General features: G+C 72.8%; 50 protein-coding genes and 1 pseudogene (2 of these 51 cut by a window edge). 21 read left to right on the top strand and 30 right to left on the bottom strand.

Annotated features, from left to right (window positions below; genetic code table 11):
- Positions 1–446 carry the 5' portion of a mycothiol-dependent nitroreductase Rv2466c family protein gene (locus tag CXR44_RS18545; protein ID WP_101787310.1) on the bottom strand. Its footprint begins 175 nt before the window's first position, so only the first 446 of its 621 coding nucleotides appear in the window; the start codon lies at positions 444–446; its stop codon lies off the left edge, out of view.
- A gap of 89 nt (positions 447–535) precedes the next feature.
- Between CXR44_RS18545 and pepN the strand changes: the two genes are divergently transcribed.
- Positions 536–3,097: an aminopeptidase N gene (gene pepN, locus CXR44_RS18540; RefSeq protein WP_101787309.1), complete on the top strand. Its 2,562-nt coding sequence runs from the start codon at positions 536–538 to the stop codon at positions 3,095–3,097.
- 253 nt (positions 3,098–3,350) lie between these two features.
- Complete coding sequence (locus CXR44_RS18535; RefSeq protein WP_101787308.1) at positions 3,351–4,904, top strand: serine/threonine-protein kinase; 1,554 nt, start codon at positions 3,351–3,353, stop codon at positions 4,902–4,904.
- Positions 4,905–4,927: 23 nt separating this feature from the next.
- Here the strand turns inward: CXR44_RS18535 and CXR44_RS42200 are convergent.
- Positions 4,928–5,317 (bottom strand): annotated as a pseudogene (locus CXR44_RS42200) (EamA family transporter); the annotation flags it as partial.
- Positions 5,318–5,415: 98 nt separating this feature from the next.
- On the opposite strand from CXR44_RS42200, the gene CXR44_RS18525 reads away from it, so the two are divergent.
- Positions 5,416–6,375 (top strand): hypothetical protein, encoded by a 960-nt coding sequence (locus tag CXR44_RS18525; RefSeq protein ID WP_101787307.1) that lies wholly within the window; start codon positions 5,416–5,418, stop codon positions 6,373–6,375.
- Position 6,376: 1 nt separating this feature from the next.
- Here CXR44_RS18525 and CXR44_RS18520 read toward each other — a convergent pair whose 3' ends face one another.
- Positions 6,377–7,783 (bottom strand): amidase, encoded by a 1,407-nt coding sequence (locus CXR44_RS18520; protein ID WP_101787306.1) that lies wholly within the window; start codon positions 7,781–7,783, stop codon positions 6,377–6,379.
- Positions 7,784–7,923: 140 nt separating this feature from the next.
- Between CXR44_RS18520 and CXR44_RS18515 the strand changes: the two genes are divergently transcribed.
- Together CXR44_RS18515 and ilvD are read left to right on the top strand one after the other, a co-directional pair.
- Positions 7,924–8,754, top strand: coding sequence for a nuclease-related domain-containing protein (locus CXR44_RS18515; protein ID WP_101787305.1), 831 nt, complete (start codon positions 7,924–7,926; stop codon positions 8,752–8,754).
- 109 nt (positions 8,755–8,863) lie between these two features.
- Positions 8,864–10,702: a dihydroxy-acid dehydratase gene (ilvD, locus tag CXR44_RS18510; RefSeq protein WP_101787304.1), complete on the top strand. Its 1,839-nt coding sequence runs from the start codon at positions 8,864–8,866 to the stop codon at positions 10,700–10,702.
- A gap of 22 nt (positions 10,703–10,724) precedes the next feature.
- Here the strand turns inward: ilvD and CXR44_RS18505 are convergent, their stop codons facing one another.
- Positions 10,725–11,678 (bottom strand): helix-turn-helix transcriptional regulator, encoded by a 954-nt coding sequence (locus tag CXR44_RS18505; RefSeq protein WP_101787303.1) that lies wholly within the window; start codon positions 11,676–11,678, stop codon positions 10,725–10,727.
- An 89-nt stretch (positions 11,679–11,767) separates the two neighbouring features.
- Here CXR44_RS18505 and CXR44_RS18500 point away from each other — a divergent pair, with 89 nt between their 5' ends.
- The 3 genes from CXR44_RS18500 to CXR44_RS18490 all read left to right on the top strand — a co-directional run bounded on the left by CXR44_RS18500 (position 11,768) and on the right by CXR44_RS18490 (position 13,385).
- Positions 11,768–12,175, top strand: a complete 408-nt coding sequence (locus CXR44_RS18500; RefSeq protein ID WP_101787302.1) for a VOC family protein — start codon at positions 11,768–11,770, stop codon at positions 12,173–12,175.
- On the top strand, positions 12,172–12,729 hold the full coding sequence (locus CXR44_RS18495; protein WP_101787301.1) for a YdeI/OmpD-associated family protein: 558 nt from the start codon (positions 12,172–12,174) through the stop codon (positions 12,727–12,729). Before CXR44_RS18500 ends, CXR44_RS18495 begins: the two co-directional genes overlap by 4 nt.
- A 161-nt stretch (positions 12,730–12,890) precedes the next feature.
- A complete protein-coding gene (locus CXR44_RS18490) occupies positions 12,891–13,385 on the top strand; it encodes a helix-turn-helix transcriptional regulator (RefSeq protein WP_101787300.1) in 495 nt (164 codons plus the stop codon).
- Positions 13,386–13,680: 295 nt separating this feature from the next.
- On the opposite strand, the gene CXR44_RS18485 is transcribed toward CXR44_RS18490, so the two are convergent.
- The 3 genes from CXR44_RS18485 to CXR44_RS18475 form a co-directional block, all read right to left on the bottom strand.
- A complete protein-coding gene (locus tag CXR44_RS18485; RefSeq protein WP_101787299.1) occupies positions 13,681–13,896 on the bottom strand; it encodes an FmdB family zinc ribbon protein in 216 nt (71 codons plus the stop codon).
- 14 nt (positions 13,897–13,910) lie between these two features.
- Entirely contained in the window at positions 13,911–14,714 is an 804-nt protein-coding gene (locus tag CXR44_RS18480; RefSeq protein ID WP_101787298.1) for a GNAT family N-acetyltransferase, read from the bottom strand.
- Positions 14,715–14,793: 79 nt separating this feature from the next.
- Positions 14,794–15,300, bottom strand: a complete 507-nt coding sequence (locus CXR44_RS18475) for an HNH endonuclease (RefSeq protein WP_101787375.1) — start codon at positions 15,298–15,300, stop codon at positions 14,794–14,796.
- A 282-nt stretch (positions 15,301–15,582) separates the two neighbouring features.
- On the opposite strand from CXR44_RS18475, the gene CXR44_RS18470 reads away from it, so the two are divergent.
- A complete protein-coding gene (locus tag CXR44_RS18470; RefSeq protein WP_101787297.1) occupies positions 15,583–17,637 on the top strand; it encodes a prolyl oligopeptidase family serine peptidase in 2,055 nt (684 codons plus the stop codon).
- Between the two features lie 73 nt (positions 17,638–17,710).
- On the opposite strand, the gene purU is transcribed toward CXR44_RS18470, so the two are convergent.
- Positions 17,711–18,562, bottom strand: a complete 852-nt coding sequence (gene purU, locus CXR44_RS18465; RefSeq protein WP_101787296.1) for a formyltetrahydrofolate deformylase — start codon at positions 18,560–18,562, stop codon at positions 17,711–17,713.
- A gap of 213 nt (positions 18,563–18,775) precedes the next feature.
- On the opposite strand from purU, the gene CXR44_RS18460 reads away from it, so the two are divergent.
- Together CXR44_RS18460 and CXR44_RS18455 are read left to right on the top strand one after the other, a co-directional pair.
- Positions 18,776–19,711, top strand: coding sequence for an inorganic phosphate transporter (locus tag CXR44_RS18460; protein WP_101787295.1), 936 nt, complete (start codon positions 18,776–18,778; stop codon positions 19,709–19,711).
- A gap of 17 nt (positions 19,712–19,728) precedes the next feature.
- Positions 19,729–20,361 (top strand): DUF47 domain-containing protein, encoded by a 633-nt coding sequence (locus CXR44_RS18455; RefSeq protein WP_101787294.1) that lies wholly within the window; start codon positions 19,729–19,731, stop codon positions 20,359–20,361.
- 94 nt (positions 20,362–20,455) lie between these two features.
- On the opposite strand, the gene CXR44_RS18450 is transcribed toward CXR44_RS18455, so the two are convergent.
- Entirely contained in the window at positions 20,456–21,352 is an 897-nt protein-coding gene (locus CXR44_RS18450; protein ID WP_101787293.1) for a TIGR03620 family F420-dependent LLM class oxidoreductase, read from the bottom strand.
- Positions 21,353–21,386: 34 nt separating this feature from the next.
- Here CXR44_RS18450 and CXR44_RS18445 point away from each other — a divergent pair, with 34 nt between their 5' ends.
- Positions 21,387–21,749, top strand: coding sequence for an ArsR/SmtB family transcription factor (locus tag CXR44_RS18445; protein ID WP_101787292.1), 363 nt, complete (start codon positions 21,387–21,389; stop codon positions 21,747–21,749).
- Between the two features lie 51 nt (positions 21,750–21,800).
- On the opposite strand, the gene CXR44_RS18440 is transcribed toward CXR44_RS18445, so the two are convergent.
- Complete coding sequence (locus tag CXR44_RS18440) at positions 21,801–22,592, bottom strand: hypothetical protein (RefSeq protein WP_101787291.1); 792 nt, start codon at positions 22,590–22,592, stop codon at positions 21,801–21,803.
- Positions 22,593–22,853: 261 nt separating this feature from the next.
- Here CXR44_RS18440 and CXR44_RS18435 point away from each other — a divergent pair, with 261 nt between their 5' ends.
- Complete coding sequence (locus CXR44_RS18435) at positions 22,854–23,828, top strand: zinc-binding dehydrogenase (protein WP_101787290.1); 975 nt, start codon at positions 22,854–22,856, stop codon at positions 23,826–23,828.
- Positions 23,829–23,949: 121 nt separating this feature from the next.
- On the opposite strand, the gene CXR44_RS18430 is transcribed toward CXR44_RS18435, so the two are convergent.
- The 4 genes from CXR44_RS18430 to CXR44_RS18415 form a co-directional block, all read right to left on the bottom strand.
- Positions 23,950–25,578, bottom strand: a complete 1,629-nt coding sequence (locus tag CXR44_RS18430; protein WP_101787374.1) for a tetratricopeptide repeat protein — start codon at positions 25,576–25,578, stop codon at positions 23,950–23,952.
- Positions 25,579–25,848: 270 nt separating this feature from the next.
- Positions 25,849–27,102, bottom strand: a complete 1,254-nt coding sequence (locus CXR44_RS18425; protein WP_180903531.1) for a DMT family transporter — start codon at positions 27,100–27,102, stop codon at positions 25,849–25,851.
- A gap of 231 nt (positions 27,103–27,333) precedes the next feature.
- Positions 27,334–27,816, bottom strand: a complete 483-nt coding sequence (locus CXR44_RS18420) for a GNAT family N-acetyltransferase (RefSeq protein ID WP_101787288.1) — start codon at positions 27,814–27,816, stop codon at positions 27,334–27,336.
- A complete protein-coding gene (locus CXR44_RS18415; protein ID WP_101787287.1) occupies positions 27,813–29,369 on the bottom strand; it encodes an NsdA family TPR-like regulatory protein in 1,557 nt (518 codons plus the stop codon). The genes CXR44_RS18420 and CXR44_RS18415 overlap by 4 nt, the downstream gene beginning before the upstream one ends.
- A gap of 273 nt (positions 29,370–29,642) precedes the next feature.
- On the opposite strand from CXR44_RS18415, the gene CXR44_RS18410 reads away from it, so the two are divergent.
- The 4 genes from CXR44_RS18410 to CXR44_RS18395 all read left to right on the top strand — a co-directional run bounded on the left by CXR44_RS18410 (position 29,643) and on the right by CXR44_RS18395 (position 33,327).
- On the top strand, positions 29,643–29,927 hold the full coding sequence (locus CXR44_RS18410; protein ID WP_101787286.1) for a hypothetical protein: 285 nt from the start codon (positions 29,643–29,645) through the stop codon (positions 29,925–29,927).
- A gap of 477 nt (positions 29,928–30,404) precedes the next feature.
- On the top strand, positions 30,405–31,406 hold the full coding sequence (locus CXR44_RS18405; RefSeq protein WP_101787373.1) for a mechanosensitive ion channel family protein: 1,002 nt from the start codon (positions 30,405–30,407) through the stop codon (positions 31,404–31,406).
- A gap of 9 nt (positions 31,407–31,415) precedes the next feature.
- Positions 31,416–31,796, top strand: a complete 381-nt coding sequence (locus tag CXR44_RS18400) for a globin (protein WP_101787285.1) — start codon at positions 31,416–31,418, stop codon at positions 31,794–31,796.
- A gap of 16 nt (positions 31,797–31,812) precedes the next feature.
- A complete protein-coding gene (locus CXR44_RS18395; RefSeq protein WP_101787284.1) occupies positions 31,813–33,327 on the top strand; it encodes a glycoside hydrolase family 13 protein in 1,515 nt (504 codons plus the stop codon).
- A 28-nt stretch (positions 33,328–33,355) separates the two neighbouring features.
- Here the strand turns inward: CXR44_RS18395 and CXR44_RS18390 are convergent, their stop codons facing one another.
- From CXR44_RS18390 to CXR44_RS18380, 3 genes are all read right to left on the bottom strand, one after another.
- Complete coding sequence (locus CXR44_RS18390; protein ID WP_101787283.1) at positions 33,356–34,549, bottom strand: MFS transporter; 1,194 nt, start codon at positions 34,547–34,549, stop codon at positions 33,356–33,358.
- Between the two features lie 11 nt (positions 34,550–34,560).
- On the bottom strand, positions 34,561–34,944 hold the full coding sequence (locus CXR44_RS18385) for an acyl-CoA thioesterase (protein WP_101787372.1): 384 nt from the start codon (positions 34,942–34,944) through the stop codon (positions 34,561–34,563).
- Between the two features lie 260 nt (positions 34,945–35,204).
- Positions 35,205–35,774: a TetR/AcrR family transcriptional regulator gene (locus CXR44_RS18380; protein ID WP_101787282.1), complete on the bottom strand. Its 570-nt coding sequence runs from the start codon at positions 35,772–35,774 to the stop codon at positions 35,205–35,207.
- Between the two features lie 87 nt (positions 35,775–35,861).
- On the opposite strand from CXR44_RS18380, the gene CXR44_RS18375 reads away from it, so the two are divergent.
- Both CXR44_RS18375 and CXR44_RS18370 read left to right on the top strand, forming a co-directional pair.
- Complete coding sequence (locus tag CXR44_RS18375; RefSeq protein WP_101787281.1) at positions 35,862–36,263, top strand: nuclear transport factor 2 family protein; 402 nt, start codon at positions 35,862–35,864, stop codon at positions 36,261–36,263.
- 28 nt (positions 36,264–36,291) lie between these two features.
- Positions 36,292–37,296 carry a zinc-dependent alcohol dehydrogenase family protein gene (locus CXR44_RS18370; RefSeq protein ID WP_101787280.1) on the top strand — a complete coding sequence of 335 codons (1,005 nt, stop codon included), beginning with the start codon at positions 36,292–36,294 and terminating at the stop codon, positions 37,294–37,296.
- Positions 37,297–37,775: 479 nt separating this feature from the next.
- On the opposite strand, the gene ettA is transcribed toward CXR44_RS18370, so the two are convergent.
- From ettA to CXR44_RS18315, 11 genes are all read right to left on the bottom strand, one after another.
- Entirely contained in the window at positions 37,776–39,440 is a 1,665-nt protein-coding gene (gene ettA / locus CXR44_RS18365; protein WP_101787279.1) for an energy-dependent translational throttle protein EttA, read from the bottom strand.
- A 662-nt stretch (positions 39,441–40,102) separates the two neighbouring features.
- The gene (locus CXR44_RS18360; RefSeq protein WP_245899250.1) at positions 40,103–41,344 is read right to left on the bottom strand and encodes a GGDEF domain-containing protein; all 1,242 of its coding nucleotides are present in this window, start codon (positions 41,342–41,344) and stop codon (positions 40,103–40,105) included.
- Positions 41,345–42,147: 803 nt separating this feature from the next.
- On the bottom strand, positions 42,148–42,408 hold the full coding sequence (locus CXR44_RS18355; protein WP_180903529.1) for an alpha/beta fold hydrolase: 261 nt from the start codon (positions 42,406–42,408) through the stop codon (positions 42,148–42,150).
- Between the two features lie 566 nt (positions 42,409–42,974).
- A complete protein-coding gene (locus tag CXR44_RS18350) occupies positions 42,975–43,754 on the bottom strand; it encodes a single-stranded DNA-binding protein (protein ID WP_101787277.1) in 780 nt (259 codons plus the stop codon).
- A 166-nt stretch (positions 43,755–43,920) separates the two neighbouring features.
- Complete coding sequence (locus CXR44_RS18345) at positions 43,921–45,543, bottom strand: GTP-binding protein (RefSeq protein ID WP_101787276.1); 1,623 nt, start codon at positions 45,541–45,543, stop codon at positions 43,921–43,923.
- Entirely contained in the window at positions 45,540–48,125 is a 2,586-nt protein-coding gene (locus tag CXR44_RS18340) for a dynamin family protein (RefSeq protein ID WP_245899249.1), read from the bottom strand. The genes CXR44_RS18345 and CXR44_RS18340 overlap by 4 nt, the downstream gene beginning before the upstream one ends.
- Positions 48,122–49,354, bottom strand: coding sequence for a uroporphyrinogen-III C-methyltransferase (gene cobA / locus CXR44_RS18335; RefSeq protein WP_101787275.1), 1,233 nt, complete (start codon positions 49,352–49,354; stop codon positions 48,122–48,124). The genes CXR44_RS18340 and cobA overlap by 4 nt, the downstream gene beginning before the upstream one ends.
- 569 nt (positions 49,355–49,923) lie before the next feature.
- Entirely contained in the window at positions 49,924–50,994 is a 1,071-nt protein-coding gene (gene cobT / locus CXR44_RS18330) for a nicotinate-nucleotide--dimethylbenzimidazole phosphoribosyltransferase (RefSeq protein WP_101787274.1), read from the bottom strand.
- Positions 50,995–51,461: 467 nt separating this feature from the next.
- Complete coding sequence (locus CXR44_RS18325; RefSeq protein WP_101787273.1) at positions 51,462–52,307, bottom strand: sirohydrochlorin chelatase; 846 nt, start codon at positions 52,305–52,307, stop codon at positions 51,462–51,464.
- A 66-nt stretch (positions 52,308–52,373) separates the two neighbouring features.
- On the bottom strand, positions 52,374–53,549 hold the full coding sequence (locus CXR44_RS18320) for a bifunctional cobalt-precorrin-7 (C(5))-methyltransferase/cobalt-precorrin-6B (C(15))-methyltransferase (protein ID WP_101787272.1): 1,176 nt from the start codon (positions 53,547–53,549) through the stop codon (positions 52,374–52,376).
- A 64-nt stretch (positions 53,550–53,613) separates the two neighbouring features.
- Entirely contained in the window at positions 53,614–54,693 is a 1,080-nt protein-coding gene (locus CXR44_RS18315; RefSeq protein ID WP_180903527.1) for a GNAT family N-acetyltransferase, read from the bottom strand.
- Between the two features lie 74 nt (positions 54,694–54,767).
- Here CXR44_RS18315 and CXR44_RS18310 point away from each other — a divergent pair, with 74 nt between their 5' ends.
- A complete protein-coding gene (locus tag CXR44_RS18310) occupies positions 54,768–55,178 on the top strand; it encodes a DUF2795 domain-containing protein (RefSeq protein ID WP_101787270.1) in 411 nt (136 codons plus the stop codon).
- A gap of 3 nt (positions 55,179–55,181) precedes the next feature.
- The gene (locus CXR44_RS18305; protein WP_101787269.1) at positions 55,182–56,195 is read left to right on the top strand and encodes a baeRF2 domain-containing protein; all 1,014 of its coding nucleotides are present in this window, start codon (positions 55,182–55,184) and stop codon (positions 56,193–56,195) included.
- Here the strand turns inward: CXR44_RS18305 and CXR44_RS39495 are convergent.
- Together CXR44_RS39495 and CXR44_RS18295 are read right to left on the bottom strand one after the other, a co-directional pair.
- A complete protein-coding gene (locus CXR44_RS39495; protein WP_180903525.1) occupies positions 56,185–56,769 on the bottom strand; it encodes a LutC/YkgG family protein in 585 nt (194 codons plus the stop codon). The two genes, CXR44_RS18305 and CXR44_RS39495, sit on opposite strands and share 11 nt — an antisense overlap.
- A protein-coding gene (locus CXR44_RS18295; protein WP_101787268.1) for a lactate utilization protein B crosses the window boundary here: on the bottom strand, positions 56,766–57,001 show its end. The gene runs 1,150 nt beyond the window's last position; 236 of the gene's 1,386 nt are visible here — the last part of the coding sequence; the start codon falls outside the window, past its right edge; its stop codon occupies positions 56,766–56,768. Before CXR44_RS18295 ends, CXR44_RS39495 begins: the two co-directional genes overlap by 4 nt.

The following is a 57,001-nucleotide window of genomic DNA, read 5'->3' as shown; positions in this document are numbered from 1 at the left end:
TCCTGTCCGACCAGGGCCATGCCCTCGTCGTGGGAGGCGCGGATGGCGTCCTCGTACTCCTCGGACTCCATCGCGTCGGCGAGCTTGCGGTCGAGGCCGGCGGCCTCCAGGGCCTCCTCGGCAGTCTGGCGCAGCAGGTGCGGGCGCTTGCTCATGCGCCCGTTGTGCAGCCGGGTGCCCAGCTCGGTGTAGAGGGGGCCGGTGACCTGGTCGCCGTACTTCTGCTGGGCGGCGGCCACGACCCTGACCAGCTGCTGTGCCCGGCCGACCAGCTCACGGTAGTCGTCGGGCACGTCCTTGCCCTCGTTGAGCACGAAAAGGCTCATCAGGTGCCAGCGGGGCTCGATGGGGCGCACCTTCTCGACCTCGAGCAGCCATCGCGACGTCGCCCAGGCGTACGGGCAGAAAGGGTCGAACCACAGATCGACAGGAGTCTTCGCAGTCATGTGTGGTCATAACCTGAGTGGGTCGGTGTCCTATTCCGAGCGTGACAGGATACCGATTACCCCGACGAAGTGGTGAAAAGGAGCACAACTTGGCAGGCAACCTGACCCGGGACGAGGCTCGTGAGCGCGCCCGGCTGCTGAGAGTCGAGGCGTACGACGTCGCACTCGACCTGACGGACGGTGAGGAGCGCTTCGAGAGCATCACCACCGTCCGGTTCGGCAGCACGCGGGCCGGCGCGTCGACCTTCATCGACCTGCACGGCGCCAAGGTCCGCAAGGTGACGCTCAACGGCGAGGAGCTCGACGTCTCCGCCTACGACGCCGAGCGGGGCCGCTTCCCGCTGCCGTCCCTGGCCGAGTCCAACGAGCTGCGCATCGACGCCGACTGCACCTACATGCGCACGGGCGAGGGCCTGCACCGTTTCGTCGACCCGGTGGACCAGAAGGTCTACCTGCACAGCCAGTTCGAGACGGCCGACGCCCACCGCATGTACGCCTGTTTCGACCAGCCCGACCTCAAGGCCACCTTCCAGCTCACCGTGCTGGCCCCGGCCGACTGGGAGGTCGTCTCCAACGCGGCTCCGTCCGCGGTGACGGAGCTGGCCGAGGAGGGCGGCAGGCACGGCGCGGCGCGGGCCGCCAAGCGGTGGGAGTTCCCGCCCACGCCGGTCATGTCCACGTACATCACCGCGCTGGTGGCCGGGCCGTACCACAAGGTGACGTCGGAGCACGACGGCATCCCGCTCGGCATCTACTGCCGCGCCTCGCTGGCCGAGCACCTCGACGCCGACAACATCTTCGAGGTCACCCGGCAGGGCTTCGACTTCTTCCACGAGGTGTTCGGCGTCCGCTACCCGTTCGGCAAGTACGACCAGCTGTTCGTGCCGGAGTTCAACGCGGGCGCGATGGAGAACGCGGGCTGCGTCACCTTCCTGGAGGACTACGTCTTCCGCTCGCGCGTCACGGACGCCGTCGTCGAGCGGCGGGCCGAGACGATCCTGCACGAGATGGCGCACATGTGGTTCGGTGACCTGGTCACCATGCGCTGGTGGGACGACCTGTGGCTGAACGAGTCGTTCGCCACCTACATGTCGGTGCTCGCCCAGGCCGAGGCGACCCGCTGGGGCAAGGGCGCGTGGACCACGTTCGCGAACGTGGAGAAGTCCTGGGCCTACCGCCAGGACCAGCTGCCCTCCACCCACCCCATCGCCGCCGACATCCCCGACATGCAGGCGGTCGAGGTCAACTTCGACGGCATCACCTACGCCAAGGGCGCCTCGGTGCTCAAGCAGCTCGTCGCCTACGTCGGCCTGGACAACTTCCTGGCCGGGGTACGCGACTACTTCGGCGAGCACGCCTGGGGCAACACCGAGCTGAAGGACCTGCTCACCGCCCTGGAGCGCACCTCGGGCCGCGACCTGTCGTCGTGGTCGAAGGAGTGGCTGGAGACGGCCTGGGTCAACACGCTGCGCCCGTCGTTCGAGGTGTCCGCCGACGGCCGGTTCGAGAGCTTCGAGGTGCTGCAGGAGGCGCCGGCCGATTACCCGACGCTGCGCTCGCACCGGGTCGCCATCGGCCTCTACTCGCTGGCCGGCGGCGAGCTGACCCGGACCAAGCGCGTCGAGCTGGACGTCGTGGGCGCGCGGACCGCCGTGCCGGAGCTGGTCGGCGTCGAACAGCCCGACCTGGTGCTGGTCAACGACGACGACCTGACGTACGCCAAGATCCGCCTGGACGAGCGGTCGCTGCGCACGCTCGTCGACGGCGGCATCGCCGCGTTCACCGAGTCGCTGCCGCGCGCCCTGTGCTGGTCGGCGGCGTGGGACATGACGCGCGACGGCGAGCTGTCCACCCGCGACTACGTCAAGCTGGTCGTCTCGGGCGCGGGCACGGTCAAGGACATCACGGTCCTGCAGGCCGTGCTGCGGCAGGCCCGCCAGGCCGTGCAGCAGTACGCGGACCCGGCCTGGCGGCAGGAGGGCCTGGCGCTGCTGGCCGCCGAGCTGCGCGCGCGGCTGGCCGCGGCCGAGCCCGGCTCCGACCACCAGCTCGCGTTCCTGCAGGCGTTCGCCCCCGTCGCCACCTCCGGCGACGACCTGGCGCTGCTCCAGGGCATCCTGGACGGCTCGGCGGTGCCCGAGGGGCTGACCGTCGACGCCGACCTGCGCTGGAGCCTGGTGCACGCGCTCGTCTCGGGCGGAGTGCTGGGCGAGACCGACATCGAGGCCGAGCTGCGCCGCGACCCCACCGCCACCGGTGAGCGGTCGGCGGCGCTGTGCCGCGCGGCCGTGCCGACGGCCGAGGCCAAGGCGGCGGCGTGGGAGCGCGTCGTCGGCGGCAAGCTGGCCAACCACATCGCGCGCACCACGATCACCGGCTTCCAGGACCCGCACCACCCCGAGCTGCTGGAGCCGTACCGCGAGGCGTACTTCGCCGAAGTCGGGCGGATCTACAAGGAGTGGACGTTCGACCAGGCCAGCACGTTCGCGGTGGGCTGCTTCCCGTCGCTGCTCATCGAGCAGGAGACGGTGGCCGCGGCCGAGCGCTACCTGGCCGAGGAGGAGCCGCCGCAGGCGCTGCGCCGCCTGATCATGGAGGGGGCCGACGGCGTCGTCCGCGCCCTGCGCAACCGGGCCAAGGACGCCTCCTAGCGCCGTCCCGGCGCGCGCGTCCCGCGACCGTCCCGGCGCATCGCGCCCCGGGACGGTCCCGGCGCGCGCGGCCTGGCGCCGGCGCGCGGGCCGTCCGACCGGCTCGTCCAGACCCCGGCCCGCCTCGGGCGGCCGGGGTCGCGGCGTCCGGGCCGCGAGACGTGCTGACCTGCGGTGAGAGTCCCGTGGCGGGGACACGACGCGCACGGCGATTCGGCGGTCGCATCGCTCCCCCGGTGTTAGCCTCGAAGACGTGCTCGCCCCCGGTACCACGCTCAACGACCGCTACGCGCTGACCAGCCGTGTCGGTGGCGGCGGCATGGGCGAGGTGTGGCGCGCCGACGACACCGTGCTCGGCCGCACCGTGGCCGTCAAGGTCATGACGCCCGCGCTGGCCGAGGACCCGGCCTTCGCCCAGCGATTCCAGAACGAAGCCAGGGCCATGGCCACGCTCCGGCACCCCGGCGTGGTCGACGTCTACGACTACGGCGTGTGCGAGGTCGCCGGCCGCAGGGTGAGCTTCCTGGTGATGGAGTTCGTCGAGGGCGAGTCGCTCGACCGGGTGCTGCGCCGCGGGCCGCTCGGCCCGGCCGCCACCATGCGCCTGGTCGCCGAGGTGGCCGACGCGCTGTCCGCCGCGCACGAGCAGGGCATCGTGCACCGCGACGTCAAGCCGGCCAACCTGCTCATCAGGTCCGACGGCCGGGTCGCCCTCACCGACTTCGGCATCGCCCACTCCGCCTCGGCGGGCCACCTCACCGCCACCGGCGCGATGCTCTGCTCGGCCGGCTACTGCGCACCCGAGCTGGCGTCGGCCAGCGAGGTGACGCCCTCGGTCGACGTCTACGCGCTCGGCGTGGTCGCCTTCGAGTGCCTGGCCGGGCACTTGCCCTTCCAGGGCGAGACCCCGGTGCAGATCATCTTCAAGCACCTGCACGCCGATGTGCCTCCGTTGCCCGCCGAGGTTCCGGCCGGGCCGCGCGCGGTGGTCGCCGGGGCGCTGGAGAAGGAACCCGCCCGGCGCTGGCCGTCTGCCGTCGCGCTGGCCGCCGCCGCGCGCCAGGCCCTGGCGGCACCCGACGTCGCGCCCCTCCTGCCCGGCGCGGCGTCCGGCGTCGTGCCCGGCGCGGCACCCGGCGTCGTGCCACCGTCCGGCACCCCGGCCTCGGCCACACCTTCCTCCGTCACCCCGCCGGGCTCCCCGGCCGCCCCGCCCGCGGGCACGTCCGCCGCCCGCGCGGCGGCGCCCGCCGGTGCGCCCGGCGGGCCGGCGTCGCCGGCCGCCACCGAGCCGGGCACGCTGCCCTCGCCGCACCCGGCCGGTTCCGACCCGCACGCCACCGCGCCGGGCGGCGCGCGGCGCCGGGCCCGCAGCGCGCTGCTGGCCGTGGCCGCCGCCGTCACGGTCACCGTGGCCGTCGCCGGTTCGATCTGGCTGCGCCCCGAGAGCTCGGCCGACCCCGTCCAGCCCGTCACGCCGCCCGTCACGACGAGCGTGGCGGCCCCGGCCACCGGCGCTCCCGTCACCACCGCCAGGCAGTCGGCCCCGCCGCCGCGCGCGGCCACGACGGTCCCGCGGCCGAGCGTCACGGCCACGACCACCCCGACGGTCACCGCCACGCCGACGCCGACCCCCTCCGCCACCACGTCGGAGCCGACGGCGACGCCGACGCAGAGCCCCACCAAGGAGCCCGAGCCGACCGAGGAGCCCACCACGCCCGGTCCGCAGGAGCCGACGGCCGATCCGGAGCCCACCAAGTCCGCGGATCCGGGCGAGATCCAGTGCATCCGGGCGCCCTGCCCCTGACGCCGCTCCGCGCCCAGGCCGACGCCCGCCCACGGCCAGGCGCCCAGCCGCTCCCCGAGAAGGAACACCCCGAACGCGACGCTGACCAGCGGGGTGATGAAGTAGCCGAGCGAGGCGTCGACGACGTGCCCGTTCATGGTGGCCCAGATGAACACCATCCAGTTGACCGTGGTGAGGAAACCGGCGAGGGCCGGCAGCGCCACCTGGCGGTGCCGGCGCAGGATGGCCGCCACCTGCCGCCGACGGCCGAGCGCGAGCACCAGCAGGCCGATCGCGACCGGCGACCACACCATCCGCAGTGCCAGGATCTCCACCGGGCCGGTGGGCTCGACGAGCGGCCAGGAGAGGGCCGACAGGCCCCGCAGGACGTACGCGGCCGTTCCGAGGACGACCCCCTGGCGCGAGACAGGCATCTCCCCGGCTCTACGCGATCACGGTGCGGGCGCCGCCGGCGCTTCGGCATCGCCGGAGCCGGCATGGCCCGGCGGTCCCGTCGTGAGAGAGTTGATCGGTGAACTCGACTCGCGACCTGCTCATCGCCCTGGCCCGCCGCTACGCGTTCGCCGACCTCGGGGCGCTGGCCCCGACCCCGGAGATCGCCGACGTGTGCGAGTTCGGGCAGCGGCTGCTGTCGCTCGACGCCGAGGACTTCGCGGTCGAGGCGAGGTCCGTGCCGGCGGAGCTGCGGCGGCGGGCCCGCGCCTGCCACATGCCGCAGACGCCGCGCGAGCAGCCGCGCGGCGCGCTGGAGTCGCTGCGGCCGGCCTACGGGCTGCTGCTGGAGGTGATCGCGGCTCGCTGGCACCGCCGGGAGCTGAGCCCGATGATCGCCGCGGTGCACATCGCCGCCGAGTACCTCCCGCTGCTGGCGTTCGAGCCGCACCTGGGCCATGCGGGCGACCCGGTGCTGTGGCCCGACGGGCTGAGCGCGCCCGGCAGCAGGTTCGGCGTCATCGGCGACCGCGACTGCGACCACACCAAGTCGGAGCAGTCGGCCACCAACAGGACGCTGCGGGTGTCCGGCGAGCCGGCCGAGGGCTGGCGCGCCTACTTCGACCGGCAGCACAGCCAGGTGGCCGGCGCGCTGGCCGTGTGCGTGTCGACCTGCCGCAACCCGTGCACGGCGATGCACTGGATCGACCCGGAGCCGCGCGCCGAGCTGGGTGTGCGCGCCCGCACCGCGCTGGCGTTCGCCGAGACCCCGCTGGTACGGCTGCGCCACGCGGCGCCCGTCGGGCACGGGTTCGGCGTGCCCTCCCCCGAGGAGGTGCTCGACGCCTGGGAGCGCAGCCGCTCCGCGCTGGACAAGAACGAGGTCGGCGGCGCCGCGCTGAAGGACGACGGCTTCCCGCTGCCCGGCCTGCCGACGCTGTTCTCGGCCGTGGCCGCCGCGCGCATCGTGCCGGCGACGTTGCTCGCCGGGATCAGCGACCACATCGCCGGGCTGCTGGAGGCGGCACCGTCGGCGTGACTCACCAGACCGGCGGCCGGCGCTCCCCCCAGAAGCCGCCTCTGGCCGCCTCCACCTGGGCCGACAGCGAGATCAGGGTGGCTTCGCCGCCGATCCGGCCGCCGAGCATGACGCCGATCGGCAGCCCGTCGGCGGTCCAGTGGAGGGGCAGGTTGACGGCCGGCTGGCCGGAGACGTTGTAGATCGCCGGGAACGCGGCGAACCTCGTCATCCGCTCGAACGTCTCCTCGGGATCCGCCACGTCCTCGAACCAGCCCAGCGGGCGGGGCGGCTGCGTCACCGTGGGTGTGAGCACGGCGTCGTAGGCGTCGGTCACCGCGAGCGCTCCCCTGGTCGCCAGCTGCAGCGCCGCCTGGGCCTGCAGGAAGGCCGGGGCGGGGGTGGCGAAGCCGCGCTCGCGCAGCCAGGCGGTGATCGGCCGCAGCCGGCCGGTCTGGTCGTCGGCCACGGGATGCATGCAGGCGAAGGCGTACCACATCGTGACGAACTGCGGCACGAGGTCGGGTCCGTACGGCCGGGCGATGTCCACGACCTCGTGGCCGAGCCCGGCCAGGGTGACGCTCGCCTCCTCGTAGGCGGCGAGCACCGCGGGGTCCACCTCGGCGCCGGGCACGACCGGGTCGGCGAAGCGGGCGATGCGCAGCCGCCCCGGCTCGCGTCCGGCGTGGGCCAGGAACGTCCCCTCGGCCGGCGGCGCGAGGTAGAGGTCGCCGGGCACGTTGTGCGCCATCACGTCGAGCAGCGCCGCGGCGTCGGCGACCGTCCGGGCGATGGGGCCGTTGGTCGACAGGCCGGCGAGGTCGGGGATGATCGGTGCGAAGCTGATCCGCCCGCGGGTGGGCTTGATGCCGAACAGGCCGCAGACCGAGGCGGGGATGCGGATGGAGCCGGCGCCGTCGCTGCCCTGGGCGGCGGGGGCCAGACCGGCGGCCACGGCCGCCGCCGCGCCGCCGCTCGACCCGCCGGCGGAGCGTTCGGTGTCCCAGGGCGAGCGGGTGGGCGGCGACACGTCGGTCTCGGTGTAGCAGGGCAGGCCGAACTCGGGTGTCGCGGTCTTGCCGATCATGACGGTGCCGGCCTCGCGCAGCCGTTCCACGACCGTGTCGTCCACCGGCGCGACGAAGTCCCGGTACGTCGCGGAGCCGAACATGATCGGCACGTCCTTCACCAGGTTAAGATCCTTGACAGGGATCGGCACTCCGGCGAGCGGCCCGTCCGGCAGGTTCTCCTGCAGGCGGCCGGCTTGCTCCAGTGCCCTTTCGGCGGTCACGGTCACGTAGGCGCCGACTCGCGGGTCGATCCGCTCGATCCGGTCGAGGTAGTGCCGCGTGAGCTCGACCGGCGAGACGACCCGGTCGCGGATGGCCTGCGCCTGCTCGAGTGCCGTTAGCTCGTGAAGGTCTCGCACGCTGGTCACACTAGGGATCTCTAGAGAAGAACGTAATAGATACCCGGAAATCGGGCGCGGAACACGGTGGGCTGGGGCCATAAAACTATGGACAGGGCAACACTAGGAATCGACCGAACGCTCGGGCTACGGTGAGTCGCGTGGACTCCGACCACCAGCGAGAAGACGGTCACAGCACCTCACCGATCTGGGTGAGCGACAGACCTGACGAGGGCGAGACGGCCTCCGCCAAGCAATCGGCGCCCACTCCCCCCACCTACGCGCCCGTCAAGCGCGTGGCCATGAGCAGCGTGCTCAGCCATCCGCGCTTCCACCATCTGCGCCTGCGCGCGCTGTTGGCGGTCGGCGTGGCGCTGGTCGCGGGATTCCTGCTGGCCGACTGGCGGGCGGGTGTGACGGCCGGCGTCATCGCGGCGATCCTCGACACGGTCTACCGGGCCAGATCCCACTCCGCGGTGCCGGCCTGGCGGCGCTCCTCCGTCGCCGAACGACGCACCGAGGCCCAGCTGCGCAAGCTCGAACGCAACGGCTACCGCACCCTGCACGCCAGGGCGATCCCGGGCACCGAAGCCCAGATCGACCACCTGGTGGTCGGGCCGACCGGCGTCTACGCGGTCGACTCCGAGAAGTGGGACAAGCGCCTGCCGGTGCGGGTGCAGATGGGCAAGAAGCTCTACCACGGCCCGTTCGACAAGAAGGAGCGCCTCACCGAGGCCCTGATGGAGGCGACCAAGGCGGGCGAGCTGATCAGCAAGGAGTTCGGCCGCCAGGTCTCGGTCGTGCCGTCGCTGGCCATCTACGGGCCGGCGGTCCCGTGGAAGGTGATGAGCATCCGCGGCGTCGACGTCTACGACGGCGTCCGCGCCCGCAGGTGGATCACCAAGCGCGAGCGGGCGCTGACCGACGCCGAGATCGACCGGCTGTACGAGATCGCCGCCACGGTGCTTCCACCCCGCTACGGCGAGGACTAGCCAGGGCCCCTTTCCGATCCTCTCCGGCGTCCGAGCCGTGGACAGCCGTCTCAGTCGACGGGCGATGCGCCGTACCATGTGAGGACTGGAAAGCGATGGGAGAAGCACAATGCCCGCCCTCAGGTCACGCACGGTCACCCATGGCAGGAACATGGTCGGCGCCCGCGCCCTGCTCCGCGCCACCGGCGTGGCCGGGAGCGACTTCGGCAAGCCCATCATCGCCGTGGCCAACAGCTTCACGCAGTTCGTCCCCGGGCACGTGCACCTGCGCGACGTCGGCGACGTGGTGTCCGCGGCGATCAGGGAGGCGGGGGCGATCCCGCGCGAGTTCAACACGATCGCGGTCGACGACGGCATCGCCATGGGGCACGGCGGCATGCTCTACTCGCTGCCGTCGCGCGAGCTGATCGCCGACGCGGTCGAGTACATGGTCAACGCCCACTGTGCCGACGCGCTGATCTGCGTCTCCAACTGCGACAAGATCACGCCTGGCATGCTGCTGGCCGCGTTCCGCCTCAACATCCCGACGATCTTCGTCTCCGGCGGGCCCATGGAGGCCGGCAAGACCCCCGGGCGCAAGCTCGACCTCATCGACCCGATGATCGCCTCGGCCGACGCGTCGGTGTCCGACGCCGAGCTGCTGGAGATGGAGGAGGCCGCCTGCCCGACGTGCGGCTCGTGCTCGGGCATGTTCACCGCCAACTCCATGAACTGCCTGGCCGAGGCCATCGGCCTGGCGCTGCCCGGCAACGGCACGATCCTGGCCACCCACCGGGCGCGCAAGCAGTTGTTCGAGGACGCCGGCCGCCGGCTCGTGGAGATCACCCGTCGCTACTACGAGGACGATGACGAGTCGGTCCTGCCGCGCAACATCGCGACCCGCGAGGCGTTCGAGAACGCGATGACGCTCGACGTGGCGATGGGCGGCTCGACCAACACCATCCTGCACATCCTGGCCGCGGCCCGCGAGGCCGGCGTCGACTTCGGGCTCAAGGAGATCAACGAGATCTCGCTGCGCGTGCCGTGCCTGTGCAAGGTCGCCCCGGCGACGAGCAAGTACCACATCGAGGACGTTCACCGGGCCGGCGGCATCCCGGCCATCCTGGGCGAGCTCGACCGCGCCGGGCTGCTCCACCGCGACGTGCCCACGGTCAACGGCGGCACCCTCGGCGACATGCTCGCCGCCTGGGACCCGTGCTCGCCGTCCGTGCGGCCCGAGGCGATCGAGCTGTGGCACGCCGCGCCGGGCAACGTCCGCACCGTCAAGCCCTACTCCCAGGACAACCGCTGGGACGACCTCGACCTCGACCGGGCCGAGGGCTGCGTGCGCGATCTCGACCACGCCTACACCGCCGACGGCGGTCTGGCCGTCCTGTACGGCAACATCTCCCGTGACGGAGCCGTGGTGAAGACGGCCGGGGTCGACGAGTCGATCTGGAAGTTCAGCGGGCCGGCGGTCGTGTTCGAGTCGCAGGAGCAGGCGGTCGAGGGCATCCTCAACGGGCGCGTGCGCGAGGGCGACGTGGTGGTCATCCGCTACGAGGGCCCCAAGGGCGGGCCCGGCATGCAGGAGATGCTCTACCCGACCTCCTTCCTCAAGGGCAAGGGCCTCGGCAAGGCGTGCGCGCTGGTCACCGACGGCCGCTTCTCCGGCGGCACCTCGGGCCTGTCGATCGGCCACGCCTCCCCGGAGGCCGCCGAGGGCGGCATGATCGCCCTGGTCGAGGACGGCGACATGATCGACATCGACATCCCCGCCCGCAGGCTCGAACTCCGGGTGCCGGAGGACGAGCTGCAGGCGCGTCGTGAGCGGCTGCTCGCCGACCTGGGCGGCTACCGTCCGCGTGACCGCGACCGGCCGGTCAGCGTGGCCCTGCAGGCGTACGCGGCCATGACCACGTCCGCCTCCACGGGCGCCTCGCGCGACCTGTCCCAGCTGTCCCGCTGACCGGGAATCCTGGGCGCCCTGATCAGGAGGCGCCGGCGTAGCGGGCAGCGAGCTCGGCCCCGATGCGGGCCAGCTCCGCCCGCACCGGGGCGGGTTCGAGCACCTCGACCAGCGCGCCCCAGCCGGCGAGCTGTCTGGCGATGTCCAGCGGCGTGGGCGCCCCGACGCGGACCGTGGCCCGCCCCCGCTCGTCGCTGCCGTGCCCGACCTCGCAGTGCCGTCCGAAGTGGTCGCGCAGCACCGGGACGAACCGTGCCTCGATGAGCACCGTCGCCCAGGTGCGTGAGCGCCGGCGCTCCACCTCGCCGACGACCTCCTGCCACGCCGCGGCGAGGGTGAAGTCGTCGGGGCGTTCGGCGGGCTCGTCGGTCGGCTCGGCCTCGACGATCCGGTCCACGCGGAACGTGCGCCGCCCCCGCTCGGTCCCGGCGAGCAGGTACCAGACCTCGTCCTTGTCGACCAGTCCCCACGGATCCACCAGGCGCTCGGTTCGCTCCCGGGTGCGGCCGGCGTAGGTCAGGCGGACCTTGCGCCGGCGGACCACGGCGGCCTGCAGCCGGTCCACCATCTCCGGCCGGCGGCGGTCCCGCTCGCCCCACCGGGTCGGGTCGATCATCGTGGCGCTCGCCGCGGCCTCGGCGTCCGCCCGGAACGTCCGCGGCAGCGCCCGTACGAGCTTGCGCAGCGCCGCCTTGGCCTCGTCCGAGACGGCGGCGGCCGGGCCGACGAGCAGGAACAGCGCCTGCGCCTCCGTCGCCGACAGGCCGCTGAGGTCGGTGCGGGCGCCCCCGAGCAGCGACCAGCCGCCGCCGCGGCCGGGCTGCGGGTACACCGGGACGCCGGCCGCCGACAGCGCCTCCAGGTCGCGGCGCGCGGTGGCGACGGACACCTCCAGCTCGGCGGCCAGCTCGGCGGCGGTCACCCGGCCGCGGGACTGCATGAGAAGCAGGACGGCGATGAGACGGTCAGCACGCATGTCTCCAGGTTCGCCGAAAAAGTGCTCATTTGGTGAGCACTTTCCCCGGAAGACTGGTTCTTGTGACCGACCGGAGAAAGGAACACCTCATGCTGCGTGGACTGGCCACCGTCAACTTCTGGGCCGACGACCTGGAGGCCGCCAAGAACTGGTACGTCGAACTGCTCGGCGTCGAGCCGTACTTCGAGCGCCCCGGCAACGGGCAGCCGGCCGCCTACTACGAGTTCCGGCTCGGCGACTACCAGGCCGAGCTCGGGATCATCGACCGGCGGTACGCACCGCCCGGCGCGGCCACCGCGGCCGGGGGCGCCATCACCCACTGGCACGTCGACGACGTGGCGGCCGCCCTCGACCGGCTGCTGGCCCTCGGAGCGACGCCGCACACGCCGCTCACCGAGTACGGCCCCGGATTCGTCGCCGCCTCGGTGGTGGACCCGTTCGGCAACGTGCTCGGCGTCATGTACAACCAGCACTACCTGGACGTGCTGGGCCGATGATGCACTTCACGGACGCCGCCGCGTGGGAGGCATGGCTCGCCGGGCACCACGCGGACGAGGGCGGGGCCTGGCTCAAGATCGCCAAGAAGGGGGCGCCCGTCGCCGGGATCACGATCGGGCAGGCGCTGGAGGTGGCGCTGTGCTACGGCTGGATCGACAGCCACCGCAGGTCCCACGACGAGCACTTCTTCCTGCAGCGCTACTCGCGCCGCCGCAAGGGCAGCCCGTGGTCGCGGGTGAACGTCGAACACGTCGAGGCGCTGACCGCCGCCGGGCGCATGCGGCCGCCCGGCCTGGCGGAGGTGGCCGCCGCGCGGGCGGACGGCCGGTGGGACGCCGCCTACGCCGCCCAGCGTGACGCCACGGTCCCGCCCGAGCTGGCCGAGGCGCTGGCGGCGCATCCTTCGGCCGCGGCCCGCTTGGACGCGCTCGGCAGAACCGGCCGCTACCTGCTGGTCCTGCCGCTGCTGAAGAGCAGGACCCCGGCAGGCCGCGCCAGGCGCGTCCAGAAGATGATCGCCGACCTGCTGGGGGAGGACGCCGACCGCCGATGACGCTCGCCCGGGTTGGGGCGCGGGTCATGCGGCGTGCGGGGAGACGGGCGCTCCGCAGGGCGCAGGAGCACCACCGCGCGAACCTGTACGCGAAGGCGAGGGTTACCTTGCTTGGGCACACGTTTTCGAAAATTGTCAGTGGTCTTCTCTACTCTTGGGGTATGGCTACAGTCGTGAAGCCCACCACCCGCCCGCTGACGACCGCCGAGATCGCCGCCCTCGCCCTCTCCCTGGCTCACCTGGGCTCGGGCCCGCAGGCCGTCACCGCCAGGCGCGGCCTGCAGCACGCGTTCGAGCACCTGGAGCTCGACGACGACGTCATCGCCACCACGCTCGCGACACTCACCGACCCGCTTCCCGCGGAGACCGCCTCCCGGGCACGGCTCATCGCCGACGCCATCACCAGCCGGCTCATGATCCGGCTCCACTACTGCGACGCCGCCGGTCACGTCACGGTCCGTGACGTGGAGCCGGTGACCTGCCTGGTCCACCGCGAATACTGGTATCTCGTGGGCGTCTGCCGGATGCGCCGCGCGATCAGGGCGTTCCGGTTCGACCGGGTCCTGGCCGTGGAGCCCACCCTGACCCCGTCCCGGCCGCACCTGGCCGACCGCTTCCTGCCCTTCCAGCGCCGCAAGCGCGCCAGGGCCGCCTGACGACCGGCTCTCCCGACCGCCCCCGACCCCCGACGCCGACCCGCTCGCGCAGCGCACTCGCCTGTCCCTCCCAAGTGCCCGTCACCGGCCGCATGCGCCGGTGCCGGGACGGCCCGTCGTGTACGCGGGAGGCGCGACGGGCGTGGGTGCCGGGAGGCGTGGCAGGGCCTCGGGGCGCGCCAAGCCTCCCGCGCCCCGAGGTGGCGTCGCAAGGCCCCGTGGAGCGGGTCAGGCTGGGCGGGACGCCACGGGTCAGGCTGGGCGGGCCGCCGGGGGTCAGGCGGGGCGGCTGCGGTCAGGTGGCGCAGCAGCCGCCGCCGCAGCAGCCGCCCCCTCCCCCGCCGGACTGGCGCGGGGCGGCGGCGCCGCCCGTCATGGCGACCGTCGACAGAAGCTTGACCGTGTCGTCGTGGCCCTCCGGGCAGGACGCCGGGTCGTTCGAGGCCGACATGGGACGGGACACCTCGAACGTGGAACCGCAGGCGCGGCAGCGATAGTCGTAACGCGGCATGACCCCAGGATAGGTCAACCGGCGAACGTCACCAGGGCGTGATCGTCCACCGGCCGGAATCCGATCGACTGGTAGATGGCGTTGCTCGTCGGGTTGGCCAGGTCGGTGAAGAGGACCACCTCGCGGCAGCGCTCCGCCAGCGCGACCTGGCACGTGTGGGCCGTGACCGCCGCCCCGTAGCCGCGCCTGCGGGCGGCCGGCGGGGTGTAGACGGGGCCGATGCGGCACACGCCACCGGACTCGGGGGACAGGCCCGCCATCGACACCGGGACGCCGTCGTCCTCCCAGACGAACAGCTCCCGGCGAGCGAGCCGCCGGGAGATCTCCTCGTCGGGGTCTCCGGCGTCGAGCGCCACCTCCGCGGCGAACGCCGCGTGCCAGCCGGTCAGCACGGCGCGGTGGGCGGCCGTGGCGAGCCGCCCCCGGCCCGGCACCGTGGGGACGGAGAGCTCGTCCAGCCGGTAGAGGCGTTCGGCGCGCACGGTCCCGGGCACGCCCATGGCCTCGACGACCGCCTCGACCAGCTCGCGCCTGCCGACGACGCCGGGGATCGGGCCGGGCAGGGCCTTCACGAGCGGGGCGGCGGCCTCGACCGGCATGACGCCGACGACGAGCAGACGCGGCGGGGTCCGGAAGACCACGCCGCCGACGCCGTCGCCGTCCGTGGCCCACCAGCCGAAGTACGCGCCGTCGGCCGGCATGCCTGCCCGCAGGTTGGCGAGGACGCTGAGGGGCACGGTGTTGCGCACGGGGTCGGCCAGCAGGAACGGCTCGGCGGCCCTGGAGTAGGCGGCGAGGTCTGTGGTGAAGGTCCACATGGGACGATGATCCCAGCACGGACGCCGTCGCCACAAAGAGATTTCGGGCCCGGCCCCGCGAGGGGGCCGGGCCCGTGGGTCAGGCGGCCTCTTCGAGGTAGGGCGCCCATTGGGGATCGCCGACGAGGGACGCGCCGATCAGTCTCCAGTGGGCGCCCCGTGGCACCGCCGGGGTGACGCGCAGCGTCCACCCCAGCTCCTCCAGGTACTTGTCGGCCTTGCGGTGGTTGCAGGTGGTGCACGAGGCCACGCAGTTCTCCCACGTGTGCGCCCCGCCTCTGGATCGGGGCACGACGTGGTCGATGGTCTCGGCTCGCTGGCCGCAGTAGGCGCAGCGGTAGTCGTCGCGCCGCATGAGAGCCGCCCTCGTCAGAGGGATGCGCGACCGGTAGGGAATGCGGACGTATCTACGGAGTCTGATCACCGAAGGCACGTCGAGCGTGCGACTGGCGGAGCGCAGGACCGCTCCGCGCCCGTCGCGGTGCACGACGTCGGCCTTCTCCCGCAGCACCAGCACGATGGCCCGGTGCAGCGAGAGGGTGGTGAGTGGCTCGTAAGTGGCATTGAGCAGCAGGACCTGGCGCATCATGGGGCCTCACCCCGCTGCGCGCGTATCAAAGGGGACATGCCGCGGCATGTCCCGGCTGTCGGCCCCTCCTGGGGCACCGATGCTTCCGTCACGTGGACCTCCGCCGGACGGCCCAGCGGATGGTCACCACGGTACCGTCCTGTCACCAAGTCTGGCGTTTCGAGCGTGGTCCCCGCCACCCCATAACCCCGGTCCGGAATGACGAGAGGGACGCACGGTACGTTTTATGCCCGTATCACCAGGGCTTTACGCGCTCTGCTTCGCAGTAGGGTTCGGGGCATGACCCGAGAGCCGTACCCCACCGCGCGACGCGAGGACGCCGTCGATCTCCTGCACGAGACGCCCGTGCCAGACCCGTACCGCTGGCTGGAGGACCCCGACAGCCCGGAGACGCAGGAGTGGCTGCTGGCGCAGGCCGAGCTGTTCAAGCGGGAGAGCGAGCCGCAGCGGTTCAAGGAGCGCATCGGCGAGCTGCTCAAGTCGGGTTCGGTCGGCACCCCGGCCTGGCGGGGCGGGCGCCACTTCTTCAGCCGGCGCACTCCGGAGCAGGAGCACGCGGTCTACTACGTCGTCGAGCCCGACGGCACCGAGCGGGCGCTGGTCGACCCGATCGCGATCGACCCGTCGGGGCTGACCACGCTCGACGCGGTGCAGCCCGACAAGGAGGGCCGCCTGCTGGCCTACCAGGTCTCGGTGGGCGGCGACGAGGAGTCGGTCCTCTACATCGTGGACGTCACGACGGGCGTCCGCGTCGAGGGGCCGATCGACCGCTGCCGCTACTCCCCCGTCGCGTGGTTGCCGGGCGGCGAGGCGTTCTACTACGTGCGCCGGCTGCCGGGCACCGAGGTGCCGGAGAACGAGCGGCAGTTCCACCGCCGGGTCTACCTGCACCGCGTCGGCACGTCCACCGAGGACGACGTGATGATCTTCGGCGATGGCCTGAAGATGACCAACTACTACGGCGTCTCGGTGTCGCGCGACGGCCGCTGGCTGCAGATCTCCGCCAGTGAGGGCACGGCTCCGCGCAACGACCTGTGGGTGGCCGACCTGACCGAGTCGTCGCCGGAGCGGCCCGAGCTGCGGGTCGTGCAGGAGGGCGTGGACGCCCAGACCGGGCTGGTGTTCGGCCGTGACGGCAGGCTGTACGTCCACACCGACCGTGACGCGTCGCGCGGCCGGGTGTGCGTGACCGATCCCGCGACGCCCGGGGCGGAGAGCTGGCGCGACCTGATCCCGGAGGACCCCGAGGCGGTGCTGTCCGACTTCGCGATCCTCGACGACCTGGAGCGCCCGGTCATGCTGGTCGGGTGGACGCGCCACGCCATCAGCGAGATCACCGTGCACGACCTGGCGACCGGCGAGCGCGTCGGCGAGGTGCCGACGCCCGGCCTGGGCACGATCGGCGGCATCGCGGAGCGGCCGGAGGGCGGCCACGAGGCGTGGTTCGGCTACACCGACAACACCACGCCGCCGACCATCCAGCGCTACGACGCCCGGACGGGCGAGACGACGCTCTGGGCGGCCTCGCCGGGCGCGGTCGAGGTGCCGCCCGTCCGCACGTCGCAGCAGGTCTTCCGGTCCGCGGACGGCACCGAGGTGCGCATGCTCGTCATCGCGCCGGTCGACGGCGACGGGCCGCGCCCGACGATCCTGTACGGCTACGGCGGCTTCGGCCTGTCGATGACCCCCGGCTACTCGGCGTCGATCCTGGCCTGGGTGGAGGCGGGCGGCGTCTACGCCATCGCCAACCTGCGCGGCGGCGGCGAGGAGGGCGAGGACTGGCACCGGGCGGGCATGCTGGCCAGCAAGCAGAACGTCTTCGACGACTTCCACGCGGCCGCCGAGCACCTCATCGCCACCGGCGTCACGACGCCGGGGCAGCTCGCTATCTCCGGCGGCTCCAACGGCGGGCTCCTCGTGGGGGCCGCGCTGACCCAGCGCCCCGAGCTGTACGCGGCCGTGGCCTGCTCGGCGCCGCTGCTCGACATGGTGCGCTACGAGAAGTTCGGGCTGGGCGCCACCTGGAACGTCGAGTACGGCTCGGCCGACGACCCCGAGCAGTTCCGCTGGCTGCTGGCCTACTCGCCCTACCACCACGTCCGCGAAGGGGTCGCCTACCCTGCGACGCTGTTCACGGTCTTCCAGTCCGACACGCGCGTGCACCCGCTGCACGCCTGGAAGATGTGCGCGGCGCTGCAGCACGCGACGGCGTCGGAGCGGCCGATCCTGCTGCGCAACGAGACGGAGGTGGGCCACGGAGCCCGCTCGATCAGCCGCACGGTGGATCTGTCGGCCGACACGCTGACGTTCCTGGCCCGGCACACGGGGCTGTAGCCGGGCCGACGGGGCGGCCGGCCCGGCCGCCCCGTCGGCCGCTCGTACGGCCCGCCCGGTCACCCCGGCGGCGTCAGCGGGGGAAGACCACCGTCTTGTGCCCGTCGAGCAGCACCCGCTGCTCGGCATGCCATCGGACGGCCCTGGCCAGGGTCACGCACTCGACGTCGCGGCCGATGGCGGCGAGGTCCTCGGGCGAGTGGCTGTGGTTGACGCGCGCCACCTCCTGCTCGATGATCGGCCCCTCGTCCAGGTCGGAGGTCACGTAGTGGGCGGTGGCGCCGATCAGCTTGACGCCGCGGTTGTGCGCCTGGTGGTAGGGCTTGGCCCCCTTGAACGACGGCAGGAACGAGTGGTGGATGTTGATCGCCCGGCCGGCGAGCTTGGCGCACAGGTCCTCCGACAGCACCTGCATGTAGCGCGCCAGCACCACGAGGTCCACCTGGTAGTGCTCGACCAGCGTCAGCACCTCCGCCTCCTGCCTGCGCTTGGTCTCCGGGGAGACGGGCAGGTGGTGGTAGTCGATCCCGTACGACTGCGTGAGGGGCCGCAGGTCGGGGTGGTTGGAGACCACTGCGGCGATCTCGATGTCCAGGGTCCTCTTGCGCACCCGGTAGAGCAGGTCGTTCAGGCAGTGGTCGAACTTGCTCACCATGATCAGTACCCGGGGCCTGCGTGCCATGTCGCGCAGCTCGAACTCCATGCCGAAGTCCGGCGCGAGAGCGGCGAAGGCGGCGCGCAGCTCGTCCTCGGCGAGTGTCGCGGCGAACTGGACGCGCATGAAGAAGCGCTGCTCGACCCGGTCGCCGAACTGCTGGCTCTCGATGATGTTGCAGCCGTGCCCGGCGAGCAGGCCGGAGACGGCGGCCACCACGCCCGGCCGGTCAGGGCAGGACAGGGTCAGGACGTACTCGGCAGGGCTCATCGTCGTACTCTCGCGAACGTGTCGGATGGGGGTAGGTGACCTGCGAAGGTTACCGCCCGCGGGGGTGGGTGCGCCTTGTCCACGCCGGCAGGAACACCAGGTCTACTCCACCACAATCCGACATTCCTCACAAAAGACGCCTGATCTCCATTATCCAGCCGATCATGGGTACTTATCCGATCAACACAGGGTGCGGGCTGGGAGGGGTGCCTGTTGGACGCCGTCGTGCTGGTCGCCGTCGCCGGCGTCTTCGCGATCGTGACCGGGATGAACGACGGCGGCGCCCTGCTCGCGACCGGCCTCAAGCTGCCCACCGTACGGCCGGCGACCGGCATCCTCACCCTCGTCGTCATGGTGGCGCTGGTGCCGCTGGCCACCCACGCCGTGGCGCTCACCTTCGTGAACCGGCTGGCCACGTTCGAGGGGCCCGGCGCGCGGACCGCCATGACGATCGCCGTGCTGTCCGCGCTCGTCGTCGTCACGGTGCTGAGTGCCAGGGGCCGCCCGACGAGTCTCACGCTGGCCATCGTCGGCGGGCTCACCGGGGCCGGTCTCGGCTGGGGCCTGCCGGTCTCGGCCGGGTGGGTGGCGCTCGTGCTGGCCTTCGGCCTCGCCGCTCCGTTCGTCGGCGGGATCGTGGCCTGGGGGGTGACGCGGCTGCTGGTCCAGACGACCACCAGCCGCGGCCTGTCGCGCTGGCACCGGGCCGGGTTCGGAGTGCAGACCGTGGCCTACGCCGCCAACGACGGGCAGAAGATGCTCGCCGTCTTCATGATCGCGATCGGGTTCCGGGACGCTCCGCCGGCGTACACGTCGCTGGTGGCGCTGCTGTTCGCGATCGGCTCGATGTACGGCCTGCCGAAGGCCGGCCGCACGCTCGGCCAGGAGATCATCGCCTCCCGGCCGTTGCACGGCGTGGCGGCGGAGCTCGCTTCCGGCCTCGCGGTCATCGCCTGCGCCCTGGTGGGCATGCCGGTGAGCATGACGCAGACGGTCGCCGGTGGCCTGATCGGCGCCGGCGTGGCCCAGGGCGGCGGCGGCCGCGTCCGCTGGTACGCCGCCGTCAAGATCGTTGTCGCCTGGCTGCTGACGCTTCCCGCCAGCGCCCTGCTCGCCGGCGTCGTGGCGTTCGTCCTGGCGAGGACATGAGACGCGAAAGGGGTGGGATGAAACGACTGCGACGCATCCGTGACCTGATGACGGGACGGATGGACAGCGCGCTGACCGAGGCGCTGCTGGGCCAGTTGGAGGCCACCAAGGAGGGGGCCTGGCTGGCCATGGCCATGATCGGCGGAGAGGTGGGGCGGACGGGTGCGCACGAGCAGATGCGCGCGATCGAGCACCTCGGCGACGAGGAGCGCCGCCGCCTGGTCGAGGAGCTCCGGACCGCCCTCGTCACGCCGATCGACCGCGAGGACCTCTTCCGGCTCTCGCGCTCCATCGACGACGTGCTCGACTCGCTGCGCGACTTCGTCCGCGAGTCGCATCTGTATCGCGTGCCCGACCAGATCCGCTTCTCGCCCCTGCTGGACCAGGTCATCAGCGGCATCGACGCCCTGGAGAACGCCGTCCGCGACCTCGCGTCGCGCCCCTCGGCCGTGGTGCACGACGCGCTGGAGGCCAAGAAGACCGGCGGCGCGATCAGGAGGATGTACCAGTACGAGATCTCGCGCATCTTCTCGGGGGAGCTGACGGCCGAGGCGATGAAGGAGCGTGAGCTGGTGCGCCGCCTGGAGATCGTCGGCATCGCCATCGGTGACGCGGCGGACGCCATCGCCGACGGCGCCATGAAGCGCTGACCGGCCGGCACGCCACCGCGCCGGTCGGCGAAGGCGGCCCGGTCAGGAGGCGAGAGGCCTCAGGTCCGGCTCGGGGGCGAGGGCGCGGAGCCGGTCAGGAGGCGAGAGGCCTCAGGTCCAGCTCGGGGGCGAGGGCGCGGAGCTGGAGGACGGCGTCGGCGAGGTCGGGGCCCGTGGCTCCGAGCGGCTGGAGCACCACGTGGTCGGCCCCGGCGTCGAGGTGGTCGCGGACCCGCTTGACCACGGCCGCGGGATCGCCCCAGGCGATGAGCGCGTCGACGAGCCGGTCACTGCCCCCGCCCGCGAAGTCGTCGTCGGCGAAGCCGAGCTCGCGCAGGTTGTTGAGGTAGTTGGGCAGCGTCAGGTAGCCGGCGAGGTGGGCGCGGGCGGCGGTCCGGGCGAGCGCCGGGTCGGTCGTGACGACCACCCCCTGCTCGGGGATGAGCAGCCGGTCGGGGCCGAGGATCTCGCGGGCGTGGGCGGTGTGCTCGGGCGGCACGAGATAGCTGTGGGCCCCGTCGGCCCGCTCGCGGGCGAGCTCCAGCATCCGGGGCCTGAGCGCGGCCAGGATCCTCGGCACCCCGGTGCGGGGCAGCGCGTGCGCGGCCTCGTCCATGGCGTCGAGGTAGGCGCGCATCGCGGCCAGCGGCCGGCCGTAGTCGTGACCGCGGGCGGTCACGAGCGGGGCGTGGCTCACCCCCACGCCCAGCAGGAACCGGCCGGGGAAGGCGTCACCCAGCGTCCCGGCGCCCGCGGCCATGGCCATGGCGTCACGCGCCCACAGGTTGGCGATGCCGGTGCCCACGGCGATCCGGCCGGCGGCCGCCAGCAGCAGCCCGGCGCTCACCAGCGGCTCGCCGCTGCCCGGCGCCTCGTACAGCCAGAGGGACCCGTAGCCGAGCCGCTCGATCTCCACGGCGGCCGAACGGGCCGCTTCGACGGGAGCTGTGTTCAGCAAGGGGTGCCAAACGCCGACATGTCCGATATCCACGGCTGCGCCCTTCCGCCTAGACTGTTCGACCGAGATGGAACACTACACCGGTGTTCGACCGCAGTCGAACAGAACACGCTCCCTGAGTCACACCTCGCCGGTCGAGGTCTCGCTCCAGGCAGCCCTGGACGCCCTGGGCGACCCCGTCCGCCGCCGGATCGTCCGCGAGCTGGCCGAGGTCCCCGACTGGTCGCGGCCCTGCGGCACGTTCACCCACCTGCCGGTGGCCAAGTCGACGCTCAGCCACCACTTCGCGGTCCTGCGCGACGCCGGCCTGCTGGAGCAGCGCGACGAAGGCTCGCGCCGGCTCAACCGGCTGCGCCGCGCCGAGTTCGACAGCCGCTTCCCCGGCCTGCTCTCCCTGGTGCTGGAGGAGCCGGGCGACGCCGCGCGGTGACACGCGGACGATGACACGCCGAGCGGTCGCCGTCGCCCTCGCCGTCGCCGGTCAGTCCTGCGGTCCGGGGTCCCGGTGGTCGCCCAGCTCCGCCAGGGCGGTGCGCATCAGGCCGCGCAGCAGCGCGCCGCCCGCCTTCTCGTGCTGCTCCTCGACCGGCAGCCCCTCGGCCACCCTGGCCTGGTAGACCTCACGCTCGCGCTCGTCGGTGTACGGCTGGGCGGTCAGGCCGACCACGACGCCGACCCTGCCGCCCCGGGGCAGCACGGCCACCGCGTGCGTGCGCAGCCACACCTCGTCCGCGCCGCCGTACCAGCCGCACTTGACCGCGGCGTCCGGGGCGGACAGCGCCTCCCGCACGCCGAACGCCTGGTCGGGGCCCACCCGGCGCATCCAGCCCAGGATCTCGTCGGCCACCGGGTCACCGGCGAGCGCCGCCTGGGCGAACACGGCGTAGGCGGTGGCGGCCTCGGCCGCCGTCACCTCGACGGACCCGAACCGCGACGGGTCACCGTTCGGCGCCGTCCACCGCACGCCGGTGCGCCGGTGCAGGTCGTCGAGGATGACGCGGGGACCGACGGAGAGCCACAGGGCCAGCGTGTCGGCGTTGGAGGAGACCACCACCGCCGGCTCGGCGTGCCGCCGCCAGCGCCCCTGATCAGCCACGTGGGCGGCGGCGGCCCAGGCGTACAGCGGTTTGAGCAGCGAGGCGCAGCGCAGCCGGGTCAGGCCCGAGGTGACGGTCACCGAACGGGCCGGTGGTCCGCCGTAGCCGCGCCCGATGCCGGAGACCTGGGCGGTGGCGCCCGGCCGCAGCTCACTCAACAGTTCGTCGAAAGCCACGGTGCAACCGTAGTCCTACGGGCCCGGCTCCCAGCGGCGTTCGCACCATTCGGCGGCGGGACGTTCGCCGGGCAGCGGGGTCACGCCGGGAGCGCAGCCCGTCGAGGGTGACTGCCGGGGCGCGCAGCGCGCCGAGGGTGCCCGGCCCGCTGGTGGTAGGGCCCGGCGGTCCGGGGTGCGGGCACGCGCGTCGCCGGGGCGAAATGCTCCGATATAGCCTTCCGATCGGAGCAGATCGTTCCGATGGACGTGGGGGTTGTCATGCGCGCGGTGGTGTTGAGGAAGTACGGCGGCCCGGAGGCGCTGGTCGCCGAAGAGGTCCCCGATCCCGTCCCGGGCCCGGGGCAGGTGCTCGTCGAGGTGGCGGTGGCGGGCATCACGTTCGTCGAGACCCAGCTGCGCGCCGACCGCGGCCCGCGCCGCGTCGAGCTGCCCGCCGTGCTCGGCAACGGCGTCGGCGGCACCGTGCTGGCCGTGGGCGAGGGCGTCGACGAGGCCCTGACCGGCACGCGGGTGGTGAGCACGCTGAACGGCACCGGCGGCTACGCGGAGCTGGCGGTGGCGGCGGCCGACCAGCTCATCCCGGTTCCCGATGGACTGTCCCTGGAGGAGGCGGTGGCGCTGCTGGCCGACGGGCGCACCGCGGTCGGCCTGGCGCGCGCCGCGGCGCCGCGGCCGGGCGAATGGGTGCTGGTCGAGGCGGCTGGCGGTGGCGTGGGCGGACTGCTCGTCCAGCTGGCGTCCGCCGCCGGGGCGCGCGTGGTGGGCGCCGCGAGCAGCGCCGCCAAGCGCCGCCACGCCGAGGAGCTGGGCGCGGAGCTGACCGTCGACTACACCGATCCCGGCTGGACCGACCAGGTGCGGGCCGCCGTCGGCGGTCCGCTGGACGTGGTCTTCGACGGGGTGGGCGGCGCCATCGGCGCGGCCGCGCAGACGCTGCTGCGCGACGGGGGCCGGTTCAGCTCGTACGGCATGGCGGGCGGCCCGATGACCGCGGCGGACCCCAGGGTGACGCAGGTCCCATGGCCGGAGGCGGACCCGCGCGAGCTGGCCCGGGAGGCGCTGGAGCTGGCGGCGGCGGGCAGGCTGCGCCCGACGGTCGGCGGCGTGTTCCCGCTGGAGTCGGCCGCCGAGGCGCACGCGGCGATCGAGTCGCGCACGGTCACCGGCAAGTCGCTGCTGCTGCCCGCCCGCGCCAGGACGACGTCCGGCGCGGAGAGCGCCCTCAGCCCCTGATCCACGGCACGGCGAACGTGACGGGCGCCAGCGGGCTGCTCCCCGTCTTCGAGTAGTGGTCAGCGGGCCCGCTCCCCGTCTACGAACGGTCAGCGGGCCCGCTCCCGTCTCCGGGTGGTGGTCAGCGGGCCCGCTCCTCGTCGGCAGCCGCCTCCGCCTCCCGGCCGAGCGCCCGCAACGCGACGGCCCGGTTGGCGTACAGGTCGGGCTGTGGTTCGAGGCCGATGGCCTGGGAGAGGTCCTCGACCGCCCCCTCCGGGTCGCCCGCCTCGAACCGCAGCACCCCCCGGTTTCCCCACGCCGCCGCCAGCCACGGGGCCGCCTCGACGGCCCGGTCCAGGGCGCGGCGCGCCTCGGCCAGCCGCCCGGCCGCCGTCTCCAGCTGGCCCAGCACCGCCAGCAGGTGCGGGTTGCCCGGCGCCAGCGCGAGCCCGGCCGTCACGTCGCGCCACGCCTCCTCGTCACGCTCCAGCCCGGCCAGCAGCCCCGCCCGGTTGATGTAGGCGTCGAGGCAGGACGGGTCGAGGTCGATCACCCGTCCGAGGTCGGCCAGGGCGCCGTCGAGGTCGCCTCGGGCGATCCGCAGCTCGGCGCGGTTGTAGTGCGCCTCGGGCAGCGGAGGGCCGGCCCGCATCGCGCTCTCGTAGTCGGCCAGCGCCTCGTCCTGGCAGCCCAGGCCGGCCAGCAGGTTGCCCCGGTCGAGGTAGTAGTCGGGGAAGCCGGGGTCGAGCGCGATGGCCGCCCCGTAGTCGGCCAGCGCCTCCTTCACGCGGCCGAGCACCGCCAGCAGCCGGGCCCGGTTGGCGCGCAGCACCATCCGGTGCACGGGATGCCGCTCCCCCAGCTCGCGGGCCAGGTCGAGGGCCGAGTCCACCAGGGCGAGGGCCGCTTCCGGCCGCCCCTCGCGCAGCTCGACCAGTGCCAGCCCGTTGCGGTCGAAGCCGAGCTTGAAGGCCCTCTCGTACGGGTCGGGCAGCAGGGTCGAGACGGCGACGGCGGTGTTGATCCACTGTCTTGCCGCGGCCAGGTCGCGCCGGGCGGGGTCCTGGTGGCGGGCGTCGAGCATCGCGAGACCGTACGCGCAGGCCGCGTGGACGGCCGGGTCCTGGCTCGCCCCGCGCACCCGCTGCCACACCCGGCGAGCCTCGTCCACCCGCCCCAGCCCGCCGAGCGCCGTCGCGGTGCGCTGGGCGAACCGCCACCACGGCTCGCCGCCCGGCTCGGTGCGGGCCAGTCCGCGCGCCCCGAGCTCGGCGACGGCGTGCAGGAACCCCTCGCGCAGGCACCGGTCCACGACCGGCCACAGCTCCTCGGGGCCACGCCGGTCCTCGGGCGGCTCGGGGCCGCCCGCGTAGACGACGATCTCCAGCACCTCCGGCGCGATCCTGCGCGTCATCACGTCGAGCAGTTCGGCGTCGGTGGGGTCTGCCTGGGCGCCGTTGCACACCACGAGCGTCGTGCCGTGCGGCACCGCCTCGCGGACGAACTCCGTGATGCCGTTGGCCAGCCGCAGCGTGCGGCGGGGCGCGGGCACGAGGATCCGCTCGTCGTCGGTGAGGCGGGCGTCGATGGTCTCCCGCGTGACCGGCACCAGGTCGGCCAGGCCGGGCGCGGCCGCCCTGATCTCGATGTCGTGGGCGGCCACCAGCTCCGGGGAACGTTCCAATGTCTCCGGCACGATCCGGTGCAGCAGGGCGGAGGCCACGGTGTACGGGCCGTGCGGTCGTCGGTGCCCGTCGATCGTCGGCATCAGCGGCCGCACGGCCCCCGCCGGGTCGGGCGGAGCGCCCGGTAACCGGAGATGGGTCCGGCGGCCCCGGCTCACCCCTTGTGGATGACGCTGGCCGTCCCGGTGAGCTGGGCGGTGCCGGGTTTACGCACGACGATGCGCTTCATGGTGTCCCCCTCCGAACACGGTTAGTCCAGCTTTATTCGACGATGGAACGTTTATCAAGTTTTCGGTCGAATGAGCGGGAAAGCCGGCTATAAAAAGCATCGGATTTTCTCCGAGCCGTCGAACCTAACCAGGCCGAAACCATGAGGGCCGGGGCGCCTCACCGTCCTTTTCCGCTGCTTCCATGAGCGCGCAGATGCAGCGCCCGGCGAGGGTGACCGATCGGCAGCAGCCCGGCCCCTGCATGTTACGGGCGCGGACGATGAGCGTGGCCCGCTCGATCAGCCGGTCGAGACTGGGCTGCCCGCTGCCCTTGGCGGCGTGCGTGCTCAGCCGGCACGTCTCGGCACAGGCGCCCTTGGAGAGGATGGGAAGGTCCGCGGGTCTGGGCCGGGCCGGCCGTTTGATCTTGAGGTCGGCCAGCCGTCTCGACGCCTGGGAGGACACCTCGAGCAGCGTGCGCTCGCGCGGCGGTCTCTCGGCCGGCACGACCGCGGGCGTGCGCGACGGTACGGCCAGCAGCATCGCCGCCGCCATGAGCCCACCGCCCACGATCATGCCCAGGCTCACCGGCTCGGCGAACCAGATCACCGCGATGGCCGCGACCCAGAGCGGCTGCGACGACATCAGCACCGCGCTCGGCACCGCCGCCACGTGGGCCTGGCCGTACGAGCGGGCCAGGAAGCCCAGGGCGCACGACACCACCGACAGGTGCGCGAGGATCCCCCAGTCGGGCAGCGTGGCCGGCAGGGCGATCCCGTCACGCACGGCGAGCACGCCGGTCAGGCCGCCGATGGTGGCGAGCTGGATGACGGTCAGCGCGTACGCCGGGAAGCCGTCGCCGCTGCGCGACAGCCGGGCCAGCAGGAGCGTGTGGCCGGCGTACAGCGCGGCGGAGGTGAGCGTCACCCCGAGCGCGACCATCGACACCCGCTCGTCGCCGACTCCCTGCAGCAGGGTGAAGACCGTCATCCCCGCCATGGCGAGCACCACGCCCGCCCACACCCGCGCCGGCACCCGCACCCGGAAGAGCACCAGCGCGAGGATCGGCGTGATCACCACGCTGCACCCGACGGCGAACCCGGACACCGCCGACGGAAGGCTCTCCAGCGCCACGGCCTGACCTGCCTGACCGACCCCGAACATGGCCCCCAGCAGCGCGCCCTGTCCCCAGGTCCGGCGCGACAACCCCCGAAGGCACCCGGGCCGGATGAGGAACAGGGTGAGCGCCGCGAGTGTGTAGCGCTCGGCGAGCAGGTCCTCGACCGGTAACCGGAGGATGAGGTCCTTCATCAGCGGGAACGCCGACCCCCAAGCGGCGCTGACGAACAACAGAAGCACGGCTCCCAGGAGGGGGCGGGGAGCGGCCACGACTGCCATGCCCAACAGCATGTCACTACATAACGCAGCCGCGGATGTACAGTCAGCAGCCGGTGAGGTTCCTCTACCACCGGGAGTGAAGAGCCTCACCCGGAGGCTCGTACATCCCTATCCGCAGGGGGTTTCGCACGGGAGCCGAATGGCGCGCGGACCCCTGGCGGGCGCGCGGCGGGCCCGACAGCACGAACCCCGCCACTACGGAGTGTAACCGGTGGCGGGGCGCTCGGGACGTCAGGCGGTGCCCGCGGGCACCAGTCGCTTCTCCATGTAGATCACGGTGAGGTCGCCGACCTGCTCCCGGGAGACCTCCCGCCACCGGTGCCGCTCGTACAGCGCCAGGGCGGCCTCCTGCCGCAGCGTGGTGTCACCGCGGAGGCTGCGGAACCCGAGCCGCGCCGCCCGCGCCTCCAGGGCGGCGAGCATCGTGGCGCCGTGACCCCGGCGCTGGTGGTCGGGGTGGACGCGCAGCCGGCACACCTCGACCGTGTCGGAGTCGACGGGTTTGAGCCCGCCCATCGCGATCACGCGGCCGTCGAGTTCGCCGACGAGGAAGTCGCCGCCGCATGCGAGGTAGATCTCCTGGATGCGCGGGAAGTCGTCGTCGTAGTAGACCCCGTCGCCGGGGAACAGACCGACCCCCGCGAGGCAGATCTGGTGCAGCGCCAGGATCGTGTCGAGGTCAGACCAACGGTAACGCCGGATCCGGAGCTTCATGCACCGCCAATCCCTTCGGTCGTGATCGGCTGCCTCAGCAGCGCCCGGTAGGCCGCGAGGCCCGGATGGTCGGGCTCCCGCTTGGCGATCGCCTGCTCCAGGGCGACGGCGGGACGGATGATGAAGTCGGTCAGGTAGTCGGGGCCGAGGAGCCGCAGCGCCTCGGTCGCGACGTCGAGCGCCTCGGTCAGCTCACCCTCGATGAGTCGGCACTGGGCCAGGTCGAGCCTGATCAGGGTCTGGTCGAGGATGTGGTCCTGGTACTTGTCGAGCGCCTGGTCCAGCACGACCTCGGCCTCGACCGTCTGGCCGAGCTTGGTCAGCACGTCGCCCTGGTAGAAGTAGAGCTGCCGCTCGGTGTAGCCGAAGGCCATGTCCTCGCGCTCGTCGCCCCTGATGTGCGAGAAGGCGGTGCGGGCCCGGGCCAGCGCCTTCTTGGCCTGGTCGACGACTTCTTTCTTGTTCTCGGAGCTCGACAGCATGGCCAGGGCGCGGGCCTCGACGACCGGCGCCATCGCCTGGGCGGCGCAGGGTGTCTGCCCGGCGAGGTCGCGGCTCTTCTTGGCGAGGTTGAGCGCCTCGCGGGCGTCGCCGTAGTAGAGCGGCACCAGCGACTCGCGGGCGATCACCCACGCGCGCAGGGCCCGGTCGCCTGTCTCGTCGGCCGCCACCCGGCCGGTGCGGAAGAACGACCGGGCCAGACGGTGGTCGCCGAGGTTGATCAGGATCATGCCGCTCAGCCCGGCGAGCTGGGCGGCCATCCGGCAGAGCCGGTCCTGCAGGTCGATCGGCTGGCGGTGCGACATGGCGGCGCGCACGGCGCTGAGCTCCAGCACGACGTCGCAGAGCAGGCGGAGGGGCGCCGTGGTCGTGTACTGCCGGCCGAAGGCGACGGTGGCCTCCTCCCACTGGTCGAGCATCGCGTAGGAGACGGTGGACGAGGCCAGCGTCTCGTCCATGCGCCGCCTGATCCCTTCGATGGCGCCGAGCACCGGCCCGTCGAGCTTCTTGGCGGAGTTGCCGTTGAGCATCTGGAGCAGCGTGCGGCGGAGGATGTTCTCGTCCTCCTGGTCGTCCGGCCGCGGCTCCTCACGCGGCGGCGGCTGGACGGCCTGGCGGGCGCGGTCGGCTGCCGCGCCTGCGGGCTCGCCGGGCTCGTCGCCGGAAGAGCCGGTCATGCGGTGGCCGTGACCGCAGATGCACGGCCCGTCGTAGCCGAGCGAGACCGGCTCGACCCGGTAGACCGTGCACAGGTAATGGAGGTATTCGGGTCCGGGTCGCTTGAGCCCGCTCTCGTAGGCCGACAGCAGGGTCTCGCCGATCCCGGGCGCCGGTTTGGCGTCCCGGTCGAACAGGGCGCGGACCTGCTCGATGACGTCGGCCAGCGCGATGCCGTGCGACAGGCGATGGCTCTTGATCTTCGTGGTGCCGAAGTGTGGCCCGCAGGCTTCGTGAATCTCTTCAGCGATCTGGGCAGCGGTCTGGCCGACGGCGAGCCCCTTGGCTCGGATCCGCCGTGCCATCTCCGTCTCCCGGTGCTGTCTGCCGGACATCCCGGCCCCTCTCCCACATGTCCCGTACGATCCGCGGTTGATTACGGATCGTAGCCTCCATGTCGCACTCCGCCTAGCAAACACTATGGACCATTGAGGACAGTAAGAAAACGCCGCCTTGAAGCTTACGGTTGAGGATCGTCCTCCCGCGGACTGTTTCTTAATACCCACGAGGGAGAAGCGACTCCCCGTAAGCACATGGGCCTCGTTGCGTAACCGGCCGACTTGAGTCATCTTTGGCCCACCAGCAACGATGCGAGGGAGGGACCCAAGGTGGGGGACGACAACTTCGAGCACCTGGAGCGTCTGGTGTCGGAGCTCGACGCTCGTGGGATGCTCGCACGAGTGGTCCGCACCCAGACCGGGCGGCTGTTCGTCCGGGTGATCAACCCGGAGGCCACCAGCCTGACGGAGAACGTCACCTGCCGGCCGTCCCGGGTCGCCGACCTGGCCGAATGGCATTACTGCTGGTCGTGGGGCGAACCGATGCACGCCGCCGACGACCCGGCGGGCGCGGCGACCAAGGTCGCCCGGGTGCTCGCCGCCGTGGCGAAGTGACGTAGACGGTGAACCGGGTGGAGCGCAGCCACCTCGGCTCACCGTGCCCACGGCGGTCTCACGGAGCCGGCGGGACGGCCGGTGCGGAGGGTCACCCTGCACGCAGGAGCCCTGGCCGCCCCGCCGGCTCCACACCATCCGGCACAGCACTCCACGACGTCACGGAGTGTGACCGAGCGCCGTGCGGCCCATGGGGCCGCGGCGCGCCACAGAGCCGCCCTCCGGGTCACACCGGAGGGCGTCCGGGAGGAAGCTCCCGGGAAAACGGCCGGGACCGGCTTCCGGGTGCCCGTCCCGGCCGAGCCGCACGTCACCGGAGCGTCAGGTCTCGCCCTCCGCGGCCCCGGGCCCTGATGACCCCGTCTTCCCCGGCGTGATGTGACGGCGGCCGGTTCGGTCGGCGGTATCTTTTGGATCGAAACGGTCCAGGGACCCGCCGACCGAACCGCTTCCCAAAGGGGGATCCGCCCAGTGTCCATGCTGGCCGCACCAGCGCCGTCGCCCTCCCCGAAACCCAGCTCGACCGAGTCGCTGCTGCCCAGCCTCGACAAGGTCGGCTCGGACATCGCGAGCGCGTGTCAGGGGGACGGCTTCATCTGTGCCACGGTCGCGGGCTTCTTCGACGGGGCCGTTTGGGCGCCGATCGTCGCCAGCGCCATCACCATCGCGCTGATCCTGCTCCTGGGCTTCGTCATCCGCAACGTCGCGCACCGCCTGATCACCCGGGTGGTCACCCGGGCGGCCGTGGGCGGCCCGATCGCCACCCGCTTCCGCCGCGGCTCCGCCTCCGATGGCATCGACGCCCTGCTGCACGAGCGGCGCAAGCAACGAGCCGAGACCATGGGGTCGGTGCTCAAGCACGTCGCCTCCATCGTCATCCTCGGCACCACCATCCTGACCGTGCTCGACCGGCTGACCATCCCCATCGCCCCCGTGCTGACCAGCGTCGGCATCCTCGGCGTCGCGATCGGCTTCGGCGCGCAGGAGCTCGTCAAGGACTTCATCGCCGGCATGTTCATGCTGCTCGAGGACCAGTACGGCGTGGGCGACGTGATCGACGCGGGCGCCGCCGTGGGCACGGTCGAGGCCGTCACCCTGCGGATCACCCGGCTGCGCGACGCCGACGGCCGGGTCTGGTACGTGCGCAACGGCACCATCACCCGCGTGGGCAACGAGTCGCAGGGCTGGTCGCGCGCCTACGTCGACGTCCCCGTCGGCTACGACACCGACGTCACCGCCGTGCGCGACGTGCTGGAGCGGGTCGCCAAGGAGATCTGGGACGATCCCGAGTTCCGCGAGACGTCGGTCGTCGAGCGGCCCACGGTGTTCGGCGTCGAGCAGCTCTCCGACAGCAGCCTGGTCTTCCGCGTCACCGCCAAGACGCTGCCCACCAAGCAGGCCGACGTCGCCCGGGAGCTTCGCCTGCGGGTTAAGACCGCTCTCGATGCCGCGGACATCGCCATGGTGCCCAGCGCATAGGCTTGGACAGTGACTGAAACGTCCTTTTACGACGCCGTCGGGGGCGAGGAGACCTTCCGGCGCCTCGTACACCGCTTCTACGAGGGGGTCGCCCAGGACCCGCTGCTGCGTCCCCTCTATCCGGAGGAGGACCTCACGGGCGCCGAGGACCGGCTGCGGGGCTTCCTCGTCCAGTACTGGGGCGGCCCCAACACCTACAGCCAGGAGCGCGGCCACCCCAGGCTGCGGATGCGGCACGTGCCGTTCGTCATCGGCGAGGCCGAGCGTGACGCCTGGCTCAAGCACATGCGCGACGGCGTCGAGTCCCTCGGACTGCCCGAGGACCAGGAGAAGCGGCTGTGGGACTATCTCGTCTACGCCGCCCACAGTCTGGTGAACTCACCGTCGTAGCGGGCATGACCGCCCCATGGCTATCCCTTGGTGGCGTGACGCCGTCGTCTACGAGATCTATGTACGCAGCTTCGCCGACGCCTCCGGGGACGGCGTCGGCGACCTCGCCGGGATCCGGCGGCGCCTGCCGTATCTGCGCCGGCTAGGCGTCGACGCCATCTGGCTGACGCCCTTCTACACCTCCCCCATGGCCGACGGCGGCTACGACGTGGCCGACTACCGCGGGGTGGACCCGCTGTTCGGCTCGCTGGCCGACTTCGAGGCCCTGGTCGCCGACGCCCACGAGCACGGGCTGCGGGTGATCGTCGACATCGTGCCCAACCACAGCTCCGCCGAGCACCCGTGGTTCCAGGAGGCGCTGCGCGGCGAGCACCGTGACCGCTACGTCTTCCGCTCCTCCGCCGAGCGGCCCAACAACTGGCAGTCGACCTTCGGCGGCCCGGCCTGGACCCGGGTGGCCGACGGCGAGTGGTACCTCCACCTGTTCGCCCCCGACCAGCCCGACTTCAACTGGCGCAACCCCGAGGTGCACGCCGAGTTCCTCGACGTGCTGCGGTTCTGGCTCGACCGCGGCGTCGACGGCTTCCGCATCGACGTCGCCATGGGGCTGTACAAGGCCGAGGGGCTGCCGGACGTCGAGGACCAGTCGTTCCAGTCGAGGTCGCCGGTGTGGGGGCAGCCGGAGGTGCACGAGGTCTACCGCCGGTGGCGCGCGCTGCTCGACGGCTATCCGGGCGAGCGCATGGCCGTCGGCGAGGTCTGGACCGACGACCCGGCCGACCTCGCGCTCTACGTCCGGCCGGACGAGCTGCACCAGAGCTTCAACTTCGCCTGGCTGCAGGCGCCGTGGTCCGCCACCGCCTTCCGCAAGGTCATCGACGACACGCTGGCCACCGTGCCGTACGCCACGTGGGTGCTGTCCAACCACGACGTCGTACGGCACCGCACCCGCTACGAGACGGCCGATCCCGGCACCGGTCTCGCGCGGGCGAAGGCGGCGCTGCTCACCATGCTGGCCCTCCCAGGTAGTGCATATCTCTACCAGGGGGAGGAACTAGGACTCCCCGAGGTGAAGGATCTTCCCCCGGAGGCGCGGCAGGACCCCGTCTTCTTCCAGACCGGCGGCGAGATGCCGGGCCGTGACGGGTGCCGGGTGCCGCTGCCGTGGACGACCGGCGGGGCCTCGTACGGGTTCGCCCCCGACGGGGTGCTGCCGTGGCTGCCGCAGCCGGACTCGTTCGGGGCGCTGAGCGTGGCGGCGCAGGAAGCGGACCCGAACTCGACGCTGGAGTTCTACCGCCGGTCGCTGGCCGTACGGCGCGAGCTGGTGGGGCGGATCCCGCACACCATCGAGTGGCTGGACTCCCCCGCGGACACGCTGTTCTTCGCCCGCGGGCCGGTGGTGTGCGTGCTCAACTGCGGCACGGAGGCGGTGCCGCTCCCGGCGCACGACCGGATCCTGCTGGCGAGCGGCCCCCTGCCGGACGACCGCCTGCTGCCTCCTGACACGGCGGCCTGGCTGCACACCTGACCCCCGCGAGCGGGGCCGGCGCTCGCCTTCAGGACGCCTCGGACGGGGGCCGGCCCTGCTCGTGGTGCGCGCTGCGTTCGCCCCGGGCCGGGATCACCGGCAACGACAGCAGCGCGGCCACCAGTCCGGCGGCGAACCCGGCCCAGTACCCCACCTCGGTGATCAGCAGCCCGGCCAGCGGCGCCACACCCAGCGCGACGACGTTCTGGACCGTGTTGTGCGTGCCGAGCACCCGTCCCGCCCATCCCGGCCCGGCGAGCTCACCCGCCGCCAGGTAGGCGAGGCCGTTCCCCGCCACCGTGATGACCGCGGCGAGCGCCAGCATGACGGGACCGAGCCACGACCCGATGACGGCGCCGGCCACCAGCAGGCCGAGCACCACCAGAGCGCCGAAGGTCAGGCGGCGCAGCGGCGCCATGCGCAGCCCGCTCCGGTCGGACCACCGGCCCACCGCGACGCGCACCACCGCCCCGCCGATCGCCGCCACGCCGAACAGCTGTCCCGCCCGGACACCGTCCCACCCGTACACCTCGACGAGGCACATCACCCCGTAGGTGCCGACGACGGCCTGCGGGACGAGCTGCAGCGCGCTGGTGGCGTGCACCCGCCACAGCGCCGGCTGCCGGTAAGGCGACGCCGCGGGCGCCGCACCGGCGCGGGAGACCCGTCGCGGCGGCCCGGCCAGGAACAGGGCCGCCAGCGCCGCGGCGAGCAGACTCACCAGGGCGCACACGGCGAGCACGCCCCGCAGCCCGTACGCCCGCGAGACCGGCGGCAGCACGAAGGCGGCCACGGCCATGCCGAGCGTGTAGGAGACCTGACGCACCCCCATGGCGACGCCGCGTTCGGGCGGCTCGAACCAGCGCAGCACGATCCGCCCGCCTCCCACCATGGCCGCCGAGCCGGCGGCTCCGGCGAGGGCCAGCAGGACGACCACCGCCCAGATCTCGCTGACCAGGGCCACGGCGGCGAAGAACACCGCCGCCAGCCCCACTCCCACGCCGAGCACGAGGCGCTCGCCGCGCCGGTCGGCCAGCGCGCCCCACGGCACGAGGGCGAACAGGACGCCGATGGACGGGGCGTTCGCGATCAGCCCGGCGACGGGCAGCGACACCGCGAAGAACCGCTGGACGTCGGGCATGACCAGCGGCAACCCGAACAGCCCGAGCGTCACCCCGGCATGCGCGTTGACCCCCAGGCCGAGCATCGCCCAGCGCTTCATGCGGGCGGGGATCAGCCGGGGATGAGGAAGCGGTTGAGGTAGGCGACCTCGTCCTCGGTCAGCCTGCGGGGCGCGCCGCGTTCCACGTCGTAGGCCACGACGACGGAGAGCGCCGTCACGAACACCTCGTCGTCGTCCCGGATCTCGTAGCGCAGGGTGAACCTGACGGGCCGCACCTCCGTCACCCACGTCTCCACGCGGACCGGGTCGGCGCGGAAGCCCAGCGGGCGACGGTAGTCGATCTCGTGCCGGGCGATGACCATGCTGTTGAAGGGGGCGTCGCCGGCTTTGTACGGATCGATATGGAGCATCCCGAGGCGCGCGTCCTCCAGGTAGTCGAAGAAGCGGACGTTGTTGACGTGCCCGAGCGAGTCGATGTCCGCGAACCGCACCATGCGGGGGAAGACGTGCCGTTGGGCGAGGGAGTTCTGCACCACGGGCGCCACGCTACCGGGCCCCGCGTCCTGGCCCGCCTCCAGGTCCCCCACCGCCTCCAGCCCGCGTACCGGAGGGGAGCGAAGGTGATCGCCGGATGGTCGGCCTCGAACCCGGCGTCCGTGGACCCGTACCTCTCCGCGACGCGCTGCGATGCGCCGGCACCCCGAGCTGACCGGTCGCCTACGGCTCAGCGTCCCGCGGCTCAGCGTCCCGCGGCTCAGCGTCCCGCGTCGAGGATCTGCTCAGCCAGCTCGCGTGCGGAGGCCGCGGGGTCCGTGCCGGTCCGGGTCGCGCCGACCGCCAGCGTGCCGTCGATGAGCAGGAGGAGTTGCCCGGCGGCGTGCTCGGGCCGGGAATGCCCGAGCCGGTCGAGCTCGTCCCGCAGAAGGTCCTGGACCCGCCGGCGGTATTCGCGGGTGATGGCGTGGCCGGGGTGGGCGGGATCGGCCAGGGCGAGGTCGGCGGCCAGGTAGCGGCAGCCGCGGAAGCCGGGCGCCGCGATGATCTCGCCGAGCCGGTCGAACACGGCCAGGACGCGGGCCCGTGGATCCTCGCCGGCGGCTCGCATGGTCTCCTCGTAGCGCGCCGTGTCCTCGTCGGCGCTTCGCCGTAGCACCTCGGCGATCAGCCCGTCCTTCCCGCCGAAGTGCTCGTACAGCGAGCGTCGGGCCACGTTCGCCGCTTTGAGGATGGCGTCGACGCCGACGCCCATGCCGTGGCTGTAGGTCAGCTCCTGGGCGGCGTCGATGAGACGTTCTCGGGGTCCGGAGGCGGGGCGGGGGCTCACGTTCCCAGGGTGCCACCTCTTGACGGATAGATCAACCGTTCTATATATCTGACTGTAGACCGAACGTTCTATCTCCAGGGAGTCCACGTGACGCTCACCACGACCACCGAGGTCATCGACCGCTTCAACCGCGCCTTCACCGAGCACGACGCCGCCGCGCTCACCGACCTCGTCGGCGACGACTGCGTGATGGAGGCGATCCAACCGGCGCCCGACGGCGCCCGCTACGAGGGCCGTACCGCCTGCCTGGCGTTCTGGCAGGCACTCGCCGGCAACCGCGACGTCCGATTCGTGCCCGAAGACGTGGTGGTCGCCGGTGACCGCGCCACCATCCGCTGGCGGTACCACTTCGGGCCGGGTCCCGCCGACTCGGTACGCGGCGTGAACCTCATGCGCGTACACGACGGGCGGATCGTCGAGGCGCTCGGCTACAGCAAGACCGCCGGTGAGGTCCCGCTGGCGGCGACCGAAGCAGAGCACGGCCGCTGAGCACCGGCCCCGGAAAGGAACCGAGATCATGCGCAGTTACCACCTGGCGGACGGAGGCGGCCTGGAGGGCCTGTCGATCAGGGAGCACGAGGACCCGGCGCCCGGCCCCGGGCAGGTCCTGGTCGCCGTGCGCGCCGCCTCACTGAGCTACCGCGAGCTGCTCGTGCTGCGCGGCGAGTACGTTCTGCCCGTCAAGCCGGACGTGGTGCCGATCTCGGACGGGGCCGGTGAGGTCGTCGCGGTCGGCCCGGGGGTCCGCTCGGCCCGGGTCGGTGACCGCGTCATGGCCACGGTGTTCCCGAGCTGGCAGGACGGCCCGTTCGGCGTCCGGCACCTGCCGCAGCTGGGCGGCTCCCTCGACGGCATGCTGACCGAACTGGCGATCCTCGGGGAGGGCGCGCTCGTACCCGTTCCCGCGCATCTGTCCTTCGAGGAGGCCGCGACGCTGCCGTGCGCCGCCGTCACCGCGTGGAACGCCCTCACCGGTGACGGCGGCGGTCTACGGCCCGGACAGACCGTGGTGGTCCAGGGGTCGGGCGGGGTGTCGCTGTTCGCGCTGGCCCTGGCCAAGACGCTCGGTGCCCGAGTGATCGCCACGACCAGCGGCCCCGCCAAGGCGGCGCGGCTGGCGGAGCTCGGCGCCGACGAGGTCGTCGACTACCGGGCCACCCCCGACTGGCCCGGCCGGGTCCTCGAGCTGACCGGCGGCCAGGGCGCCGACCGCGTCATCGACGTCGCCGGCCTGCTGGAGCAGTCGCTCAGGGCGGTGATCCTGGGAGGGCACGTCGCGTGCGTGGGCTTCGTCTCGGGGAGCCCGCCGCCCGTCGATCCGCGTCTGCTCTTCGCCTCCGGCGCCACGGTCCGTCCGGTGGCCGTGGGGAGCCGTGCCCAGTTCGTCGCGATGAACCGCGCCATGGAGGTCAACCGGCTGCGGCCGGTCATCGACCGCGTGTTTCCCTTCGACGACGCTGCCGGCGCCTACCGCCACTACGCGTCGGGGCAGGCGTTCGGCAAGGTGGTCATCCGGCTCTGAGCACCACCCGCCACCCCGCGCGCCTCTCGGACGAACACCGAAGTCGCCGGACAAGGCCCGACGACTCGCACGGGCGTCCGAGTAACGGCGACTCGCGCCGCCGTTACCCGCGCGTGTTACGCCACGCAGCCGTACGAGTACGGGCGACGCAGCCGTACGAGTACGGGCGCCTCGGGCCGAGGTGCCGGCACGGACGCCTCACCCACCCGTACGGGTGCGAGTCACTTCGCGCGGGTTGGCAGCACGGACGCCGCACACGCCCGTACAAGCGCGGCGGAGACCCGCCGTCGCACCAGGCGGGCACTCGGACATGACTGTGTTGGGCCCTTTGGCCGGGCTCCTACGCCGTCACCACGCATGTCCGGTGAGCACACACGAACGCTTCCCGGCCAGGGCCGACAGATCGCGTCGAGGACGCGAGGTCCGTCAGGCGCCGGGTCAGACTCTGGCGGGAAGCGCTCGTCTACACCATCGCTGTGTCAGTCGCGGTGCAACTTGCGGTAGGTGACCCGGTGCGGGCGGGCGGCGTCGGCGCCCAGGCGCTCGATCTTGTTCTTCTCGTAGTCGGCGAAGTTGCCCTCGAACCAGAACCAGTTGGAGCCCTCTTCCCACGCCAGGATGTGGGTGGCGATGCGGTCGAGGAACCAGCGGTCGTGCGACGTGATGACCGCGCAGCCCGGGAAGTCGAGCAGGGCGTTCTCCAGCGACGACAGGGTCTCGGTGTCGAGGTCGTTGGTGGGCTCGTCGAGCAGCAGCACGTTGCCGCCCTGCTTGAGGGTCAGCGCCAGGTTGAGCCGGTTGCGCTCGCCACCCGACAGGACCCCGGCCTTCTTCTGCTGGTCGGGCCCCTTGAAGCCGAACGCCGCGATGTAGGCGCGCGAGGGCATCTCGACATTGCCGACCTTGATGTGGTCGAGCCCGTCGGAGACGACCTCCCAGACGTTCTTGCTGGGGTCGATGCCGCCGCGCGACTGGTCGGCGTAGGAGATCTTGACGGTGTCACCCACGACGATGGAGCCGTCGTCGGGCGTCTCACTGCCGGTGATCATCCGGAACAGCGTGGTCTTGCCGACGCCGTTGGGGCCGATGACGCCGACGATGCCGTTGCGCGGCAGGTCGAACGTCAGCTTCTCCATGAGCAGCCGGTCGTCGAAGCCCTTGGTGAGGTTTTCGGCCTTGATCACCGTGGTGCCCAGGCGCGGGCCCGGCGGGATCTGGATCTCCTCGAAGTCGAGCTTGCGGTACTTGTCGGCCTCGGCGGCCATCTCCTCGTAGCGCTGCAGACGGGCCTTGCTCTTGGTCTGGCGGGCCTTCGGGTTGGAGCGGACCCACTCCAGCTCCTCCTCCAGGCGCTTCTTGCGCTTGGCGTCCTTCTGGCCCTCGACCTTGAGGCGCTGCGCCTTCGCGTCCAGGTAGGTGGAGTAGTTGCCCTCGTAGGGGTAGGCACGGCCGCGGTCCAGCTCAAGGATCCAGGTGGCGACGTTGTCGAGGAAGTAGCGGTCGTGGGTGACCGCCAGCACGGTGCCGGCGTACTTCTCCAGGTGCTGCTCCAGCCACTGCACGCTCTCGGCGTCGAGGTGGTTGGTGGGCTCGTCGAGCAGCAGCAGGTCGGGGGCCTCCAGCAGCAGCTTGCACAGCGCGACGCGGCGGCGCTCGCCACCGGACAGCTTGGTCACGTCGGCGTCGGGCGGCGGGCAGCGCAGCGCGTCCATCGCCTGCTCGAGCTGGCTGTCGAGGTCCCACGCGTTGCGGTGCTCGAGCTGGTCCTGCAGCTTGCCCATCTCGGCCAGCAGCTCGTCGCTGTAGTCGGTGGCCATCTGCTCGGCGATCGCGTTGTAGCGCTCGAGCATCGCCATGGTCTCGGCGACACCCTCCTGCACGTTGCCGAGGACGGTCTTCTCCTCGTTGAGCGGGGGCTCCTGCTGGAGCATGCCGACGGTGAAGCCCGGCATGAGCTTCGCCTCACCATTGGACGGCTGCTCCAGGCCGGCCATCATCCGGAGCAGCGTCGACTTACCGGTGCCGTTCGGCCCCAGGACGCCGATCTTGGCGCCTGGCAGGAACGACAGCGTGACGTCGTCAAGGACAACCTTGTCGCCGTGCGCCTTGCGCACGCGCTGCAGCGTGTAGATGTACTCCGGCATGCCTTCTAGCTTAGGGGCTCCTCGGCGAGCTTCCGCCCCTCCGTCCCCCGCACCTGTGGATGACGGTGGACCGGTACGAACGTGTGGCGATCGGGAACGCCTCCGTCCACCTCCGACGGCTTTCCGCCCGCCCGCCACCAGAGGCAACAGCCCCTCGCTCCCCCTCTCCGTGGAGACCTCCAGGTCGCCGAAGACGGTCATGGCGACCGTGCGCGGGATCGGCGTGGCGGCACACACGAGCACGCCGCCGACCCGGCCTCCGTACGAGACCGGCGAGCCGTACGGGAAGCCGAGCCCCGCGGGAACGGCGGCCCCAGGAAGAACGGACCGCACGCGCCCGGGGAGCTGCGAATCGGGCACCGGCGCGGACCGGTCACCGGCTACGGGGTAAGAGCCGCGAACCGCCCGGAGCCGGGGCGGCGGACGCGGGGCCGAGGGGACGAGGGCGCCAGGGGAGGATGCCAGGACGAGGGTCCAGGACACGAGGCCGAGGACGCCCAGCCGAGGACGCCCAGCCGGGAACGCCAAGACAAGGACCTAGGCAGGGAACGACAGGACGAGCACGCCAGGCAGAGGACGACAGGCAGAGGACGACAGGACGAGCACGCCAGGCAGGGGACGACAGGCAGGGGACGACAGGCAGGGGACGGCAGGTGGGGGCCTCAGGCGGCGGGGGGTGCTTCGGGGATCTGTGGGGGCGGGGGTTGCACGGCGGGGATGCAGATGCGGTCACGCCCCAGTTCCTTGGCCCGGTAGAGGGCGAGGTCGGCGGCGGCCAGCAGCTCGATGAGGTCGTCGCCGTGCACGCTCATGATGGCGACGCCCGCCGAGATCGTCACCGTGACGAGGGCGTCGTCGGCGGTGACCGCCATGCGGCTGATGCGGTTGCGCAGGCGTTCGGCGACCCGCCGGGCTTCGTGCAGGTCGGCGCCCGGCAGCAGGACCACGAACTCCTCTCCCCCGAACCGGCCCACGACGTCGTAGTCGCGCAACTGGCTGCGCAGGGTGGTGGCGACTCCGGCCAGGACCTGGTCGCCGACGAGATGGCCGTGCCGGTCGTTGACCCGCTTGAAGTGGTCGATGTCGATGATGACCAGCGCGAGCGTCTCGCCGGTGCGGCGGGCGCGGACGATCTCGGTGTCGGCCTCCCGCTGCCAGGCGGCCGCGTTGAGCAGCCCGGTCTTGGGGTCGGTGCGAGCGGCCGCCTGCAGCTGGGCGTGCAGGAGACTGCGCTGGAGCAGGACGACCGGTGGCAGGGCGATGATGAGCAGGGTGAGACTCAGGCTCGTGGCGACGGCCACGATGACGCCCAGGCACAGCTCGACGACGTCGAGCAGCACGCTCTCCCTGTCCCACAAAACCGCGCGCCATGGGACCTCGGGGTCGGCGGTGTGCGCGGCGATGGCGATGAGCGCCGTGTTGACCAGCGCGAACACCAGCGCAGCCACGACCGCCAGCGCGATCGTCGCATACTCCCCCCGCAACAGGGCCGCGGGGCCGGAGACGAACCTGTGGAACACCACGGAAGCCGCGCACCCGGCCAGCCCGATGGCCGCCGCTGTGACGACCCGGCGGTGGAGCACGGTCGCGCGTACCCGCCACTGCGCGAGGATCTGCAGCACGATCGGCGCGAACAACGCGTAGACCGGCGGCAACAGCAGCGCCACCGGCAACCACCAGGCCGACAGAAGGTCTCGGGAGACCCCCGCCGGAACCCCGAGCCGCCTGGTCGCCTCGATGCAGGCCACGCCACAGCCCATGAGTGCGGCGAACGTCAACACGTCCGCCCAGCTGAACGCGGTGGTCGCCGCGAACGCCACGATCGCGATGAGATCGACGATCACCAGCCCGACGAGGTAGGCCACCAAGGGGCGGCGCTGGCCCAGGAGCGGCCATCTGCTCACCAGTGTTGACGCACCGTCGCGAGGTGTGATCGAAGGGTGACCGGAGGCCGCCATCACGTCTCCTCCCTGACTAACGATATGTAACACAATAATTGCGGAGTGTGCGCTGCGCGATGGGAACCACTACGTTGGGCAACGCGACCACCTGCGTTCCGTGGTCCACGAGAAGGCGCCCGCTCACTCCGCGAGCAGGCCGTGCCGGAAAGGAGCAGCCATGGTGCGGGGCGTGATCTGGACCTGACAGAGATCTAGCCAGCTGACACCGGAAGCATCATCGGCCGAACCGGTTCCTTCGGCCTGCCCCGCATGTGATCGCGAACGGCCGATGCCCCCTCCTGCTCACCCCTTTCCGTCACCCGCGCCATGCCGCGCGCCTGCCGCCGGTGCGAACGGCCAGGGCGAAGCACTCCCCCACCCCGCAGCTGATCGCCGAACTCTCGCGCCCGCCGCAGCGGACACCGTCGGACAAGGAGCGGCCCGTCGCCGCCCGCACCGCCTCCGCCGGACGAGCAGCACCACGCCGGCAGGTTCGGCACATCACGGGATCCGTGCCAGCAGGCAGGAAGATTATCGGGGGGCGGCGACAGCATTCACCAGCGGCCGAGATCCACGCCCGACCGCCGGCCGTGACTCGCCTGGAGACGGCCGGCACACCGGCCCTGGCCGACCACCCGCCTCCCGCAGGTGAGAAACCGTCCTTCAGGACCCCGTCGCCTGGCGCGCCGCCGCCGTGGAGGCGCCGACCGATCCACGACGGGCTGGACATCGAGAACCTCGACGGAGCCCTCGATGTTCGCCGAGGGTCACAAGGTGCGCAGGAAGTCAGCGAGGATCTTGTCGTAGGCGTCCGGGCGCTCCATGTTCGGGTAGTGGGCGGCCCCGTCGATCGAGGTGGCGCGGCCGTTGGCGACGGCGGACGCGACACGTTCTGCCATGCCGATGTGGTCGGGCGAGTCGAGGGCTCCGTTGACGGCCAGCACAGGTACGTCGATCCTGGCGACGCGGTCCCAGGTGTCGCGAACGGGGATGAGCAGGTTGGGTTCGCCGGCCGCGTGCTTGGACATGCGCAGGGTAAGGCGGAGGCTTACCTGCATGTCGGGTCCGCGAGCCTCGGCGACACGGTTTCGTCGGCGTACGCCAGCCGGGTGAGGCCCATGCCCTCGGCCGCGGCGGACATCGTCCTGAGGCGGCCAAGGCAGTGACCCATCGCCGCGGAGGTCGTCGGGGGGCATCGGCTCGTCGGCGGGCGGAAGTGACGCGGCGTGTACGGGGACGATCCAGTGAGGTGCGGGCACCGTGGCGAAGGTCGCGCGGCCCAATGCCACGATGCCCGAACACTGCGGCAGGCACACACCCGAGTCAGTCGAGACGACCACCCGTTCGGTGCCGCGCGCCGAGAACGTGGCCGGAGCCCGGGTCAACGCCTTCCACACTCGTGCCCGCCCGACCAAAGTCCGCGCGGCCTGGGCAGCGGGTGGAGGACTGTCGGTGGTCATGTGCGGCCTGTTCGCCGTGTGCTGCTCCACGTCCGTGTGTCCGGCTCCGCGCGATGCGCCTTCGCGTCCCTGTCCGGCTCTGCGTCCATCCCCGCGTCCCGTACCCGGCTCCGCGTCCGTGTCCGGCCGCTTGGTCAGGCGGCTGCGCGTTCGTCGGTCGGCCATTCGGCGTCCTCGGACTCGCTCTCGTTGTCGTCCGCGCCGAGGATGCGCACCGCGGCGCTGCTGCCGGCGGCGCCCTTCCTCGCCTTGGCGGCGCTCTGCCGGGCGCTGCCCGTCTTGGGAGCGGGGGTCGTGGCCACGTCCTGCCGCGTGGTCACGACCTGGGCTGAGCCCGGGTCGACGGACAGGGCCGGGTCCACGGGCAGGGATGGGGCGGTGGCGGTGCCGTCCGGTGTGGTGGCAGGCTGCGGGGTCGCGGGCGGGGTGGAGAGGTCCAGGGGGCTCGGAGCCGGCCGCGTCGCGGCGGGGGGCCTGGTGCCCATGGCCCAGTCTTCGGTCTCGGCGTCGAGCCGGTCGCGCATCTCCCTGCTGACGCTCGCCCCCGCGCCGCCCCTGTCGGGCTTGGCGAACACGCCCGTGCCCCAGCGCAGGTCATGGCCGACCGCGCTGGCCTCCACCTCGGGCATGAAGCGCCGGTCGCCCTCCGGGCCGAACTCGCGGATGCGCAGCTTGCCCGACACCACCACGGGATGCCCGACCTTGATCGACTGAGCCACGTTGTCACCGAGGGCCCGCCAGCAGCGCACCGCGAAGCACACCTTCTCGCCGTCGGTCCACTGCCCGGTTTTCCTGTCGAAGTAGCGGTGAGCGGTCAGCACCCGCAGCGACGTCACCCTCGCGCCGTCCTCGAAGGTGTATTGACGGGGCTCTGCTGCGACGTTGCCGGTGAGCGTGATGTAGATGTCGTTCATCCGTTGCCTCCCATGCGGCGGGCGGGCGGAGTGCCCGCGACCTGGTACCACGGTGCCGCAGCGGGTACGCGCGCACGGGAGGCGAACGACGTTCTGTGGACAGGGAGGGCGACGGCGAGCCGGCCTGTGGACGAGCCGGCCGCGCCGAGGGCCAGGGCCGGGCGGTTCAGCCGGCCATGGCCCTCATGGCCGTGTAGAAGGCATGGTGACGCCCCAGTTCGCGCTCGACCGGCTCCACCACCATCGTCTCGGCGATGGCCGACACCCGGCGGCGCATCTCGCGTTCGAGGCGTTCGCGTTCCTTCGAGGCGCCCAACTCGACGAAGTTGCGTGCGGCGATCCCCGACAACGCGCCCAGGCCGAGCACGGCGGCCATCATCAGCCCCACCCACGGCAGCGCCGCCGTGTCGCCGAGCAACCGGACGCCGAGCGGCGCCTGCCCCGGGAACAGCAGCCCCGTCGCCAGCCAGGCCAGGCCCAGGACGAACCCCGCCACCAGCGTGTACTGCCACATCTTGAGCAGCCGCCACCACCACGGCACCCGGTCGAGCCGGGGGGCGGCCTCGGAGAGGTCGTCGGTGAGCGCCTTGGGGAGCTTGGCCGCCTGCGAACGGGCCGCGTGGTTGAGCGACGAGCGCCACACCGGGTGCATGTCGGACGACAGGCCGTCGGCGAGCGCCTGGACGGCGTTGACCACCTCGGCCGGCTGGGCGCTCACGCTGCCCGAGGCGATGCCGCGGATCTCGTCGGCGACGTCGTGCAGGCGCAGGGCCTTGAGGGGGTTGGGCCGCAGCTTGGCGAGCCATCGTGGGTACGGCCAGCCGACCCAGCTCATCGACCGTTCGGCGTAGACGTTCTCCATGGCCTCGCCCACGGCGGGTACGCCCACGGCGTCGCACAGCGCGTCGGTGAGCCCGAGCCTGCGGGCGTCGTCGACCGTCGAGGGGGCCGACAGCGCCTCCCCCACCGGCATCGTCTGCGCGATGCGCTGCTCCAGCCGGTGCAGATCGGCCTCCAGCTTCTGGACGGCGGCCCTGCGCCGGGAGACGGCCGCCGCGATCACGCTCTTGAGGCTGTCGACACCCCGGCCGGTGACGGCCGAGGTGGGCACCACGCTGGGGTGTTCGACGCCTTCGCGCCGAAGCAGGTCGTTGAGGTCGATGACCAGCTCGGCGAGCTCTTCGGCGCTCAGCCGGTCGGCCTGGTTGAGGGCGAACACCGTCACCGCCTCGTGCCCCGCCAGCTCCGTGACGTAGCGGCGGTGGGTGGAGGCGTCGGCGTACTTCTGCGGGTCGAGCACCCACACGACCAGGTCGGCCACGCCGATGAGCCGGTCGGCCTCGTTGTCGGTGAGGGCGCGGATCGAGTCGTGGTCGGGCAGGTCGAGCAGGATGAGCCCGTTCAGCTGGGTCTCGCCCTTGTCGAGCGCGCTGGACCGGGAGAACCGGTGCCGCCACTGGATCTGCAGCCAGTCGAGCAGCGGCGTCGCGCCTTCCAGACCCCACACGCAGGCATGGGTGCGGGCCGTGGTGGGCCTGCGCACCCCCGTGGGCGACAGTTCGAGACCGGACAGGGCGTTGAACAGCGACGACTTCCCGCTGCCGGTGCCGCCCGCCAGGGCGACCACGGTGTGTTCGGACGACAGCTTGAGCCGCTCACCGGCGCGGGTGAGGAGCGTGCTCGCCTCGGCGAGCAGCTTGGGTTCGAGCCGCCCCGGCCCCAATTCGACGATCTTGGTGAGGGCGGTCAGCCGTGTCGCGAGGCTCGGCCTCGCCGCGACGGTGGTCATCGAGCCACCTCAAGGTTGTACGTGGCCTGGTACAGACGCGTCGCGATGGACTCGTCGGGAATGCCCGCCGAGTCGAGTACGTGCGCGTAACGCATGGATTCCTCGTCGAACAGCATGCCGATCCTGGCCCTCAGATCGCTGAGCGCCTTGGCCCCGATGCCCCGCAGCGACTCGGCGCCGAGCAACGCGGTGACCAGCCGGTGCTGGAGCCCCTCGACGGGACCGCTGAACATCGCGACCATGAAGATCAACGACAGCGAGTCGGCGTCGAACGAGAGCAGCTTGGACACCGACCGCTTGGCCACGCCGTCGGTGCGCACCATCTCGGTGACGTGCTCCTGCCAGGCGGCGATGGCCCGGCTCGCGTGCCGTACGAGATCGTCGGAGGGACGGTCGAGGTCCTCGGCGAGCTTGGCGCCGAGCGGCGAGCGGTGCCGCCAGCGGGCCGCGACCTCCTCGGCGGCCCGGTTGGCACCCGCGACGATCACCGACTCCAGCCCGGCACGCAGCGCCGTCCGGAACGCCATGACGCGCTCGGGCGCCTGACCGGCCGACCTGCCGCGCTTGCGCAGGTGAAGGGTGCGCAGAAGGTCGCCGGACCCGGCGAAGTCCTGCCAGCGGGCCAGCACCTCGCCGTGGATGAGCGTGCCGCCGCGGAACGCCTTGTCGGTCTCGGAGAGCGCGTTGCGGTAGGCCGCCTCCACGTCGGCACGCAGCTCCGTGCGGAAGGCGACCTGGACCTCCAGGTGCTTGGCCAGCGCGGGGACGCGGGTGCGGAAGCTGTTGAGCACGCCGTTCAGCGTCTCGCGTACGGCCTGCTCCCGGCGTTCCTCGTCCACCGACAGCTCGGCCAGCCACAGGCGCAGCTCGGTGACCTCGCTGTCGGGCAGGCGGCCGTCGACGACCTTCGCCTCGTTGATGACGAACCGGTCAATCTCCCCCAGGCCGTACTCGGTGAGCATGCGGACGAAGTGCTTGAGCACCACGTCGCGCGCCCTCGGCTGCACCCGGGACAGCACGATGGCGAGCCGGGCGCCGCGCTCCTTGGCGAGCCTGAGAAGGTTCCAGGCGGGGGCGTCGGCGTAGCGGGCGGCCGTGGTGACGAACACCCACAGGTCGGCCGCGTCGAGCATGCGCTGGGCGATCTCGTGGTGCTCCTCGACGACCGAGTCGATGTCGGGGGTGTCGAGCAGCGCGACGCCCTGGGGGAGCTTCTCCGTAGGCACGACGATCATGCTGTCGAGCCCGGCGTCCGGCTGGGGCGTGTCGATGCGGCGCAGCCCGGCCAGCAGCTCTCCCTCGGCGAACCAGGCGCGGTCCTCCGGATGGCAGGCCAGGACAGGCACGCCCGTGGTGGGCCGCCGCACGCCGGTGCGGGAGACGTTCTTCTCGGCCAGCGAGTTGACCAGCGTGGACTTGCCCGCGCCGGTCGAGCCGGCGACGACGATGAGGGCGGGCGCCGTGCTGGTGCGCACCCTCGGCAGCACGTAGTCCTGGAGCTGGGTCAGCAGATCGGCCTGCGCCTGCCGCGCCTCCTCGGCGCCCGGCAGGTCGAGCCCGAACCTGACCTCCGAGACGCTGGCGCGCAGGGTGTCGAGGGCGGCCGTCAGCGCGGCCACCGTCTCGGGAGGCAGCCCCTCGCCTCCCCTGCGCCGCGGCGGCTCGGCGGGCGCGTCCGGGTGAAGCGCGTCGGTGTGGTCGCCGCAAGTGGTCGGCTCGGCTGGGTCGCCGGGAGTGGCGGGTTCCGCTGGGTCGCCGGGAGCGGTGGGCTCGGCTCGGTCGCCCGGCTCGACAACATCGGCTCGATGGTCGTCCTCGCCGGTCGCCTCGGCGCCGTCGGCCGACTCCACGGGCTCCACGGGCTCCACGAGCTCCACGGGCTCCACGGGCTCCACGGGCTCCACGGGCTCGGCAGGATGTTCCGTGCTCGTGACGGGGTTGGGAGCCGCGACGGGCTCATCCGGCGAGAAGGCGTCATCCGGGGATTCGGCCTGGGCCCGTACATCCTCCACGGCGGCAGAACCGTCCCCGGAGAAGGCGACCTCCGTGGCGGGCGCTTCCGGCGCGGCCGGCGCTTCAGGCGAACGGTCGTCATCGGGGTCGGGCTCGTCGGGGTCGGTGAAGTCGTCCGCCACAGGCTCGCCCTGGCCGGTGCGGTCACCCGGGACGGGCTCCGGGCCGGTGCGGTCACCCAGGACCGGCTCGTCCGGGGCGGTGGCGTCGTCACGGGCCGCAGCCGCAAGGTCCGGGTGACCGGTCTCGTGCTCGGGAGCGGGCTCTTCCGCCGAGGGGGCCGCGCCCTCCGGGTCCGTGTCTTCCCGCGGGGCGTCCTCGCGTGCGTGCTCGTCGTTCGGTGCCGGTCTGTCCGGGCGCGGGGGCTCGTCGTTCTGGGTCGGTACGTCCTTGGTGGCGCGTTCGTGCGCATGGGCGGGCTCGCTCGCCCGTGACGGCGCCACCCTGGGCGCGAAGGCGTCGAACGCGGGAGGGGGTGGCTCGGCGGGGGTGTCGTCGCTGATCGCGCGGAAGTTGAGGGTCTGCTCGCCCGGCGACTCCGGACGCCCGTCGTCCATGGCCGTGTTCACGGCAAGCGCTCCGCTCGAACCATCTCGACCTCCTGGCCCACCCTGACGACGTCGCCGACGATGACGATCGCCGGCGGTCGTATCCCAGCCGCGGACACGCGGTCGGCGACGGTGGAAAGCGGAGCGACGACCGCCCGCTGGGTCGGAAGGGTACCGTCCTGGACGACCATTACGGGAGTCTCCGGCGAACGTCCGTCTCGCAGCAGCGCTTCGGCGACCTTGGACAGCCGCTCGACGGCCATGAGGAGCACCAAGGTGCCCTGGGAACGCGCCATGGCGGGCCAGTCGACGGTGGACCGCGGATCGTCGGGCGCCACGTGGACGGACACCACGTGGAACTCCTGGCTCACGCCCCGATGCGTCACGGGGACGCCGGCCGAGGCGGGCACCGCCACGGCGCTGGTGATGCCGGGCACGACCAGCACGGGGATGCCCGCTCGGGCACAGGCGATCATCTCCTCGCCGCCTCGGCCGAACACGAACGGGTCGCCGCCCTTGAGCCGGACCACGAACTTGCCCTGCCTGGCCCGGTCGACGAGCACGTCGTTGATGGCCTCCTGGGCCAGCGACCTGCCGTAGGGGACCTTGGCGGCGTCGATGAGCTCGACGTCGGGTGCGAGCTCGTCGAGGAGGGCGCGGGGCGCGAGCCGGTCGGCCACGACCACGTCGGCCTGCGCGAGGAGCTGCCGGCCACGAACGGTGATCAGACCGGGGTCGCCGGGACCGCCGCCGACGAGGGCCACGCCGACCGGCTTGGTGCGGCTGCGCCGGGCGTCGACGGTGCCGTCGCGCAGCGCGCCCACCACGGCGTCCCTGATGCCGGCCGCCCGGCGGGGGTCGCCGCCGGCGGTGACCGCCACGGTGATCTCGTCGACCTTGCCGGAGGCGGGGGTCCACGCGGCGGAGGCGTCCTTGTCGTCGGCGCGTACGCACCAGATGTGCTTGGCCTCGGCCTCGGCGGCGACGGCGGTGTTGACGGAACGCTTGTCGGTGCAGGCCTGGACGAGCCAGGCGCCGTCACAGTCGCCCACCTCGTAGGGCCTGGCGTGCCAGGTGATCCGGCCGGCGGCGATCAGGTCGTCGAGGGCGGGGGTGACGCCGGGCGACACCAGGGTGACCACCGCGCCCGCCTCCAGCAGGGCGGGAATACGCCGCTGGGCGACGTGGCCGCCCCCCACGACGAGAACCCGGCGACCGGAAAGCCGCAGGCCGAGGAGGTAGGGGCCCATGGTGGGAATCTCCCGTTCGCAAAGGTTGGGTCTGTCAGGAGGTAAACCTATCGGGTCTTCATGGGGCGTTCGCTTCGCACGGGTCAGCACCCGGCGACAAGCGGCTGGAGGGATCCAGCGGGCCCGCTTCCGTCGTCTCAGGGCGTCTGGCCAGCGCTGACAGCCACCCAAGGATAACCCGGCCCACCAGGTCGGACCGCGCCACCGTCCCGCTCCCCCGCCCGGCCGACGACGCGGCCGGGCGGCGGCGCGACCGGGGGTGACGCAGCCGAGCGGGCCGGGTCATGACGCGGCCGGGGCGGGCCAGGTGGCGGCGCGGGCGCTGGCGCGGCGCGGCGGGCGAGCCGGTGCGCGGCCCGGCCGGGCCGGGTGGTGGCCCGGCCGGGCCGGGTGGCGGCTCGGCCGGGCCGGGTGGCGGCTCGGGCGGGCCGGGTGGGGGCTCGGGCGGGCCGGGTGGGGGCTCGGGCGGGCCGGTGCGCGGCGCGGCGGGCGGGTGGCCGACTGGTGGCGTGGCGGTCCGGGGTGGCGTGTCTCACCGTGGGGTGGGGTGGCGCCGCGGGATCGGGGTGTCAGTTCTGCTTCTCGGAGACGCCCGCGGAGTCGAAGGTGGCGACGTCGTGCATCACGCGTACGGCGGCGCAGACGAGGGGGTGGGCGAGAAGGCCGCCGGTTCCCTCGCCGAGCCGGAGCTCCAGGTCCACGAGGGGGCGCAGGCCCAGGGCGGCGAGAGCCACGGCGTGGCCCGGCTCGGCGGAGCGGTGGCCAGCGACGCAGTGGTCGACGGCCGCGGGGTCGAGCGCGGCGGCGACCAGGGCCGCCGCGCCGGCGATGACACCGTCGAGGATCACCGGCACGCGGCAGGCCGCGCCGCCCAGGATGAGACCGGCGATGGCCGCGTGCTCGAACCCGCCGACGGCGGCCAGCACGCGCAGCGCGTCGCTGGGCTGGGAGCCGACGGTGGCCGCGTCGTTGACCTCGATGGCTCGCCGGACGACGGCCACCTTGCGCGCGTGGGTCTCCTCGTCGATCCCGGTACCGTGGCCGGTCACCTCGGCGGGGTCGTGGCCGGTGAAGGCCGCGACGAGGGCGGCGGAGGCGGTGGTGTTGGCGATGCCCATGTCGCCCGTGATCAGGCACCGGGCCCCGCCCTCGACCAGGCCGCGGGCCACCGAGATGCCGGCCTCCAGCGCCTGGACGGCCTGGTCGACGCTCATCGCGGGCCCCGTCGACAGGTCGGCCGTGCCGTAGGCGATCTTGTGCTTGAGCAGGGAGGGCGCGTCGGGCAGGTCGGCGGCGACGCCCACGTCCACGACGGTCACCGACGCGCCCGACTGGGCCGCGAAGGCATTGGCCACGGCCCCGCCCGCCAGGAAGTTGGCGACCATCTGGACCGTGACCTCCTGGGGCCACGGGCTGACGCCCTGGGCGTGCACGCCGTGGTCGGCCGCGAAGATGGCCAACGCGGCGGGGGCCGGCATGGGCGGCGGGCAGGCGCCCGCGGCGCCCGCGAGCCGTACGGCGACGTCCTCCAGGGCGCCGAGCGAGCCGCGCGGCTTGGTCAGGCGGTCCTGGTGCGCTCGGGCGTCCGCGAGGGCGCGCGGGTCGGCGGGGCGGATCTCGGCGAGCGTCTCGGCGAGCACGGCAAACCTCCACGGACGAATCACGGACGAATCACGACAGGTACGGACAGATCACGGACGGCGAGCGGTGGGCGAGCAGGTGGGCGAGTGGGCGAGCAGGGTGAGGGGGCTGGTGGGCGAGCAGGGTGAGGGGGCTGGTGGGCGAGCAGGGTGAGGGGGCTGGTGGGCGAGCAGGGTGAGGGGGCTGGTGGGCGAGCAGGGTGAGGGGGCTGGTGGGCGAGCAGGGTGAGGGGGCTGGTGGGCGAGCAGGGTGAGGGGGCTGGTGGGCGAGCAGGGTGAGGGGGCTGGTGGGCGAGCAGGGTGAGGGGGCTGGTGGGCGAGCAGGGTGAGGGGGCTGGTGGCGAGGAGGTTGGCGAGCGGGCGGGCGGTGCGCGGGCGGACGGTGGACGTCGCGGGCGGCGGGGCACGGCGCGGTCCGGACGTGGGCCGGAGCGGTCCACCAGGGAGCATGCCAGTCCGCGACCGGGTCAGGGGACCAGTTGCAGCGCTTCCTCGTAACGGTCGATCACGACGTCGGCCAGGGTCTCGCAGTCGCCGATCACCTCGGCGCAGCGGATGTCGAGTTCGGGGTGCCCGGCGCCGTACGCCAGCGCCTGCGCCCACACCCGCTCCAGCAGGCCGCCCGCGAACAGCAGGTAGGGCACCACGATGACGCGCTTGGCGCCGAGCCGGTGGCAGCGTTCGAGCCCGCCGGGCACGCCGGGCGGGGTGACGGACACGAACGCCGTCTCGACCGTCATGAAGTCGTAGGCGTGTGTCTCCCAGAACAGCCGGGACACGCGGTGGATCTCGGCGTTGGCCGACGGGTCGGTGGAACCCTCGCCGACGAGCACGACGGCGGTCTCGCCCGGCTCGACGTGGCCGGGTTGCAGGTCGGCGACCCCGGCTTCGACGGCGCGCAGCCGGGGCCGGCCGCCGACCACCTCCAGGGGCCGCAGCCGGGGCATCTCGGTGGCGGCGTCGTTGAGCCGCTCGGCCAGCAGGGCGAGCACGCGCGGGTCGGGCCCGAGGGGCCGGCCGTAGTCGTACATCAGCGTCGGGTGGCGCTGCTGCTCGCGCTCCATGGCGGCGGGGTACTCCTCTCCCACGCGGTTCAGGCTCAGAGGCAGCGCCACGAGGCGGTGGTGTCCGCGGGCCACGAGGGAGGCGACGGAATCGCTCAGCCGCGGCGTCGCCCGTTCGAGGTAGCCGCCGGACACGTCGGCGGCCTTCTGGTCGAGCCGGCAGCGGAGGCGGTGGACGAACCTGCCGAACTCCGCCGAGTCGGCGTCATCGTTCGAGCCCTGGCCGATCAGCAGGAGCGGCGGCTTCATCGAGGCTTTCTCCGGTGGTAGACAAAGACACGCGAGGATATCCGATGCGCAGCGGTGAGGGACAGGTCACGCTGGGTGCGCCGGCACCGCGTGCACGACGAAGACGGGGTCGGAGGCGGCCAGCGCGTGCGAGCCGTCGGGCCGCGGCGTCAGCCGGGAGGCGAGGATCTGCGTGCCCTCGGCCCGGTAGCCGTGCTCGCGCAGGCGTTCGAGCACGGCGGGCACCCGTTCGAGGGTCTTGACCACGCACACCAGCGAGCGGGGGCCGCGGGCGGCGCAGGCCACGATCACGTCGGGACCGCCGCCTCCCACGAAGACGGCGTCGGGGTCGGGCAGGGGTTCGAGGGCGGGCGGGGCCTGGCCGCGGGTGAGCGCGACCTTGACGCCGTGGGCGAGCACGGCCGCGCGGATGCGGGCGCAGGAGGGTTCGTCACGCTCGACGGCGACGACGGCGGCGCCGAGCCGGGCGCACTCGACGGCGATCTCGCCGGTGCCGGAGCCGACGTCCCACACGAGGTCGCCGAGCCGGGGCCCCAGCTTGGCCAGGATGTACGCCCTGACCTCCGGCGGGATCCGCCCGCCGGCCGGCAGCGCCCACTCGGCCGGGCCGGGCTGCGCGCCCGCGACCCAGCCGGGCGGCGCGCCCTTGTGGAGCGGGTCGACGACGAGCACCACGTCGGGGTCCTTCCATGGGCGCGTGGTCGCCTCGCCCATGCGGCTGTGGGTGACGCGCTGGTCGGGGCCGCCGAGGTCCTCGCAGACGAGGAGGGTGCGCGGGGTGGTGGGGGCCAGCTCGCGGGCTATCTCGGCCGGACCGACTCCGGGGGCGACGAGCAGCGCGACCTTGGGGTGGGCGCGGCAGGCGTTGACGACCCGGCGGAGCTGGTGCGGCCCGGAGGGGGCGACGACGAGGGCGTCCTCCCAGTTGAGCCCCGCGCAGGCGAAGGCGCGGGTGACCAGCGAGGTGGCGGGCAGCACCTCCGGGTGGAGGCCGTGGTCGCGCAGCGCGCGCACCACGCCGAAGAAGCCGGGATCGCCCTCGGCGACCACCACGACGGGGCCCTCGCCGTGCTCGGCGTGGTCGTCGAGCGTGTCGAGCAGCGTCTCGTCGGTGACGGTCGCCGCGGTGAGCCTGAGCCGGCCGACGACGGCGTCGGGTCCGACGACGAGCGCCGCCTCGCGCAGCCGGTCGACCGCTCCGGCCGACAGCTCCGATCCGTCCCAGCCGACCACCGTGATCATGACGCATCACCGCCTCACCACCAAGAGTGACCTCTTCGGCGGCGTTTCACCAGACGCGCCGGGGTCAGACGAGGTCGCCCGGGACCAGGCTGTAGACGACGAGGTCCGTTCCGCGCAGGGCGTTGCGCGCGACGCCCTCGCGGGTGAAGCCGGCTTTCTCGGCGACACGTTGCGAGGCGGGGTTGGAGACGGCGGCCCGCAGCACGAGACGCTGGAATACCAGCGTGCCGAACAGCCACCGGGCGACGGCGAGCACCGCCTCGCCGGCGTAGCCGCGGCCGCGGGCCCACGGCGCGGTCATGTAGCCGACCTCGGCCGTACGGTTGGCCCAGTCGACGTCGCGCAGGTCCACGTTCACCAGGAAGCGTCCGCCGGCCGGGTCCACACCGGCCCACGCGATGCCCTGCCCCCTGACGCGCATCTGCTCGGCGGCGGCGACGAAGGACCGGGCGTGGTCCTCGGTGTAGCCGCGCGGAACGCCGGTGTGGGCCTGGGTGACGGGGTCGGCGGCCGTGGCGGCCAGGTCGGGCACGTCCTGCTCGGCGAGCGGGCGCAGCAGTAGCCGGTCGCTGCGCAGCTCGACACGGGGCAGGCTGTCGGCGGGGGCGCGGTCGTCGCCGCGCAGCAGGCCGAAGACGACCAGGTCGTGCGGGCCGTCGTCGTCCAGGGTGGCCCCGCGCAGCACGCCCTCCCAGGTGAAGCCGGCCTTCTGCGCGACGCGGAGGGAGGCGAGGTTGTCGAGGTTGGCGGTCAGGTCGATCCGGCGCAGGTCGGTGGCGGCGAAGACCCAGTCGACCAGGCCGCGTACGGCCTCGGTGGCGTAGCCGCGGCCCCGGTGCAGGGGGTGCACGCCGTAGCCGACCTCGGTGGTGCCGGCGCCCCAGGAGGTCTTGAAGAGGCTGATGGCGCCGACGATGAGCCCGTCGGCGTCCGTCATGGCCAGGTGCACGCCCTGGCCCGAGCTCTGCAGCTCGTGCACGCCGGTGGCCAGCCAGTGGGGCACGCCGGCGGGATGGGCCGGTGCGCCGGGCGGCAGGAAGGCCATGCCCGCCTCGACGATGGACCTGACCCGTGCCTCGTCATCCGGGCGGAAGGGGCGGAGCAGCAGCCTTCCGGTGATGACCGTCACATCAGGATCGAACACGTCGGCAGCGTACACAGCGGCCATGTTTGCCGGGGAAAGCGGGGGTAGGGGCGCGAGGGAGAGGAGTGGAAACCATGGATCGAGGAAGCGCCAAGCACACCCGTCGTGTCGACGAGCAGCAGAAGCACGAGACCGAGGGGATGGTCCGCGGTGGCGGCCCGACCCACGCGGAGGAGTGGAAGGAGCCGGAGCCGATGCCCATTCCGGGCGAGGAGGCCGCCACCCACGCCTACGCCCCCGGCCACGAGCCCGGCACTCCGGAGGGCATCACCCAGGAGGGCGTCGACCGCCGCAGCGAGCTGGCCAAGTGGCTGAGCGACGCCGACTTCCCGGCGGCCAAGGCCGACCTGCTGCGCCACGTGGAACGCTCCCGCACGCCGGACTTCATCACCGACCTGGTCCGTTCGCTGCCCGACGAGCGTTTCGTGAACGTGGCGGCGGTCGCCGAGGCGCTGGGCCTGGGCAAGGAGAGGCGGAGGTGGTGATCTGTGCGGCTCGACTTCATCAGGCCGTTGTACGAGCGCCGGGGGCCGTACGCCTCGGCCTACCTCGGCGCGTTCACCGAGGCTGACCGGGAGGCCCGCTGGCGTGCCGTCCGGGACCGGCTGGGCGACGCCGACCCGGCGACGGTCGAGGCCCTGCGGGAGCGGGCCGCGCGGCCGGCGGCGGGCCTGGCGATGTTCGCCACGCACGGCGACGTGGTGCTCGTGGAGGAGCTCGCCGAGCCGCCGGCGACGGAACTGGCCGTGTGGGCGCCGCTGCCGCACGTGACGCCCATGCTGATGCGGCGCGGGGAGAACGTGCCGCACCTGCGGGTCATCGTGGACCACGCGGGGGCGGAGCTGACCGCGTTCGGCGGCGGCTCGCCGCGGACGTCCGCCGTGCAGGCCGAGTCGTGGCCGCTGCAGAAGACCGCGCAGGGCGGCTGGTCGCAGCGCCGCTACGAGCGGGCCGTGGAGGAGACCTGGGAGAAGAACGCCGCGCTCGTCGCCGAGGAGATCGACGAGCAGGTGCGGCGGCTCGGCACCGAGCTGGTCATCGTGGCGGGCGAGCCGCGGTCGCGCTCGATGCTCTGCGACCATCTCGGCACGAAGGCGGCCGACCGGGTGGTGATGGTCGAGCACGGCAGCCGCTCCGAGCACGGCGGGTTCGAGCGGGACGTGGAGCGGGCGCTCGACGAGTGGCTGGACGGCCGGCGGGCTGAGCTGCTCGACCGGCACCGCGAGGCGTCCGGTCCCGTGGGGCTGGGACGGGTGTTCCACGCGCTGCGCGAGGGCAGGGTGCACGCCGTGCTCTCGCCCGGTGAGCTGCCCGGACCGGTGTGGATCGGCGAGGGCGGCACCCAGCTCGCGACCGATCCCGAGGAGCTGCGCCGATGGGGCGTGGAGGACCCGGTCCAGGACCGGGCCGACTCCGCGCTGGCCAGGGCGGCGGCGATGACGGACGCGGAGCTGTGGTTCACCGACCAGGTCCCGGACGTGGCGGCCGTCATCAGGTACTGATGATCACCTCCAGGGTGCGGGGACCGTGCACGCCCTCCACCCTGTTGAGCTCGATGTCGCTGGTCGCCGACGGGCCGCTGATCCAGGTGAGGGACCGGGCGGGGTCGAGCCTGGCCACCGCTTCCGGCACCCCTCCGACGACCTGGCCGGCGCCCACCACGCACAGGTGGTAGTCGGGGATGAGAGTCTGCTCCCTGGTGCCCTGGCCGGGACCGGTGTCGAGGACGATCGTGCCGGTCTCGGCGATCGCCACCGCGCACGTGGTGAGCACGCCGTCGGCCGAGCGCGGGTCCACGTCCGGGGCGGGGGCCGCCCACGCGGCGGGCAGCCCGGCCGGCACGATCATGCGGCGGCCCGCCACCAGCTCGGCCACCTTGGCGGGCACGGCGGCGGCCGGCAGCACGTGCACGACGGCCCGGTAGTCGCGCACCCGTTCGGCGAACAGCTCCACCAGGTCGGCCACGTCCGTCGTGGTGCGGTAGCCGCGCGGGATCTCCACCTCGGGGGCGCCTTCGACGGCGCGCCTGATCCGGCCGAGGATCTCCTCGCGGGCGCCGCTGTGTCTCGTGCTCACCCTTCTCGCTCCCACCAGTCTCTGAAGGATTCCTCCGGGATCTCGGGCAGGTCCCGGGTGTCGGTCCACGCCGACAGGGGGCCGGGCAGCCGCCTGGGCACCAGCCGGCGCAGGCGGCCTGCCGCGCGCTGCGCCTTGGCGAGCCGGGTCTGGTCGTCGAGTATCCAGCCGGCCACCCGCATGCCGGCGCGCTCGGCCGCCCCGTGGGGCGCCTTGGCGCGCAGGTCCACCA

Origin of the sequence: Nonomuraea indica (assembly GCF_002850745.1) — a bacterium.
Taxonomy (GTDB): Bacteria; Actinomycetota; Actinomycetes; order Streptosporangiales; family Streptosporangiaceae; genus Nonomuraea; species Nonomuraea indica.
The sequence above is the reverse complement of the archived record's forward strand: the minus strand, read 5'-3'. Positions and strand labels throughout refer to the sequence as shown.

Excerpts from the sequence above, each read along its gene's own strand:
- ilvD (WP_101787304.1), top strand. The coding sequence starts at position 8,864 with ATGCCCGCCCTCAGGTCACGCACGGTCACCCATGGCAGGAACATGGTC.
- CXR44_RS18310 (WP_101787270.1), top strand. The coding sequence starts at position 54,768 with ATGGATCGAGGAAGCGCCAAGCACACCCGTCGTGTCGACGAGCAGCAG.
- CXR44_RS18420 (WP_101787288.1), bottom strand. The coding sequence starts at position 27,816 with ATGAAGCTCCGGATCCGGCGTTACCGTTGGTCTGACCTCGACACGATC.
- CXR44_RS18470 (WP_101787297.1), top strand. The coding sequence starts at position 15,583 with ATGACCCGAGAGCCGTACCCCACCGCGCGACGCGAGGACGCCGTCGAT.
- CXR44_RS18390 (WP_101787283.1), bottom strand. The coding sequence starts at position 34,549 with ATGAAGCGCTGGGCGATGCTCGGCCTGGGGGTCAACGCGCATGCCGGG.
- CXR44_RS18435 (WP_101787290.1), top strand. The coding sequence starts at position 22,854 with ATGCGCGCGGTGGTGTTGAGGAAGTACGGCGGCCCGGAGGCGCTGGTC.
- CXR44_RS18490 (WP_101787300.1), top strand. The coding sequence starts at position 12,891 with ATGGCTACAGTCGTGAAGCCCACCACCCGCCCGCTGACGACCGCCGAG.
- CXR44_RS18430 (WP_101787374.1), bottom strand. The coding sequence starts at position 25,578 with ATGCCGACGATCGACGGGCACCGACGACCGCACGGCCCGTACACCGTG.
- CXR44_RS18415 (WP_101787287.1), bottom strand. The coding sequence starts at position 29,369 with ATGTCCGGCAGACAGCACCGGGAGACGGAGATGGCACGGCGGATCCGA.
- CXR44_RS18455 (WP_101787294.1), top strand. The coding sequence starts at position 19,729 with ATGAAACGACTGCGACGCATCCGTGACCTGATGACGGGACGGATGGAC.
- CXR44_RS18485 (WP_101787299.1), bottom strand. The coding sequence starts at position 13,896 with ATGCCGCGTTACGACTATCGCTGCCGCGCCTGCGGTTCCACGTTCGAG.
- CXR44_RS18370 (WP_101787280.1), top strand. The coding sequence starts at position 36,292 with ATGCGCAGTTACCACCTGGCGGACGGAGGCGGCCTGGAGGGCCTGTCG.
- CXR44_RS18505 (WP_101787303.1), bottom strand. The coding sequence starts at position 11,678 with ATGCGTGCTGACCGTCTCATCGCCGTCCTGCTTCTCATGCAGTCCCGC.
- CXR44_RS18445 (WP_101787292.1), top strand. The coding sequence starts at position 21,387 with ATGGAACACTACACCGGTGTTCGACCGCAGTCGAACAGAACACGCTCC.
- CXR44_RS18475 (WP_101787375.1), bottom strand. The coding sequence starts at position 15,300 with ATGCGCCAGGTCCTGCTGCTCAATGCCACTTACGAGCCACTCACCACC.
- cobA (WP_101787275.1), bottom strand. The coding sequence starts at position 49,354 with ATGGGCCCCTACCTCCTCGGCCTGCGGCTTTCCGGTCGCCGGGTTCTC.
- CXR44_RS18320 (WP_101787272.1), bottom strand. The coding sequence starts at position 53,549 with ATGATCACGGTGGTCGGCTGGGACGGATCGGAGCTGTCGGCCGGAGCG.
- purU (WP_101787296.1), bottom strand. The coding sequence starts at position 18,562 with ATGAGCCCTGCCGAGTACGTCCTGACCCTGTCCTGCCCTGACCGGCCG.
- CXR44_RS18355 (WP_180903529.1), bottom strand. The coding sequence starts at position 42,408 with ATGTCCAAGCACGCGGCCGGCGAACCCAACCTGCTCATCCCCGTTCGC.
- CXR44_RS18425 (WP_180903531.1), bottom strand. The coding sequence starts at position 27,102 with ATGGCAGTCGTGGCCGCTCCCCGCCCCCTCCTGGGAGCCGTGCTTCTG.
- CXR44_RS18345 (WP_101787276.1), bottom strand. The coding sequence starts at position 45,543 with ATGACCACCGTCGCGGCGAGGCCGAGCCTCGCGACACGGCTGACCGCC.
- CXR44_RS18405 (WP_101787373.1), top strand. The coding sequence starts at position 30,405 with ATGCTGGCCGCACCAGCGCCGTCGCCCTCCCCGAAACCCAGCTCGACC.
- CXR44_RS18325 (WP_101787273.1), bottom strand. The coding sequence starts at position 52,307 with ATGAAGCCGCCGCTCCTGCTGATCGGCCAGGGCTCGAACGATGACGCC.
- CXR44_RS18500 (WP_101787302.1), top strand. The coding sequence starts at position 11,768 with ATGCTGCGTGGACTGGCCACCGTCAACTTCTGGGCCGACGACCTGGAG.
- CXR44_RS18385 (WP_101787372.1), bottom strand. The coding sequence starts at position 34,944 with ATGGTGCGGTTCGCGGACATCGACTCGCTCGGGCACGTCAACAACGTC.
- CXR44_RS18480 (WP_101787298.1), bottom strand. The coding sequence starts at position 14,714 with ATGTGGACCTTCACCACAGACCTCGCCGCCTACTCCAGGGCCGCCGAG.
- CXR44_RS18495 (WP_101787301.1), top strand. The coding sequence starts at position 12,172 with ATGATGCACTTCACGGACGCCGCCGCGTGGGAGGCATGGCTCGCCGGG.
- ettA (WP_101787279.1), bottom strand. The coding sequence starts at position 39,440 with ATGCCGGAGTACATCTACACGCTGCAGCGCGTGCGCAAGGCGCACGGC.
- CXR44_RS18350 (WP_101787277.1), bottom strand. The coding sequence starts at position 43,754 with ATGAACGACATCTACATCACGCTCACCGGCAACGTCGCAGCAGAGCCC.
- CXR44_RS18395 (WP_101787284.1), top strand. The coding sequence starts at position 31,813 with ATGGCTATCCCTTGGTGGCGTGACGCCGTCGTCTACGAGATCTATGTA.